At 64.6% G+C, this 56,300-nt stretch carries 53 protein-coding genes and 5 pseudogenes (2 of these 58 only partly in view); 26 read left to right on the forward strand and 32 right to left on the reverse strand.

Annotated features, from left to right (window positions below; translation table 11 throughout):
* A protein-coding gene (purQ, locus tag QA642_RS18855; protein ID WP_283085967.1) for a phosphoribosylformylglycinamidine synthase subunit PurQ crosses the window boundary here: on the forward strand, positions 1–325 show its end. 377 nt of this gene lie to the left of the window's left edge; 325 of the gene's 702 nt are visible here — the last part of the coding sequence; its start codon lies beyond the left edge, outside the window; its stop codon occupies positions 323–325.
* The gene (locus tag QA642_RS18860) at positions 322–1,296 is read left to right on the forward strand and encodes a tripartite tricarboxylate transporter substrate binding protein BugD (RefSeq protein ID WP_283085968.1); all 975 of its coding nucleotides are present in this window, start codon (positions 322–324) and stop codon (positions 1,294–1,296) included. Before purQ ends, QA642_RS18860 begins: the two co-directional genes overlap by 4 nt.
* A gap of 9 nt (positions 1,297–1,305) precedes the next feature.
* Here the strand turns inward: QA642_RS18860 and QA642_RS18865 are convergent, their stop codons facing one another.
* Both QA642_RS18865 and QA642_RS18870 read right to left on the reverse strand, forming a co-directional pair.
* The gene (locus QA642_RS18865) at positions 1,306–2,262 is read right to left on the reverse strand and encodes a DMT family transporter (protein WP_283085969.1); all 957 of its coding nucleotides are present in this window, start codon (positions 2,260–2,262) and stop codon (positions 1,306–1,308) included.
* A 74-nt stretch (positions 2,263–2,336) separates the two neighbouring features.
* Positions 2,337–2,816, reverse strand: a complete 480-nt coding sequence (locus tag QA642_RS18870; protein WP_283085970.1) for a PaaI family thioesterase — start codon at positions 2,814–2,816, stop codon at positions 2,337–2,339.
* Between the two features lie 186 nt (positions 2,817–3,002).
* Between QA642_RS18870 and purL the strand changes: the two genes are divergently transcribed.
* Entirely contained in the window at positions 3,003–5,213 is a 2,211-nt protein-coding gene (gene purL / locus QA642_RS18875; protein ID WP_283085971.1) for a phosphoribosylformylglycinamidine synthase subunit PurL, read from the forward strand.
* A gap of 158 nt (positions 5,214–5,371) precedes the next feature.
* On the opposite strand, the gene QA642_RS18880 is transcribed toward purL, so the two are convergent.
* Positions 5,372–6,562: an acyltransferase gene (locus QA642_RS18880; RefSeq protein WP_283085972.1), complete on the reverse strand. Its 1,191-nt coding sequence runs from the start codon at positions 6,560–6,562 to the stop codon at positions 5,372–5,374.
* Positions 6,563–6,737: 175 nt separating this feature from the next.
* Here QA642_RS18880 and QA642_RS18885 point away from each other — a divergent pair, with 175 nt between their 5' ends.
* Entirely contained in the window at positions 6,738–6,911 is a 174-nt protein-coding gene (locus tag QA642_RS18885) for a DUF1328 domain-containing protein (RefSeq protein WP_283085973.1), read from the forward strand.
* 52 nt (positions 6,912–6,963) lie between these two features.
* On the opposite strand, the gene QA642_RS18890 is transcribed toward QA642_RS18885, so the two are convergent.
* Together QA642_RS18890 and QA642_RS18895 are read right to left on the reverse strand one after the other, a co-directional pair.
* Positions 6,964–8,070 carry an alpha/beta hydrolase gene (locus tag QA642_RS18890; protein ID WP_283085974.1) on the reverse strand — a complete coding sequence of 369 codons (1,107 nt, stop codon included), beginning with the start codon at positions 8,068–8,070 and terminating at the stop codon, positions 6,964–6,966.
* Positions 8,071–8,137: 67 nt separating this feature from the next.
* The gene (locus QA642_RS18895; RefSeq protein WP_283085975.1) at positions 8,138–8,497 is read right to left on the reverse strand and encodes a DUF427 domain-containing protein; all 360 of its coding nucleotides are present in this window, start codon (positions 8,495–8,497) and stop codon (positions 8,138–8,140) included.
* 196 nt (positions 8,498–8,693) lie between these two features.
* Here QA642_RS18895 and QA642_RS18900 point away from each other — a divergent pair, with 196 nt between their 5' ends.
* Positions 8,694–8,930, forward strand: coding sequence for a BolA family transcriptional regulator (locus QA642_RS18900; RefSeq protein WP_011088461.1), 237 nt, complete (start codon positions 8,694–8,696; stop codon positions 8,928–8,930).
* Between the two features lie 56 nt (positions 8,931–8,986).
* Positions 8,987–10,174 carry a low temperature requirement protein A gene (locus tag QA642_RS18905; RefSeq protein ID WP_283085976.1) on the forward strand — a complete coding sequence of 396 codons (1,188 nt, stop codon included), beginning with the start codon at positions 8,987–8,989 and terminating at the stop codon, positions 10,172–10,174.
* A gap of 66 nt (positions 10,175–10,240) precedes the next feature.
* On the opposite strand, the gene egtD is transcribed toward QA642_RS18905, so the two are convergent.
* Together egtD and egtB are read right to left on the reverse strand one after the other, a co-directional pair.
* Positions 10,241–11,212, reverse strand: a complete 972-nt coding sequence (gene egtD, locus QA642_RS18910) for an L-histidine N(alpha)-methyltransferase (RefSeq protein WP_283085977.1) — start codon at positions 11,210–11,212, stop codon at positions 10,241–10,243.
* A gap of 49 nt (positions 11,213–11,261) precedes the next feature.
* Positions 11,262–12,560, reverse strand: coding sequence for an ergothioneine biosynthesis protein EgtB (gene egtB / locus QA642_RS18915; protein ID WP_283085978.1), 1,299 nt, complete (start codon positions 12,558–12,560; stop codon positions 11,262–11,264).
* Positions 12,561–12,788: 228 nt separating this feature from the next.
* Here egtB and grxD point away from each other — a divergent pair, with 228 nt between their 5' ends.
* The 4 genes from grxD to QA642_RS18935 are packed head-to-tail and all read left to right on the forward strand — an operon-like array spanning position 12,789 to position 16,267.
* Positions 12,789–13,115 carry a Grx4 family monothiol glutaredoxin gene (gene grxD / locus QA642_RS18920; protein ID WP_027560233.1) on the forward strand — a complete coding sequence of 109 codons (327 nt, stop codon included), beginning with the start codon at positions 12,789–12,791 and terminating at the stop codon, positions 13,113–13,115.
* 3 nt (positions 13,116–13,118) lie between these two features.
* Entirely contained in the window at positions 13,119–13,670 is a 552-nt protein-coding gene (locus QA642_RS18925; protein WP_283085979.1) for an O-acetyl-ADP-ribose deacetylase, read from the forward strand.
* A 46-nt stretch (positions 13,671–13,716) separates the two neighbouring features.
* Positions 13,717–15,003 (forward strand): serine hydrolase domain-containing protein, encoded by a 1,287-nt coding sequence (locus QA642_RS18930; RefSeq protein WP_283085980.1) that lies wholly within the window; start codon positions 13,717–13,719, stop codon positions 15,001–15,003.
* Complete coding sequence (locus QA642_RS18935) at positions 14,984–16,267, forward strand: serine hydrolase domain-containing protein (protein WP_283085981.1); 1,284 nt, start codon at positions 14,984–14,986, stop codon at positions 16,265–16,267. Before QA642_RS18930 ends, QA642_RS18935 begins: the two co-directional genes overlap by 20 nt.
* Positions 16,268–16,376: 109 nt before the next feature.
* Here the strand turns inward: QA642_RS18935 and QA642_RS18940 are convergent, their stop codons facing one another.
* The 9 genes and pseudogenes from QA642_RS18940 to murI form a co-directional block, all read right to left on the reverse strand.
* Positions 16,377–17,444, reverse strand: coding sequence for a threonine aldolase family protein (locus QA642_RS18940; RefSeq protein WP_283085982.1), 1,068 nt, complete (start codon positions 17,442–17,444; stop codon positions 16,377–16,379).
* Positions 17,445–17,464: 20 nt separating this feature from the next.
* Entirely contained in the window at positions 17,465–17,776 is a 312-nt protein-coding gene (locus QA642_RS18945) for a type II toxin-antitoxin system RelE/ParE family toxin (protein WP_283085983.1), read from the reverse strand.
* Positions 17,777–18,037: 261 nt separating this feature from the next.
* Entirely contained in the window at positions 18,038–18,655 is a 618-nt protein-coding gene (gene rpsD / locus QA642_RS18950; RefSeq protein ID WP_283085984.1) for a 30S ribosomal protein S4, read from the reverse strand.
* Between the two features lie 320 nt (positions 18,656–18,975).
* Positions 18,976–19,744, reverse strand: a pseudogene (locus QA642_RS18955) (acyltransferase).
* Between the two features lie 105 nt (positions 19,745–19,849).
* Positions 19,850–20,053 (reverse strand): annotated as a pseudogene (locus tag QA642_RS18960) (cupin domain-containing protein); the annotation flags it as partial.
* Between the two features lie 285 nt (positions 20,054–20,338).
* Positions 20,339–21,376 carry an IS110 family transposase gene (locus tag QA642_RS18965; RefSeq protein WP_271611464.1) on the reverse strand — a complete coding sequence of 346 codons (1,038 nt, stop codon included), beginning with the start codon at positions 21,374–21,376 and terminating at the stop codon, positions 20,339–20,341.
* A 78-nt stretch (positions 21,377–21,454) separates the two neighbouring features.
* Positions 21,455–21,643 (reverse strand): annotated as a pseudogene (locus QA642_RS18970) (cupin domain-containing protein); the annotation flags it as partial.
* Between the two features lie 72 nt (positions 21,644–21,715).
* Positions 21,716–22,489, reverse strand: coding sequence for an aldolase/citrate lyase family protein (locus QA642_RS18975; RefSeq protein WP_283085985.1), 774 nt, complete (start codon positions 22,487–22,489; stop codon positions 21,716–21,718).
* 60 nt (positions 22,490–22,549) lie between these two features.
* Entirely contained in the window at positions 22,550–23,347 is a 798-nt protein-coding gene (gene murI, locus QA642_RS18980) for a glutamate racemase (protein WP_283085986.1), read from the reverse strand.
* A gap of 174 nt (positions 23,348–23,521) precedes the next feature.
* Between murI and QA642_RS18985 the strand changes: the two genes are divergently transcribed.
* On the forward strand, positions 23,522–24,148 hold the full coding sequence (locus QA642_RS18985) for a cytochrome b (protein WP_283085987.1): 627 nt from the start codon (positions 23,522–23,524) through the stop codon (positions 24,146–24,148).
* 141 nt (positions 24,149–24,289) lie between these two features.
* Positions 24,290–24,931: a glutathione S-transferase family protein gene (locus QA642_RS18990; protein ID WP_283085988.1), complete on the forward strand. Its 642-nt coding sequence runs from the start codon at positions 24,290–24,292 to the stop codon at positions 24,929–24,931.
* 7 nt (positions 24,932–24,938) lie between these two features.
* On the opposite strand, the gene QA642_RS18995 is transcribed toward QA642_RS18990, so the two are convergent.
* Together QA642_RS18995 and QA642_RS19000 are read right to left on the reverse strand one after the other, a co-directional pair.
* The gene (locus tag QA642_RS18995) at positions 24,939–25,745 is read right to left on the reverse strand and encodes a cyclic nucleotide-binding domain-containing protein (RefSeq protein WP_283085989.1); all 807 of its coding nucleotides are present in this window, start codon (positions 25,743–25,745) and stop codon (positions 24,939–24,941) included.
* Positions 25,746–25,998: 253 nt separating this feature from the next.
* Positions 25,999–27,096 carry a preprotein translocase subunit SecD gene (locus QA642_RS19000; protein WP_283085990.1) on the reverse strand — a complete coding sequence of 366 codons (1,098 nt, stop codon included), beginning with the start codon at positions 27,094–27,096 and terminating at the stop codon, positions 25,999–26,001.
* Positions 27,097–27,344: 248 nt separating this feature from the next.
* On the opposite strand from QA642_RS19000, the gene QA642_RS19005 reads away from it, so the two are divergent.
* On the forward strand, positions 27,345–29,252 hold the full coding sequence (locus QA642_RS19005; RefSeq protein ID WP_283085991.1) for an acyl-CoA synthetase: 1,908 nt from the start codon (positions 27,345–27,347) through the stop codon (positions 29,250–29,252).
* A gap of 75 nt (positions 29,253–29,327) precedes the next feature.
* Entirely contained in the window at positions 29,328–30,653 is a 1,326-nt protein-coding gene (locus tag QA642_RS19010) for a hypothetical protein (RefSeq protein ID WP_283085992.1), read from the forward strand.
* A gap of 69 nt (positions 30,654–30,722) precedes the next feature.
* On the opposite strand, the gene QA642_RS19015 is transcribed toward QA642_RS19010, so the two are convergent.
* On the reverse strand, positions 30,723–32,090 hold the full coding sequence (locus QA642_RS19015; RefSeq protein WP_283085993.1) for an extracellular solute-binding protein: 1,368 nt from the start codon (positions 32,088–32,090) through the stop codon (positions 30,723–30,725).
* Between the two features lie 217 nt (positions 32,091–32,307).
* Between QA642_RS19015 and QA642_RS19020 the strand changes: the two are divergent.
* The 3 genes and pseudogenes from QA642_RS19020 to QA642_RS19030 form a co-directional block, all read left to right on the forward strand.
* Positions 32,308–32,817, forward strand: a pseudogene (locus QA642_RS19020) (CHASE3 domain-containing protein); the annotation flags it as partial.
* A 135-nt stretch (positions 32,818–32,952) separates the two neighbouring features.
* Positions 32,953–34,161: pseudogene (locus QA642_RS19025) on the forward strand (ATP-binding protein); the annotation flags it as partial.
* Between the two features lie 288 nt (positions 34,162–34,449).
* The gene (locus tag QA642_RS19030) at positions 34,450–36,258 is read left to right on the forward strand and encodes a caspase family protein (RefSeq protein ID WP_283085994.1); all 1,809 of its coding nucleotides are present in this window, start codon (positions 34,450–34,452) and stop codon (positions 36,256–36,258) included.
* A 157-nt stretch (positions 36,259–36,415) separates the two neighbouring features.
* Here the strand turns inward: QA642_RS19030 and QA642_RS19035 are convergent, their stop codons facing one another.
* Positions 36,416–37,585 (reverse strand): M20 aminoacylase family protein, encoded by a 1,170-nt coding sequence (locus QA642_RS19035; RefSeq protein ID WP_283085995.1) that lies wholly within the window; start codon positions 37,583–37,585, stop codon positions 36,416–36,418.
* A gap of 552 nt (positions 37,586–38,137) precedes the next feature.
* Here QA642_RS19035 and QA642_RS19040 point away from each other — a divergent pair.
* On the forward strand, positions 38,138–38,725 hold the full coding sequence (locus QA642_RS19040; protein ID WP_283085996.1) for a TetR family transcriptional regulator: 588 nt from the start codon (positions 38,138–38,140) through the stop codon (positions 38,723–38,725).
* Positions 38,726–38,741: 16 nt separating this feature from the next.
* On the opposite strand, the gene QA642_RS19045 is transcribed toward QA642_RS19040, so the two are convergent.
* The 3 genes from QA642_RS19045 to QA642_RS19055 all read right to left on the reverse strand — a co-directional run bounded on the left by QA642_RS19045 (position 38,742) and on the right by QA642_RS19055 (position 41,187).
* A complete protein-coding gene (locus QA642_RS19045; protein ID WP_283085997.1) occupies positions 38,742–39,047 on the reverse strand; it encodes a hypothetical protein in 306 nt (101 codons plus the stop codon).
* 111 nt (positions 39,048–39,158) lie between these two features.
* Entirely contained in the window at positions 39,159–39,809 is a 651-nt protein-coding gene (locus QA642_RS19050; protein WP_283085998.1) for a response regulator transcription factor, read from the reverse strand.
* A 7-nt stretch (positions 39,810–39,816) separates the two neighbouring features.
* On the reverse strand, positions 39,817–41,187 hold the full coding sequence (locus QA642_RS19055; protein ID WP_283085999.1) for a histidine kinase: 1,371 nt from the start codon (positions 41,185–41,187) through the stop codon (positions 39,817–39,819).
* A 201-nt stretch (positions 41,188–41,388) separates the two neighbouring features.
* Between QA642_RS19055 and QA642_RS19060 the strand changes: the two genes are divergently transcribed.
* The 5 genes from QA642_RS19060 to QA642_RS19080 all read left to right on the forward strand — a co-directional run bounded on the left by QA642_RS19060 (position 41,389) and on the right by QA642_RS19080 (position 45,737).
* Positions 41,389–42,174 carry a MotA/TolQ/ExbB proton channel family protein gene (locus QA642_RS19060; protein WP_283086000.1) on the forward strand — a complete coding sequence of 262 codons (786 nt, stop codon included), beginning with the start codon at positions 41,389–41,391 and terminating at the stop codon, positions 42,172–42,174.
* A complete protein-coding gene (locus QA642_RS19065) occupies positions 42,171–42,842 on the forward strand; it encodes a hypothetical protein (protein WP_265441465.1) in 672 nt (223 codons plus the stop codon). Before QA642_RS19060 ends, QA642_RS19065 begins: the two co-directional genes overlap by 4 nt.
* Positions 42,835–43,440 (forward strand): hypothetical protein, encoded by a 606-nt coding sequence (locus QA642_RS19070; RefSeq protein ID WP_283086001.1) that lies wholly within the window; start codon positions 42,835–42,837, stop codon positions 43,438–43,440. Before QA642_RS19065 ends, QA642_RS19070 begins: the two co-directional genes overlap by 8 nt.
* A 116-nt stretch (positions 43,441–43,556) precedes the next feature.
* Positions 43,557–44,297 carry a metallophosphoesterase family protein gene (locus QA642_RS19075; protein WP_283086002.1) on the forward strand — a complete coding sequence of 247 codons (741 nt, stop codon included), beginning with the start codon at positions 43,557–43,559 and terminating at the stop codon, positions 44,295–44,297.
* 6 nt (positions 44,298–44,303) lie between these two features.
* The gene (locus QA642_RS19080; RefSeq protein WP_283086003.1) at positions 44,304–45,737 is read left to right on the forward strand and encodes a bifunctional serine/threonine-protein kinase/universal stress protein; all 1,434 of its coding nucleotides are present in this window, start codon (positions 44,304–44,306) and stop codon (positions 45,735–45,737) included.
* A gap of 40 nt (positions 45,738–45,777) precedes the next feature.
* On the opposite strand, the gene QA642_RS19085 is transcribed toward QA642_RS19080, so the two are convergent.
* From QA642_RS19085 to rpe, 4 genes are all read right to left on the reverse strand, one after another.
* Positions 45,778–45,969, reverse strand: coding sequence for a hypothetical protein (locus QA642_RS19085; RefSeq protein ID WP_283086004.1), 192 nt, complete (start codon positions 45,967–45,969; stop codon positions 45,778–45,780).
* Between the two features lie 25 nt (positions 45,970–45,994).
* Positions 45,995–46,159 carry a hypothetical protein gene (locus QA642_RS19090; protein WP_283086005.1) on the reverse strand — a complete coding sequence of 55 codons (165 nt, stop codon included), beginning with the start codon at positions 46,157–46,159 and terminating at the stop codon, positions 45,995–45,997.
* A gap of 5 nt (positions 46,160–46,164) precedes the next feature.
* Positions 46,165–46,308 (reverse strand): hypothetical protein, encoded by a 144-nt coding sequence (locus QA642_RS19095; protein ID WP_283086006.1) that lies wholly within the window; start codon positions 46,306–46,308, stop codon positions 46,165–46,167.
* A 163-nt stretch (positions 46,309–46,471) separates the two neighbouring features.
* Positions 46,472–47,173, reverse strand: coding sequence for a ribulose-phosphate 3-epimerase (gene rpe, locus QA642_RS19100; protein WP_283086007.1), 702 nt, complete (start codon positions 47,171–47,173; stop codon positions 46,472–46,474).
* A gap of 253 nt (positions 47,174–47,426) precedes the next feature.
* Between rpe and QA642_RS19105 the strand changes: the two genes are divergently transcribed.
* The gene (locus QA642_RS19105; RefSeq protein ID WP_283086008.1) at positions 47,427–48,230 is read left to right on the forward strand and encodes an EF-hand domain-containing protein; all 804 of its coding nucleotides are present in this window, start codon (positions 47,427–47,429) and stop codon (positions 48,228–48,230) included.
* A 148-nt stretch (positions 48,231–48,378) separates the two neighbouring features.
* Here the strand turns inward: QA642_RS19105 and QA642_RS19110 are convergent, their stop codons facing one another.
* A complete protein-coding gene (locus tag QA642_RS19110; protein WP_283086009.1) occupies positions 48,379–49,377 on the reverse strand; it encodes a P1 family peptidase in 999 nt (332 codons plus the stop codon).
* 181 nt (positions 49,378–49,558) lie between these two features.
* Here QA642_RS19110 and QA642_RS19115 point away from each other — a divergent pair, with 181 nt between their 5' ends.
* Positions 49,559–50,176, forward strand: a complete 618-nt coding sequence (locus QA642_RS19115) for a hypothetical protein (RefSeq protein ID WP_283086010.1) — start codon at positions 49,559–49,561, stop codon at positions 50,174–50,176.
* On the opposite strand, the gene QA642_RS19120 is transcribed toward QA642_RS19115, so the two are convergent.
* Positions 50,154–52,979 (reverse strand): PAS domain S-box protein, encoded by a 2,826-nt coding sequence (locus QA642_RS19120; protein ID WP_283086011.1) that lies wholly within the window; start codon positions 52,977–52,979, stop codon positions 50,154–50,156. The genes QA642_RS19115 and QA642_RS19120 overlap by 23 nt on opposite strands.
* A 228-nt stretch (positions 52,980–53,207) precedes the next feature.
* Here QA642_RS19120 and QA642_RS19125 point away from each other — a divergent pair, with 228 nt between their 5' ends.
* A complete protein-coding gene (locus QA642_RS19125; RefSeq protein WP_283086012.1) occupies positions 53,208–53,594 on the forward strand; it encodes a response regulator in 387 nt (128 codons plus the stop codon).
* Between the two features lie 83 nt (positions 53,595–53,677).
* Here the strand turns inward: QA642_RS19125 and QA642_RS19130 are convergent, their stop codons facing one another.
* From QA642_RS19130 to QA642_RS19140, 3 genes are all read right to left on the reverse strand, one after another.
* On the reverse strand, positions 53,678–54,796 hold the full coding sequence (locus QA642_RS19130) for a branched-chain amino acid ABC transporter substrate-binding protein (protein WP_283086013.1): 1,119 nt from the start codon (positions 54,794–54,796) through the stop codon (positions 53,678–53,680).
* A 161-nt stretch (positions 54,797–54,957) separates the two neighbouring features.
* Entirely contained in the window at positions 54,958–55,698 is a 741-nt protein-coding gene (locus tag QA642_RS19135) for an ABC transporter ATP-binding protein (protein WP_283086014.1), read from the reverse strand.
* On the reverse strand, positions 55,695–56,300 hold the 3' portion of the coding sequence (locus QA642_RS19140) for an ATP-binding cassette domain-containing protein (RefSeq protein WP_283086015.1). Its footprint extends 225 nt past the window's final position; 606 of the gene's 831 nt are visible here — the last part of the coding sequence; the start codon falls outside the window, past its right edge — the gene reads right to left on this strand; the stop codon is at positions 55,695–55,697. Before QA642_RS19140 ends, QA642_RS19135 begins: the two co-directional genes overlap by 4 nt.

Raw genomic sequence — 56,300 nt, forward strand, 5'->3', positions numbered from 1 at the left:
GTTTACCCGCGGCTACAATGCCGGCCAGGTGATCCGCGTGCCGGTTGCGCATGGCGAGGGCAATTACGAGGCGGATGAAGAGACCATCAAGCGGCTCGAAGGCGAGGGGCGGGTGCTCTATCGCTACTGCTCCGCCGACGGCGTGGTCGACGAGGCCAGCAACATCAACGGCGCGGCGCAGTCCATCGCCGGCATTGTCAACGACAAGGGCAACGTGCTCGGCATGATGCCGCATCCGGAAAACCACGTCGAAGACATCATGGGCTGCACCGACGGCCGCGGCCTGTTTGCCGGCCTCACCGCACATCTGGAAAAGGCCGCGTGATCCCGTTCGTAGTGAAGCGGCTGTCGGCCGCCATTGCTGTCGTTGCGTTTGCGACGGCTGCCTTCGCGCAGGATTATCCCAAGCGTCCGATCACCATGATCGTGCCGTTCGCGGCCGGGGGCACCTCGGACGTGATCGCGCGCACGGTCGCCGAGCAGATGGGCATCGCGCTCGGCCAGACCATCGTGATCGAGAACGTCGCGGGCGCCGGCGGCTCGACCGCGCTGGCGCGCGCCTCCCGCGCCGAGCCTGATGGCTACACCATCGCGATCGGCAATGCCGGCACCAATGCCGCGACCTACACGATCTATCCAAAGCTACCGTTCACGCCCGACTCCTTCGTGCCGATCGCCATGGTGGCGAAGACGTTCGGCATCATCGCGCTGCGCAAGGATTTCCCGGCGAAGGATTTGAAATCGTTCATCGCCTATGCCAAGGCCAATCCGGGCAAAATCAATCTCGGCCATGCCGGCGTCGGCTCCTCGAATTACCTGATCTGCAAGAGCTTCGTCACCGCCGCGGGGATCGACGCGACGCTGGTCGGCTATCGCGGCGCCGCGCCTGCGCTGACTGATGCGGTCGGCAGCCAGATCGACGGTGTTTGCGACGCGGCGGCTTCCGTCTCGCAGTCGATCAACGAGAAGCTGGTGAAGGGGCTGGTCGTCGGCTCGACCGTGCGGCTCGCGACGCTGCCGGAGCTTCCGACGTCGGCTGAAGCCGGCCTGCCCGACTTCGAGGCACAGGGCTGGAACGGCCTGTTCGCGCCCAAAGGCACGCCGCCGGCCATCATCGCCAAGCTGAACGCGGCCGCGCGGACCGCTGTGGAAACAGAGGCGGTGAAGAAGCGTTTCGCGGACCTTTCGACCGTGGCGCCCGATGACAACGAGCATGCGCCGGAGCTGCTTCAGCAGCTGGTGACGCGCGACGTCGAGAAATACCGGAAGATGCTCGCGGACGACGCCAAGCAATAGCGGCGTGCTCTACCTCAGCTTCAGCCGCTCCGCCGGCACGGTCATCGCGGCGACGCCGGCCATCACCAGCAATAGCCCCAGCGCCAGGTTCGACGGCACGCTCTCGCCGAGCAGCAGCACCGAGAGGCCGACGCCGATCGGGATGCGCAGATAGCCCTGCGCGTTCGTGGTCAGCGTGCCGAGCCGGCCGAGGCAGACGTAGAACAGCATCAAGCCGAGCGCGCTGGAGACGATGCCCATGACGATGGTTGCGACGATCGCGGTCGGCGTTGGATGTAGCGTCCAGGGCTGGTCGATGATCAGCGACGGCGGCAGCAGCACGAAGCCGCCGAACAAGAGCGAGCCCGCCGCCACCACCATCGGGTCGTAGTCGGACAGTCTGAGACCGAAGATCGTGGCGCAGGCAAAGGAGATGGTGGCGAGCAGGATTGCGATCTCCGCCACGATCTCGCTGCCGAAGCCGCGCAGCGCATCGAGCCCGATGATGGCGACGGTGCCGGCGAGACCCAGGATTGCGCCCATGAGCTTGAGCAGCGTGGCCGGCTCGTGCCGCGTGATCAGCGAGGTGATCAGGAAGGCGAAGATCGGCGTGGTCGAGGCCAGCACCACGGTGTTCGACGCCGGCACATATTGTTGCGACCAGGTGATGACCAGAAATGGAAAGGTCGAGTTGATCAGCTGCTGGGTCGCGAACAGCTTCCAGGCTTGTGCATCGGTCGGGACCTTGATCCCGCGCATCCACAGGATTGCGAACAGGAAGGCGGCCGCGATCAGCGCGCGCACCGAGCTGAAGGTGATGGGCGGGATCGTGGAGAGCGCCAGCTTGGCCAGCGGATAGGTCGAGCTCCAGCAGCAAGCGAGCGCGAACAGCAGCGCATAGTCGCGCCAGCTGCGCGCGCCGGTGGCGGCCTTGGACGGCAATACCGAGGCTGGTGCGCGCCTCGTCGGCGATGTGCTCTGCGGCACCTTGTTCTGGCTCCCCGGCGCGAGCGTGCTCAGACAAAGTCTGGGCGAGGGGGCGCCAAAAGGGAAGGCGTGAGCTATGCGTTCGGCGGAGGTGCCGACTTCCACTTCGCCCGCTTGATCGTGCCGGAGAAGGTGAACAGGAGGCGCTCGCCGCACTTCATCTGCCCGCGCAGGAAGATCAGCGAATTGCCGGCGCGGGTGACCTCGCCGGTGCACTCGATCAGCTCACCCTCGTGGCCCGCGTCGAGGAATTCACAGCCGAAATTGACGGTCACGCCTTTGCCGTTGAGGGCCTGGCGGCCGAGCGCGAACAGGCAATAGTCGGCGAAGGCCATGAAGCAGCCGCCATGGACGTTGCCGGAGCCGTTCAGGTGCTTCTTTTCCACCCGGAAGGCGCAGCGGACGCTGCCGTCCGCCTCCAGGCGGTGCCAGAAGGGGCCGACATGGGTCTCAAAGCTGTCGCGTATCCAGGTCTGCCAGCCCGCAAATTCCCCGTCGGTGGCGACGTGCAGGTCGGGGCGGGGGGAAGCGGCCATTTTGGTCAATTCGTGCAAGGAAATGGGCCTTCAATTGCGGGTCTTGAGCCCTTAAATCCGATCTGTTCCCGCAGTGCAATTCCCGTTCCCGCAAGGCCCCCGGCCGCAAAACGTGGGACAGTGGGAAAATGCGTCATAAAGGGCTTTTCGAAGCCATCCGATGTTCCTAAGAACGGCCAAACCGCCGCCGAAAGCCCCGAATCCATGAAGAACGAACCCAAGATCACCCCTGAACTGGTTGCCGCCCACGGGCTCAAGCCCGACGAATATGAGCGCATCCTGAAGCTGATCGGGCGGGAGCCGACCTTCACCGAGCTCGGCATCTTCTCGGCGATGTGGAACGAGCACTGCTCGTATAAGTCCTCGCGCATCCATCTGCGCGGCCTGCCGACCAAGGCGCCCTGGGTGATCCAGGGCCCCGGCGAGAATGCCGGCGTGATCGACATCGGCGACGGCCAGGCCGTGGTCTTCAAGATGGAGAGCCACAACCACCCGAGCTACATCGAGCCCTACCAGGGCGCAACCACCGGCGTCGGCGGCATCTTGCGCGACGTCTTCACTATGGGCGCGCGCCCGATCGCCTGCCTCAACGCGCTGAGCTTCGGCGCGCCCGAGCATGCCAAGACGCGGCATCTGGTCTCCGGCGTCGTCGCCGGTGTCGGCGGCTACGGCAATTCCTTCGGTGTGCCGACGGTCGGTGGCCAGGTGCGTTTCCACACCCGCTATGACGGCAACATCCTCGTCAACGCGATGGCGGTGGGCCTCGCCGATGCCGACAAGATCTTCTATGCGGCCGCCTCCGGCGTGAACATGCCGATCGTCTATCTGGGCTCGAAGACCGGCCGCGATGGCATCCATGGCGCATCGATGGCCTCGGCCGAGTTCGACGACAAGTCCGAGGAAAAGCGTCCGACCGTGCAGGTCGGCGACCCCTTCGCCGAGAAGCTGCTGCTGGAAGCCTGCCTCGAGATCATGGAGAAGGGCTGCGTCATCGCGATCCAGGACATGGGCGCGGCGGGCCTGACCTGCTCGGCGGTCGAGATGGGCGCCAAGGGCGATCTCGGCGTCGACCTCGATCTCGACGCGGTACCGACCCGCGAGATGGGCATGAGCGCCTACGAGATGATGCTCTCGGAAAGCCAGGAGCGCATGCTCATGGTGCTCAAGCCCGAGAAAGAGAAGGAAGCCGAGGCGATCTTCCAGAAGTGGGGCCTCGACTTCGCCGTGGTCGGCTACACCACGCCGAGCAAGCGCTTCGTGGTCAAGCATGGCGGCGACGTCATGGCCGATCTGCCGATCAAGGAGCTCGGTGACGAAGCGCCGGTCTATGACCGCCCGCATGTGCCCTCCGCCGCGCTGCCCGTCGTGCATGCGCGCGACGTGCCGGCGCCGATGGCGCTCGGCGCGGCGCTGGAGAAGCTGATCGGCACGCCCGACATGTGCTCTAAGCGTTGGGTCTGGGAGCAGTACGACCACGTCATCCTCGGCAACACCATGCAGCGCCCCGGCGGGGATGCCGCGGTCGTGCGCGTGCAGGACGGGCCGAAGGGCCTTGCGCTCACCGTCGATGTGACGCCGCGCTATTGCGAGGCGGACCCGTTCGAAGGCGGCAAGCAGGCGGTGGCGGAAGCCTGGCGCAACATCACCGCGGTCGGCGGCAAGCCGCTCGCGATCACCGACAACCTCAACTTCGGCAATCCCGAGCGGCCCGAGATCATGGGCCAGTTCGTCGGCTGCCTGAAGGGCATCTCGGAAGCTTGCCGCACGCTGGATTTCCCGGTCGTCTCCGGCAACGTCTCGCTCTACAACGAGACCAATGGCCGCGCGATCCTGCCGACGCCCTCGATCGGCGGCGTCGGCCTGCTCGACGACTTCACCAAGTCGGCCTCGCTCGCCTTCAAGGCCGAGGGCGAGGCGATCCTCTTGATCGGCGAAACCCACGGCTGGCTCGGCCAGTCGGTCTATTTGCGCGACATCTGCGGTCGCGAGGAGGGCGCGCCGCCGCCGGTCGATCTCGCCGCCGAGAAGCGCAACGGCGACTGCGTGCGCGGCATGATCCATGCGGGCACCGCGACCGCGGTGCACGATCTCTCCGACGGCGGCCTGCTGATCGCGCTCGCCGAGATGGCGATGGCGGGCGGCATCGGCGCCAAGCTCCTGGCGGCGCCGACCGCGCTCGTCTCGCAGGCCTATTGGTTCGGCGAGGACCAGGCGCGCTATCTCGTCACCGTGCCGGAAACCGAAGCCGGCCGCGTGCTCGCCAAGATGCGCGGCTGCGAGGTGCCCTGCGTGCGCATCGGCACTACGGGCGGCGACGCCATCGCGATCGCGGGTGAGGCGCCCGTTACGATCGAGGCGCTGCGGAAGTCATTCGAGCGCTGGCTGCCTGAGTATATGGGCGGGAAGGCGGCCTGAGGCGGCCGCTACACGCTCCGTCATTGCGAGGAGCGAAACGACGAAGCAATCCAGACTGTCTAAGCGGACGGACTCTGGATGGCTTCGCGGAGCCTGTCATCGGGCCGCGCTTCGCGCGGACCCGTTGGCTCGCAAAGACGAATGGAGAGACCTTCCACTCAAAGAACCTTCGTTGCGCCCGGGATCTGCCGCAACGCTCGCGTCAGCGCCCAGCTCCCCGCGACTGTCAGCACGAACCCGATCGTCGCCTTGACGATCGCTGGCAGGTCATAGTCGAACAGCCAGTATTGCAGCCACAGCGCGATCGGATAGTGCACCAGGAACATGCCGTACGCATCGCGCTGCATTGGATCGAGCACCCTGGCTGAGCCTGATTGCTTGAACCTCTGGAAAAAGGCCAGGATTAGAAACATGATGGCCACGCTGAAGACAGCGAAGCAGAGGGCATAGAGCCCCTCATACCAGTTCGGCAGCGGCGACGGATTTCCCAGTATTTCGCGCTTGATGAAGATCAACCCCCAGAGCAGGCAATACGGAACCATCGTCAAGACCATCCAGTCCCAGCTGACCTTCGCCATCCTTCCGTCTGCCGCGAGCAGGCCGCGATCTATATTCGCGACGCCGATGCCGGCCCCGAAAAAGAAGTAGCTCGCATAGAGCATTACGCGCCCGTGCTGCACCGAGAACGGCCCGAACTCGAACCAGCTGCTTGGTCCATAATACATCAGCCCGGGAACATAGAACGCCGCGGTGACGGCAAGCATGACCGCGAAGAACGCGGCGGGCCGACGCCGACCGTATAGCGAGAGGCGGTTGATCGGATCGAGCAGGGTGGGTGACAGCCGATGCAATATGCAGGCTACCACGTCGAATCCGAGCAGGACCCAAAGGAACCAGATCGGCCCGCTCGGCCACGGGCCCTTCGTGATCATATTCCAATAGTATTCCGAAAAGCCGATCTCGGGATGGTGCCTGAGCGAGATGGCGTAATAGGCGAGCGGGATGATCGTGAATGCGCAGATCACGAATGGCAGGCCAAGCCGAAGCAGGCGATCTGCCAGATAGTTCAGCGCGCCCTTGCGGGCGATGCCCGACCACGCAAACAAGCCCGACAGGAAGAAGAACATCGCCATGAAGAAGCTGTCGGTGGCCAGCACGATCATGTCGAAGCCGAAGAAGAATTTCGGATCGGTATGACCGAAGTAGGTATAGGGGATGACGGCATGGTGCAGCAGCACCACCAGCGTCAGGAAGGTGCGGGCGCGGTCGAGCGACAAATTGCGCGCCTTGCTCTTCGGCGCGACGGGTGCCTCCGCGCCGATCATCGCAGAATCTGAGATCGTGGTCATGGTCGCACCGGTTGCGTTGCTGCCCCGGCTGGACTGTGCCGCCCGGAACCGGATTCAGCAAGGGCGTTTGAGCCGGACTTCAGTCCTGACACCATTGGGAACCAGTTCCGCGCCGCGAAGTTAGCGTTCGCGAAGGGGGCGGCCGCACCCTGCGGCCTCAAGGTCGGAGCTGGCGATGACTATCCTGAAATGGGCGCTGATCTTCTTACTTGTCTCGATCGTGGCCGGCGTGCTCGGCTTCACCGGCGTCTCGGCCGCCTCCGCCGATATCGCCCGCTTCCTGTTCTATATCTTCGTCGTGATCTTCCTGGTGCTGCTGGTGCTGGGGCTCACGATATTCAGGGCGTAGCCGGGTCGCCGCACGACACCTGACAGGACGTGCCGGCCCTCAGGCCGGCCGTTCAATTTGGCACGAGAGGTCTGACGTAGGCGACCAGCTCCGCCAAGAACTCGTCGGGACGATCGAATGGAATGAAATGACCCCCGCCGCGCACCCGGACGAATTCCTTATGCGGAGCGATGATCTGATTGAAGAGCTGTTCGGCCGGCCCGCTCGGCGTGTTGTAGTCCGCATCGCCCTCAATGAAGACCACCGGGATCGGAAATGCGAGCCCCAGTGAGGCGACGTCGCGCTTGAACACGGGGCCTTCTCGCCCGCGTAGATATTTTGCGGAGAAGGCCATGCCTTTGCGCCAGTTGTACCAGTCGAGCAGCGAGAAATCCGGCATAAATGGGGGCGGGACGGGGCCCGCCAACTGGAAGCTCTCGATCGAGGGCAGCCCCAGCGACTTGCTCCATTTGTCTGCAACCAGTCGGTTCTGTGGCGTAATCCGAGGTCGCGCAACGATTGGCGCCAACTCCGCCAGGGCCTCGCTGTTGCTTGCGGACTGCGCCAACTCCTGCAGATGCGTGATCGCAAGTTCGAATGACTTCTCGAATGTCACCCTGCCGACCAACTGTCCCGAGCCGACATAGGCATAAAACAGATCCGGGCGCTGCTTGACGATGTGAATGCCCAGGAACGAGCCCCAGGAATGCCCGACCAGGACAATCTTGTCCTTGTGAAGATGGTTTCGCAGATACTCGACGAGCTCGATGCCGTCCTGCGTCATTCGCTCCAACGTCATGGTTGGCGCGAGCGCATCTTCTCCAGCGGCGCCATAGGTGCGGCCGGCGCCGCGCTGGTCCCATTGGACAACGGTGAAATGCTTTTCCCAGGGCCGCCACCCCGACGAGATCGGCAAGGTGGAGCCTCCAGGCCCGCCGTGAACGAACAGGAGAAGCGGGTTGTCCCGATCCTCGCCGCGGATCTGGATCCATTGCTTGATGCCGCCGATGTCGACGTATGCACCCTCCTGCACGCCGTTCGGCGAGCGGATCGCGAGAGTTTCGGCAGCAAGATGCTGGCGATAGGCGCGAAAGCCCAGTCCGGCAGCGGCCACGATAACGAGGGCGCCGGCCAATCCCAGCAACGAGACCCCAATCAGTCTTGCGGCCTTGCGCGGCATCGCGTGCCTTGAGTCGACGCGGGGAGGCGAACCTGATGATCGCCCCGGCGTCAGAGCGCCAAAGAGCTCACCCCACTTCCTCGATCTTCACCTTGTCCGGATAGAAGGCGAGATGGCCGGAAATTTCGGTCATCGCGGGGTAGGGCGTCTCATAGGTCCAGATCGCGTTGTCCAGCGTCTTGCCGTCGGCCTTGACGCTGTAATAGCTCGCATCGCCCTTGTAGGGGCAGTGGGTGGTGCGGTCGGTGCGCTCCAGGAGCGCCATGTTGGTGTCCTCCCGCGGCACATATTGCACTGCCGGATATCTGGCCTCCTTGAGGGTCAGCGCCCTGCTGGTCTCGGCGATTACGATATCGCCCGCCGTGACGCGGACGCGCCGGGGGTTTTGGGTGATGGTGATGGGGTGGTCGGGCCCTGGAAGCTTCATGATTTCACGCCTTTTCGATCAATCTGCCGCGCGCGGCACTTTGTCGTGCCTTTATCCTGGTGGGATCACGGATATAGTGCCGGAAAGCGTGACGCAGAAGCCCATTCACGCTAAGTTTGTCGCCGCCGGCGAGGGGACCCCGGCAGCGATTCGACGGTGAGGCTGATCCAAGCCGAGATTAAGGAGCTAGACTCGAATGCCCATGGACGCCCACGATATCGAGGCGATGATCAAGGCAGCAATCCCCGATGCCGAGGTGACCATCCGAGACCTCGCCGGCGATGGCGACCACTACGCCGCGACCGTGATCTCGGAATCCTTCCGCGGCAAGTCCCGCGTCCAGCAGCACCAGATCGTCTATCAGTCCCTGCGCGGCCAGATGGGCGGCGTGTTGCATGCGCTGGCGCTGCAGACCGGGGTGCCGGGTACTTGACCCGACTGGGCCTGATTGACGAGCACCTGATCTGACCAGCGCGACGGGGGACGACGATGGCTGCGGACAATCCGCGCGGCGCGATGTTTCGCGTCATCGTGCCGAACCAGCACAGCCGCGTCACCAATGCCGAGCTGTTCTTCGACCTCGTCTTCGTGTTCGCGATCACGCAGGTGTCGCACACGCTGCTGCACCATTTCACGCCGCTCGGCGCGGTCGAGGTCACGCTGCTGTTCCTCGCGGTGTGGTGGGTGTGGGTCTACACCGCCTGGGTCACCAACTGGCTCAATCCCGAGCTGACGCCGGTCCGCATCCTGCTCTTCGTGATGATGCTGGGCGGGCTCGTGCTGTCGACGACGATTCCGACCGCCTTCGAGGGGCGGGGCCTGTGGTTCGCGATCGCCTACGCGACCATGCAGGTTGGACGCACCGCGTTCTGGATGTTCGCAACCCCGCGCCACCGCACCGCGGTACGGCACAACGCGATCCGCATCCTGGTCTGGCTCTGCGGCTCCGCGGTCTTCTGGATCCTCGGCGGGCTGGCGCACGGCGAGCAGCGGCTGTGGTTCTGGATCACGGCGCTGACGATCGAGTATGTCTCGCCGGCGGTCCGCTTCTGGGTCCCGAAGCTCGGCTTCTCGTCGGTGGAGGCCTGGGCCGTCGAGGGCGGGCACATGGCGGAACGCTGCGCCGGCTTCATCATCATCGCGCTCGGTGAAGCCATCGTCGTCAACGGCGCGACCTTTGCCGAGCTGGAGTGGACCGCGGACAACATCCTGGCCTTCGTCTCGGCCCTGGTCGGCAGCATTGCGATGTGGTGGGTCTATTTCCACAGGGGCGCCGAAGCCGGCTCCGAACGGATCTCGAAATCCGCCGAATCCGGCCGGCTGGCACGGCTCGCCTACACCTATCTGCACATGCCGATCGTCGCCGGCATCATCCTGACCGCGGTCTCGGACGAGCTGGTGCTGAAGCATCCGACCGGCCATTCGGATATCAGAACCATCCTGAGCACGATCGGCGGTCCTCTGGTATTCCTGATCGGCACCATCCTGTTCAAGCACTCGATCCGCGGCTTCCTCCAGCTTTCGCACGGCATCGGCATCATCCTTCTGCTGGCGCTGTGGTGGTTCGCCGCCGATCTGTCGCCGCTCTGGCTGTCGGTCGCGACCAGCGTGATCATGATCGTGGTGGCGGTGTGGGAGTCGGTGTCGCTGGGATCGAACGCGGAGGAGCCCGCCTAAAGCGGGCGTCTCAAAGGATGCGCCGCAGGGAAGGCGCTCTCAAATAGCGGGAAGCGGTGGGAGCGCCTACTCCGCCACTTCCAGCGCGTGCACCGAGAACATCTTCGCTGCATCCGTCCAGCTCTCGCGCACGCGCCAGCCGGCGCCGTGCGCCAGCGCCGCGAAGCGCTCGATGCTGTATTTGTAGCTGTTCTCGGTGTGGATGCTCTCGCCCGGACGGAACGAGAAGCTGGTGCCGAGCAGGCGCACGGTCTGGCTCTTCTTGCTGATCAGATGCATCTCGATGCGGTGTCGCTCGCGATTGTAGATCGCGCGGTGAGTGAAGGCGGAGAGATCGAAATTGCCGCCGAGCTCGCGGTTGATGCGCACGAGAACATTGAGGTTGAAGCGCGCGGTGACGCCGGCAGCGTCATTATAGGCATCGAAGAGCACGCGCTCGTCCTTCTCCAGGTCGGCGCCGATGATCATCTGCGCGCCCTTGCCGAGGATCAAGCGTGCGCTGTTCAGGAAGGCCTGCGCCTCATGCGGCTCGAAATTGCCGATGGTCGAGCCCGGAAAGAAGCCGACCTTGGGCATCAAGGCGACAGCCTTGGGCAGCTCGAACGGCGTGGTGAAGTCGGCCGCGACGGGATAGATGCCGAGCGCCGGAAAATCCCGCTTCAAGCCATTGGCCTGCGCGGTCAGGAAGTCGCCGGAGATGTCGACCGGGACATAGGCCGCGAACTTGCAGTGATTAAGCAGCAGGCGGACCTTCGTGGTCGCGCCGGCGCCGAATTCGACGAGGGCGGCATGCTCCGGAATGATTTTTGCGATCTCGCTGCCGCGCTCCCTCAGGATCGATAGCTCGGTGCGCGTCGGGTAATATTCCGGCAGCTTCGTGATGGCCTCGAACAGCTCCGAGCCAGTCGCATCGTAAAAATACTTCGGCGACAGCTTTTTCGGCTGCTGCGAGAGGTCCTCGATGGCCTCGCGGGCGAAGGCGGTGGTCTGTTCGTCGGGAAGATGGGCTTCGGCCAAAGCGCTGGCGTGCACATTCATGATACTCTCCTGAACGCGCTGTCCGGCGCGCATTGTCGTCGGATAAGAACTAGTCGTACTGGGCGAGCCGCAGGCCCGTGAATTGCCAGCGGTGGTGTGGATAGAAGAAGTTGCGATAGGTGATACGGCTGTGGCCCTCGGGAGTTGCAAGCGAGGAGCCGCGCAGCACAAGCTGGTTGACCATGAACTTGCCGTTATATTCCCCGAGCGCGCCTTCGATCGCGCGATAGCCGGGATAGGGCGAGTACGAAGAACGCGTCCACTGCCAGACGATGCCGAAGGCATCGTTGAGCTGGCCCGTGCGAGCCGCGACTTCCCATTCCATCTCGGTCGGCAGGTGCTTGCCGGCCCAGCGGGCGAAGGCGTCGGCCTCGTAATAGCTGACGTGGCAAACCGGCGCGTCCGGATCGACCGGCTTGAGGCCGGCGAGCGTCATCACCTGCCATGCGCCATCGACCTCGCGCCAATGTCCCGGCGCCTGCCAGTCTTCCTTGCTGGCGGCGGCAAAGCCGTCCATCAGCCACAGCGTTGCTTTCGCGTAGCCGCCGTCGCGCATGAAGGCGAGCCATTCGGCATTTGTGACGAGATTGCGGGCGACTTTGACCGGACCGACGAGGGCGCGATGCGCCGGCTTCTCGTTGTCGAAATGAAAACTGTCGTCGACATGACCGACGGTGTGGATGCCTTCGTTCAGGGTCAGCCAGTCCTCGCCGCTGCGCGTCGCGGACGGGAAACGCCAGTCCGGATCATAGGCCGGGTAGACCGGGTTCTGCGCGAAGGCGTGCAGGATGTCGGTGAACATCAATTCCTGATGCTGCTGCTCGTGGTTGAGCCCGACCTCGACCAGCGGCGCGACGGAGCGAAGCTTGTCCTCACCGGCCTCGCGGAAGAATTTGACCACCGCCGCATCGACATGGCGGCGGTAGGCGCCGACCTCGTCCGCGCTGGGACGGGTGATGTCGCCGCGATGATTGCGGGCATGGCGCGGGCCGGCGCTGACGTAATAGGAATTGAACAGGAAGGCGAAGTCGGGGTGGAAGGGCCGGTAGCCGGACGCGTGCTCGCCGAGCAGAAACTGCTCCCAGAACCAGGTGGTATGGGCCCGGTGCCATTTTGCCGGGCTCGCATCCGGCATGGACTGGATCTGCTGGTCTTCAGGCGACAGCGGGGCGGCCCGGCGCTCGGTCTCGTTGCGGACGGCAAGATACGCGTCCTGGAGCCGCTGGGCGAGGTTGCCGGGGGCGGAGAACGGTGACGAAAGCGGGGCGGTGGCCGTAGCAGAGGCTGGTTTCGTCACGTTTTTCTCCAGACAGAACAAGAGAACGTTGTTGGCGTTGCCCGGTTCCAAAACCAGGGTTCGTCCTAGATGGGGCCTCCGTTACGGGATAAAAGTCCTCCCCGCCGTTAATATTAGTGTCATCAGCCCATCGGCCCGGGGCCGTCCCGACCAGCCGTCGCCGCCATTTTACTTTGGATGCACAACGGTTTGGGCTACATATATGGGTAAGGATCGGGTTAGATCGGCTGAGCCGGCCCGAGGGAATCGTTGAGGGCTCCGCCCCAGAAGGACACGGATATGAGCATCGAGGAATTCATCGCCAACGAAGTGAAGTCGAACGACGTGGTTCTGTTCATGAAGGGCACGCCGCAATTTCCGCAGTGCGGTTTCTCCGGCCAGGTCGTCCAGATCCTCGACCACATCGGCGTCGGCTATAAGGGGCTCAACGTTCTCGAATCCGCGGAGCTGCGCAACGGCATCAAGGAATATTCGAACTGGCCGACCATCCCGCAGCTCTATGTGAAGGGCGAGTTCATCGGCGGCTGCGACATCGTCCGCGAGATGTTCCAGGCTGGCGAATTGCAGCAGCTCTTCACCGAGAAGGGCGTCGCTGTCGCGGCCTAAGGCATGACCGCGCTGACGCGCCGGATTGGCGGCGCGGAGCTCGAAGTCATCGTAGCCGACATCACGACACTCGGCGTTGACGCCATCGTCAACGCCGCAAATTCGTCACTCCTTGGCGGGGGCGGCGTCGATGGCGCGATCCATCGCGCGGCTGGTCCTGAGCTCGTCGCCGAATGCCGCATGCTCCACGGCTGCAAGACGGGCGATGCCAAGATCACCAAAGGCTACCGGCTCAAGGCCGCGCATGTGATCCACACCGTCGGGCCGGTCTGGAACGGCGGCACAATCGGCGAGGACGACCTGCTCGCCTCCTGCTATCGCCGTTCGATCGAGCTGTGCGGCAAGCACAAGCTGATCTCGGTGGCATTCCCCGCGATTTCGACCGGCATTTTCCGCTTTCCTGCCGACCGGGCCGCGAAGATCGCGGTCCATACGACCATTGACGCCCTGCCGGCCGCGCCGCTGGTCGGCCACGTCATATTCTGTTGTTTCTCCGAGGCAAGTGCCGCGCTCCATACGGACGTTCTGGCGCGCTACGGCAGCCCTTGTGCCTGATGGCGCGGCCGGTACACTCCGCCTGGCCATGTTCCGGGGAGGGGATATGATTTCAAATTCTGGACTGCGTGCGCTGGTTTGCAGCGCGCTGGTGTCGCTGAGTGCGACGTCGCTCGCGCGCGCCGAGGGCACCTACGAGATTCCTGCCGGCGCGCACTTCAATCAGGAGAAGCTCGGCAAGATAAGCGACTTCTTCAAGAACGAGGTTGCGACCGGCAAGATCGCCGGCGCGACCGTGCTGATCAACCAGCACGGCAAGCCGGTCTATCACGAAGCCTTCGGCGTGCAGGATGTGGTCAGCAAGGCGCCGATCACCGACAAGACCATCTTCCGCCTGTTCTCGATGACCAAGGCGATCACCGCGGTGGTCGCGATGAAAATGCTCGAGGACGGCAAGATCAAGCTCGACGATCCCGTCTCCAAGTACATCCCGTCCTTCGCCGATGTGAAGGTCGGCGTCGAGAAGAAGGCGGAGGATGGCACCAAGTCGCTCGAGCTCGTGCCACCGAACCGCCCGATGACGGTGAAGGATCTGATGACGCACACTTCGGGCGTCACCTACGGCTTCTATGGCGACAGCCTGGTGCGCAAGGCCTATCGCGAGGCGAAGATCTACGATGGTGATTTCGATCTCGCCGAGTTCGCCGAGCGCATCGCCAAGCTGCCGCTGCACAATCAACCCGGCGCACTCTGGCAATACGGACATTCCACCGACATCCTGGCGCGGGTCATGGAAGTCGCCGCCGGCAAGCCGCTGATCGACATCATGCGGGAGAAGCTGCTCGATCCGCTCGGCATGGTCGATACCGGGTTTTTCGTCACCGCTCCCGAGAAGCAGAAGCTGCTGGCGCAGCCGGTGCCGAACGACAGCGATTTCCGCGTCGGCCGGATCAACGATCCGACCGTCGTCAAGAAGATCCAGTTCGCCAGCGGCGGCATGGTCACGACCATGGCCGACTATCAGCGCTTCGCGCAGATGCTGCTCAACGGCGGCAATCTCGACGGCAAGACCATCCTCAAGCCCGAGACGTTCAAGCTGATGGTGACCGACCAGGTCGGCCCGAAATCGGGCGTCGATCGCGACTATTTCTATTTCCCCGGCGACGGCTTCGGCTTCGGCCTCGGCCTTGCCGTCCGCACCGATCCCGGCAACGCAAAGCCGCCGCCGCCTGGCGATCTCGGGGAATTGAAGTGGGACGGCGCCTCCGGCTGCTATTTCGTGATCGACCCCAAGCAGGACATGTTCTTCGTCCTGCTCGAGCAGACCCCCACCGAGCGCCAGCGCGTGCAGCGGACATTGAAGCAGTTGGTCTATGAAGCCATGGAGAATTGACAGGTTCGGGCGCCGCACGCTGATTGCGGCGTTCGTCCTTTTGTTTGGTGCAGTCGGTGCGCAGGCGGGCTCGGAGGGGCGCGGCGCGCGCAATCTGTCGCCCGAAGGTTTGGCAAAGGTCTCCGACTACATCCGGAGCGAGATCGCCGCCGGCACGTTCCCGGGCGCGATCCTGCTGCTCCAGCAGCACGGCAAGCCGGTCTATTACGAGAATTTCGGCGTTCGCGACGTTGTGACCGAGCTGTCGATGAGCGCGGACACGATCTTCCGCCTCTACTCGATGTCGAAGCCGATCACATCAGTGATGGCGATGATGCTGGTCGAGGAGGGCAAGCTCTCGCTCGACGATCCCGTCGCCAAGTACATTCCGGCCTTTGGCACGATGAAGGTCGGCGTCGAGACGAAGGCCGAGGACGGCAAGGTTTCTCTGGTGCTGGAGCCGGTGAATCGTCCGGTCACGATCAAGGATCTGATGCGCCACACCTCCGGGCTGCCTTACGGCTATGTCGGCGGCGGCATGGTGCGCGAGCTCTATGCCGAGGCCAATCTCTTCAACAGCAATCTCAGCAATGCCGAGTTCGCCGCGAAGGTCGCCACGCTGCCGCTGGTCGAGCAGCCCGGCACGGTGTGGGATTACGGCTATTCCACCGACGTGCTCGGCCGCGTCGTCGAGGTGGTGTCGGGGAAGACGCTGCTCCAGTTCGAGAAGGAGCGGCTGCTCGATCCGCTCGGCATGAGTGAGACCGCGTTCTTCGTCGCCGATCCCAAAAAATTTCCCCGCATCGCCGAGCCGATGCCGGCGGATCGCAACATCAATCCGACGACGCAGGTGCGCGACATCAGGCTGCCGCTGAAATGGGAGTCGGGCGGCGGCGGCATGGTCGGCACGATCGGCGACTACGCCCGTTTCGCGCAGATGCTGCTGAACGGCGGCACGTATGACGGCCGGCGCTATCTCAAGCCCGAGACCATCGCGCTGATGGCGTCGGACCATATCGGCCCTGAGACCAGGATCGGGCGCGACCAGCACTATTATCCGGGCGGGACGAGCGGCTTCGGCCTGGGCTTCGCGGTGCGCACTTCGGTGCCTTCAGGGACGTCATGGCCACTCGGCGAATATCGCTGGGACGGCGTCGGCGGCACGTTCTTCTTCATCGATCCCGAGGACGATCTGTTCGGCATCTTCATGGTGCAGACGCCGTCGCAGCGCGGCCGGATTCAGCTCGCGCTGAAGACACTGATCTATCGGGCGATGGGGCGGTGAGCGCGAGGGTTGCTGCCTTCGTCGTCCGGATGGAGCGAAGCGCAATCCGGGATTCGCGCCGCCGAAAGACTGCCCGGGAATTCGCTGCGCTCCATCCGAGCTACGGGACTCATGCCCCGCGCACGATCTCGCGGACGTAGCCGATCGTCTCCTCGACCTGGCCCGCATTGACGTCGAGATGGGTGCAGGCGCGGATGCGGCCGTCCATCATCGCGAGCGTGACGCCGCGCTGGCGCAGCGCTGCGACCATCTTGTCGCCGGCAACGCCAGCACCATCAGGCTTGAAGAACACGAGATTGGTCTCGGGCTCCTGCACCTCGATGCCTGCGATCTGCGACAGACCGCGGGCGAGCGCGCGCGCATTGGCGTGGTCGTCGGCAGGGCGCTCGACGTGGTGGTCGAGCGCATAGATGCAGGCGGCGGCGCAGATGCCGGCCTGCCGCATCGAGCCGCCGAGGCGCTGTTTCCACTGCCACACCGCATCGATGAAGGCACGCGTGCCCGCGAGCACGCCGCCGATCGGCGCACCGAGGCCCTTGGAGAAATCGATCCAGGCGGAATCCCATCCCGCCGTCATGTCGCGCGGGGAGATGCCGCTCGCGACCGTGGCGTTCAAGAGGCGCGCGCCGTCCATGTGGGTGACGAGGCCGTGCTGCCTGGCGATCGCGACGATCTCGTCGAGCGCCGCCTTCTTCCAGATCGTGCCGCCGCCGATATTGGCTGTCTGCTCGACGCTGACGACGGTCTGCGGCGGCTGGTAGCGTGTGCGCGGATGCAGTGCCTTGCGAAAGGTCTCCGGCGTGAACTGGCCGTCAGGACCCTTGAGCTGCGTCACCTGGAAGCCGCCGATCGCGGCATGCGCGCCGCCTTCGCGGGCGATGATGTGCGCGGTCTCATGCGCCAGAATCTCGTCACCGGGGCGGCAATGCACCAGCGTCGCGGTGACGTTGCACATCGTGCCGGAGGGCATGTAGACGGCCGCTTCCTTGCCGAGCAGATCCGCGACGCGCTCGCACAGCGCATTCACCGTCGGATCGTCGCCCACCTGCTCGTCACCGACCTCCGCCCGCGCCATCGCCTCGCGCATCCCAGCCGTTGGTTTCGTCTGCGTGTCCGAGAGCAGATTGATGCGCACCGGCGGCGCCTTGGGATCGATCGGGGGAGGGATGTAGAGCATGGCGGATCTCGTCATTTCATCTAGTCGAACAATTGCGGTCTGATGTCTTGTGCGCCGTGAAGAATGGCACGGATTTCGACGTGGTCGGGCTGCACCGTGTAGAAAATCAGATGGGATTGGAAGCGGAAACGTCGATAGCCCGGAGCGAGCTCGTCCACTTGCTGGCCGATCAGGGGGAAATCGGCGAGGAGTCCGAAGGAACGGACCAGGCCAGCGTAATAAGCTTCAGCCTGATATTTGCCGAACCGGCTCTCGGTAAAGTCGTAGATGTCGATCAGGTCGGCTCGGGTACGCTCCGATAACCGGTACTCAGCCATGGCGGCGTTGAGCAACGCGTTGACGTGCGGCAGCGAGGATGTCGTCCGGCGTATCTGCGGTAAAACTGTTGCAATCGGGCTGAGCGAAGAGCGCCTGATATCGGCGGACCTGCTCGTCGCGGGGCAGCTTAGCCCATGCCTCAAGCTCTGCCTCCGAAGGCGTTGCCGATGGGGCAATGTTGGCGAGCTGGTCGGTAGTCTGGGCCATCGTTCGCAGGTTACCACAAGAAAAAGGCCCCGGAAACCGGGGCCTTTGAAAGTCGTTCCGCCGAACTATCAGCGCGAATAGAATTCGACGACCAGATGCGGCTCCATCTGCACCGGGAACGGCACGTCGGAGAGACCGGGGATGCGCACATACTTGGCGGTCATCTTGCCATGGTCGACTTCGAGATAGTCGGGGACGTCGCGCTCGGGCAGCTGGCTGGCTTCGAGCACGTGGGCGAGCTGCTTGGAGGCTTCCTTGACCTCGATCACGTCGCCGACCTTGAGCTGGTAGCTCGAGATGTTGACCTTGCGGCCGTTCACCTTGACGTGGCCGTGGTTGATGAACTGGCGGGCGGCGAAGATCGTGGAGACGAACTTGGCGCGGTACACGACCGCGTCGAGACGACGCTCCAGCAGGCCGATCAGGTTCTCGCCGGTGTCACCCTTGAGGCGGCTGGCCTCGACGTAGATGCCGTGGAACTGACGCTCGCTGATGTTGGCGTAGTAGCCCTTCAGCTTCTGCTTGGCGCGCAGCTGCACGCCGAAGTCGGAGAGCTTGCCCTTGCGGCGCTGGCCGTGCTGGCCGGGGCCGTACTCGCGGCGGTTCACGGGGCTCTTCGGGCGGCCCCAGATGTTCTGGCCCATACGGCGATCGATCTTGTACTTCGCCTCACTGCGCTTAGTCATCGCGTCCTCTTCGGTTGCATGGTTTGAGGAGACGCGCCCTCCTGTGTGACGGGATGATCCCGGCACCGACAGGTCCGATCCCCAAAGCTAGAGGGAGCCGACCACGGGTCGCGAAACGCTTCGCGGGCCGAAATCGGCCCGCGAGCAGGCGGCTTTTAGGGGAGTTTGGGGTTCGCTGTCAATTCTTTAGCCCGTCATTCCGGGGGGCCTTAGGCCGTCATTCCGGGGCGCTCGTAGAGCGAACTATGGTGCGCAATTGCGCACCTGAGAATCTCGAGGTTCCGGGTTCGGCTCTGCGAGCCGCCCCGGAACGACGGTACTTATATCCCGACCGCTCGGATCGACTTTGGCGCCGCTGCCCCCAATTCGGCAGCGATTTCAGTGTTCAGGACCTGTTCCAGCCGGGTCAGGACCCCGGGCGATGGGGGCCGCGTCGGTCACTCGATGATCCCAGCGGATCACGACATGGATGGTCTGGTCGCCCTCGACCGCCCCATAGCTGAGGATGAAGGGGCCCGGCGTGACCGGGTGGAGCTCGCCGCCGCCATAGGCGGCCACCGAGCTCACCGCGAAGCTGCCGAACCAGTTGCCGCGCTGCCGGCCGAAATTGAGGCCGACCGCCCAGCACAGCCGCCGCAGGGGCAGCGGTAGACGGGTGGCGCGCGTGACCTTGCGGAACATCGGAACGTCGTCGACCGGGGCGGTTTTGGCGCGCCGGATCTCGGCATCAACCGCCACCAGCGTCATGGCCTCGGGGGCCGCGATCCGCTGCGGCATCACGCATTCCTCGCCGTCCTCGACCCGGGCGATCGCCACCGACGCCACGCTATCGGGCAGCTCGTAGAGCGTCGGCCGGGGCCATTTGGCGTAGACCGTGCGCAGGACCGGCTCGTTCCTGGCGACCAGGGCGAAGGCCTTCACGAACATCGCGGCCCAGCCGGCGGGCGCCATCGCCCCCGCGCGGGCCTCCAGCAGCGGACGGATATTAAGCGAACGGGAGAGCGAGACGAACGGCACGTCCATCGAGGCGTGCATGAGGTCGCAAATCAGGCGGCGCGGCAACGAAATGGTCTTGGGCGTCCCGCGCATCGGCTCTTTCGGTTCCCCTGGATTAAAAAATGTGCAGCGAGCGGGGGTCCGCTCGCGGCTGCTGTAGCACGACCCAGCCCGCTTGGGGGCGGTCGGTTCGCCGCATCAGGGCGCCGGCGAGGCCAGTGGCTTGGTCTTGTCGACGACGTAAACTCCAAGCACTTTCATGGCCTTATCGCCATGAGTCTTGGCGTCGTGCACGGCCCCTGCCGGGATCTGGTAGGAATCACCAGCTTTCAGGGTTTTCTCCGGCTGACCGTCGATGAGGAGACTTAGCTCGCCTTCGAGCACGTAACCGGTCTTCTCTAACCGGGGTTGAGACGTCAAGCATCAAATCTCATCCAATTATCGCATTGCCGTTCTGCCTTCTGATCCTACCGTGGTGTCAAGCGATCCGGCGATCGCGCTTCTCTTCGAGGTCGGAATCCCCGCCTCATGATGATGTTCGTGAAGAAGTGGCGGGACCATCTCGGGGACGCAGTCGCGGGGTAATTTGCTCACGCTGCAGACCGGTTATCACCCTCGCCATTCCTCGTCCTGCCGGACTCCTTGACAGCCTCGCGGCCGTGTTCTGTTGATCAGTGCAATCGGGTGTCAGGCTGCCGCTGCGGCCTCTGATTTCTCCCACCGGAAGTCGCTGCCGTCGCACCACATACGGTGCAGGATGACTGATATCTTGCGAGCCACCGCGACCAGCGCATTTTTCATGGAACTTCGCTTGGCGATGCGGATGCCCCATGCCTTTAGCGAACACCACCGTCTTGTGTTGACCATCAATGAATGAGCGGCTTCGAAGAGGTGTTCTCGAGCAAAGGCATCGCCGCATCGGGTGATACGCCCGTTGTAGTCGACCTCTCCGGACGCGTATTTGCCTGGGGTCAGTCCAAGATGGACGCCAACGTGCCGGGATTTACGGAAGCGGCCTGGGTCATCGATGGTCGTCTTGAATGCCAATGCTGTCAGGGGGCCAACGCCAGGAACCGTCATGAACCGGCGGCAAGTAGCATCGCTGCGAACCAGGCGCCCAATCAGGCGCGTCAACACGCGTGCTTGTTCGCCGAGTATGCGCCGAGCTTCCAGCAATGGAACCACGAGGGCCTGTAAATCTCCGTCATCCAAGATAAGCTCGCGTACACGCTCTTCAAAGCGGCTTTGGCCGATAAGACCCACTTTGAATCCGAAGGTTCGAAGTGCCGCCCGAATATGATTGTTGAGGTCGCGTTGCTTGTCGAGCAGGCACCGGCGACTGCCCATCAGAGCTCGGAGCTTTTGGCTGCCTTCAGATTTGATGTGAACCGCCTTAAACCACCCTGTTCGCATCATTTGCGCAAGCGCACGAGCATCGTTGCGGTCCGTCTTGACAGTTTGAGCTTGCATCACGCTCTTTGCGTGCCGGGTCTCAACACAAATGACGGGTAATCCGCCTTCCGAAAGCCCCTTGTGCAGCCAGGAGGAACATTGGCCGGCTTCTAGCCCAATGCGCTGCAAAGCGAAGCGGGTGTTTCTTAGCCAAGAAATTAGCGCCTCGGGTTCGGTATCCGTCACTCCTTCCCGGACGATATTTCCATCTCGATCAACGATGCAGATCGCGGTGCGCTTCAAAGACACGTCGAGTCCAGCGAAGTAATTCATCAGGATCTCCAGCTCATCTTGTTGGGCGAATCGATCGGCGTATTATGCGCCCGAGTGGTCGGTGCCCGGTTACTTCATCTCGATTCCCGGATGAGTGTGGCGTCCGGCCGAGCCGCCCGCCGGAACTTCCGCGATGGCCGTGATGGTGTTGTAGCCGTCTGGGAATTCGACCTTCTGGAGTGGGGTGCGCTTGATGCCGGGCTGCTGGGCGAAGGCCGCAAAGGCAAGGCCTGCGAAGGACAGAGCGAGCAAAGTCTTCTTGAGCATGGTTGTTTTTCCTCCCTGGAATGCGCCGACCCTAGCAGCGCGACGGTTCCCGACAAGGTGGTAATCGGCTGCTCAGCGCCTGATCCCGTCGAACGCCGCCATGATGCCGCGCTGGAACAGGGACCAATCGAAGCCGAGTGCGATCGCGCGGTAGCCGCGGTCGATCAGCTCGTTGGCCTGGTCGGCACTGCGCGCCACGCCGCCGATCGGCACGCCGCTTCTGAGGATGCCGGCCTTCTCGCGAGCGACCAGCGCCCGCAATTCCGGATCGTCCATCTGCCCGCGCTTGTTGATGGAGGTGGCGAGATCGCCGGGTCCGATCACCGCGACGTCGATGCCTGATGTCGCCATGATCTCGTCGATGCGGTTGACGGCATCGACATGCTCGATGGTGATCATGCAGATCATCTCGTCGTCGGCAGAGGCCATGTAGTCAGGCATCGACTGGCCCCAGCGGAATGGCGCGTGGAACGGACCCCAGAGCCGATCGCCGCGGGGCGGATAGCGCACGCTGCGCACCGCCTTCTCGGCCTCGTCGCGATTGGTGATCATCGGGAAATTGATGCCGAAGGCGCCGATGTCCATCGGTGCCTTCGCAAGCCACGGCTCGTTGGCCGCGATCCGCACTAGGGGCGTGCACGGCGTGCCTGTCGTCGCCGCGATCATCGCATGCGCTTCGGTGAGGCCGATCGGGCCGTGCTCGAGATCGACGATGATCCAGTCGAGCGAGCGCGCCATGATCTGCACCAGTTGCACACTGGGGATGGTCGCGATCGCGCCGAAGGCGGGACGGCCCTCGCTCCACAATTGGCGGAGGCGATTGAGCGGCTTTGATGGGGCTGACATGGCCAGAAACCTGCGAGGGAGCGACGGTGCAACCTAGCAGCGTGCCAGCGCAGCGAAAAGTCAGGCCGGCACGCGACCGCCGAAGAACGGCCTCAGCGCAGGGCCGAGACTATGGGCACGCTTGGACGTGAAAACGATTTCGGCCCCCGATTCGACGAGATCCGAAACGCGCGGGCCCAGCAGATCCGAGACGCGGCGGGCGATTGCCGGAGCCGGATCGATCCAATTCACCGGCCAAGGTGCGAGTTTGATTAACCGGTCGAGCAGCAGCGGATAATGCGTGCAGGCGAGCACGATCGTGTCGGTGCGCCCCGTCACATCCTCGGGTTTTCCCACGAAGCAGGGCTTCAACTCCGCGAAAATGTCGCCGTCGCCGACCGTGTTGCCGCTGAGCGCAGCCTCCGCGAGCGAGGCAAGCTCGGGTGAACCGACCAGGGTCACCTCGCAGCCCTGGCCGTGGTCGCGGATCAGCGCCTGCGTGTATTCGCGTTTGACGGTGGCTTTGGTGCCGAGCACGGAGACGCGTCGGGTTTTCGACTGCGCGCAGGCCGGCTTGATCGCCGGCACCGTACCGACAAAGGGCACGCGATAGGCGGCACGCAAGTGGCCCATGACCGAAACGGACATGGTGTTGCAGGCGATGACGGCGAGGTCAGGATCATGGGTGCCGATCAGCTCCCCCATCAGCGGCACGACGCGGGCGATGATCTCGTCCTCGCTGTGGTGGCCGTAGGGAAAGAAGGCGTCGTCGGCGACGTAGACGTAATGCGCATCCGGGCGCGCGGCCACGACCTCACGGAGCACCGTGAGCCCGCCAAGGCCGGAATCGAACACCAGGATCGTCGGAGAATTGGTCACAGCTTTACCCTAACCCGCCATGGTTACCATTCGGTTTTTGGGGCGGTTTTGCGGCGGGCTGGCCCCGCCGGCAATTTGGAACGATTCAATTTCGCGTTGCCGCATTGCCCCGCTATCAGGCAGCGGTATTGCACTGCGGATCGGGGACATATCCGCAAAATCCCGGGGGCTGACATGATCAGAAACACAAAGGCCGGCTGGGGCAGCGTTTCCCGGTGGCTGCACTGGATTCTGGCGCTCGCCATCATCGGCATGATCGGCTTCGGCTGGTGGATGAACCACATCCCGGCGCGTCCGGACCGCTTCTTCTACCGCTCGATCCACGCCGACATGGGCTATGTGATCCTGCTGCTCACGCTGCTGCGCCTGGTCTGGCGCGTCATCAACCCGACGCCGGCACTGCCGGCCGACAGCCAACCCTGGCAGAAGCTCGCCGCCCGCATCAGCCACGGCGCGCTCTACCTCGCCGTGATCATCGTCATCATGCTCGGCTGGGCGCATTCCGGCGCACACACGCCGGACTATTCGGGCTTCTTCGGCCTGTTTCACGTGCCGCAATTCACCTCGCCCGATCGCGCGGCGGCGAACGCCTATGAGGACCGCCACATCCTCTTTGCCTATGTGCTGCTCGCGCTGGTCGCGGTTCACGTGATCGCCGCCCTTTGGCACCACTTCATCCGCCGCGACCGCGTGGTGGCGCGGATGGTGGCGGACGAGGCGAGGAGGAGACGGTCTCGGTGTAGTGGCAATGCGTCCCCATCCGACGCTGTCATGCCCCGGCTTGACCGGGGCATCCAGTAGGCCGCGGCTTCTCCGTATCCTCGCGCTGCTCTGGAATACTGGATCGCCTGCCTTCGCGGGCGATGACAGTGAGGTTGTGCTGCGCTCCCAATGACGTAGTAAGATGTCACGACTGATCCGACAGTCTCAGGAAGGCCCCCCATGCTCACCGTCCATCATCTCGGCAAGTCGCAGTCCGAGCGCATCGTCTGGCTTTGCGAGGAGCTCGAACTTCCTTACGAGCTGAAGCGCTACACGCGCGATCCCGTCACCATGCTCGCGCCGCCTGATTACAAGGCGCTGCATCCGATCGGGGCGGCGCCCGTCATCACCGACGGTGATCTCGTACTCGCCGAATCCGGCGCCGTCGTCGATTACATCATGGCAAAGCACGGCAACGGCCATCTCGCGCTTCGTCCTGATGATGCTGACTTCGCGCAGTTCCTGTACTGGTTTCACTTCGCCAACGGCACGCTGCAAGCCGGCATGGGCCGGCTGATGATGCTGAACCGGCTCAAGCTTGCCGAGGACAATCCGATGCTGGCCGCGACCAGGGCGCGCGTCGATCGCGCCTTCGATCTCGTCGATGCGCGCGTGCGTGATGCCGAATATCTGGCGGGCAACACCTTCACCACCGCAGACATCATGATCGGCTTCTCGCTCACCACGATGCGCTACTTCCAGCCTTATGATCTGCAGCGCTGCCCGAGCGTGGTCAAATATCTCGGCCGGGTCAGTGCGCGGCCGGCCTACCGGCGCGCGATGGAGAAGGGCGATCCGGGCATGGCGCTGCTCTTGAGCTGAGCGGCGGTCACGCGATCCTGTTGGTCGTGGCCGCCTGCGCGGTTGCCAGCTGCTTCTGCAGGCGATCGATGTTCTGCAACAGGCGCTGGCTGGTCAGCACCAGGAAATAGTAGCCGAACTGCGGGTCCTGGAAATAGATCTCGAGCAGGCGGTCGTAGGTGATGGTCAGCACCTGGCCGTCCTCGATGCATTCGATCGTTCCCGTGCGCCGGTTATCCGGCGTGAGGAAGCCGAGCTCGCCCATGAGAGCTCCGGGCCCGATCTCGACATTGATCTCCTTGACGAGGAACTTGCCGGTCACGGTGAGGAGCATCTCCTTGGCGGGATCGCCCAGCTTGAACAGCGTGTCGCCGCGGCGATATTTGCGCTCGGTCATGAACGGCTTCAGCCACTCGATCGACATGTCGCCTTCGGCTGCATGACGCGCCTTCTTGACCAGCTTGAGCATCTGCCGCAGGCGCAGCGCGTTGATCGGAAGCAAGAGCAGATACAGCAGGAACGTCGAGACGTTGGCCGAGAGCGCGCCGAAAATGGCAAAGAACGCGCAGCCGATCATGTTGGCGACGCGCAAGGGCACCATCGTCCGCATCAAGAGGGTGGCGACGAAGAAGCCGGCGCCGACCGCGGCAAACAGATTGGCGAGCGTGATGTTGTGGACGAAGATCTCCAGCAGCCGGTTGAAGATCGCGTCGTAGGTGACGTTGTTGGGATCGAGGCCCATCTGGACCAGGATCTTCGCGATCCTGAGGTTGTCCGTCGCCGCATCGAGGATGCGGTCGAGGATCGACGAAATGTCTGCGCTGCCGGACGGCATGGTACTAACCCCGCGTAAGGCCTTCAGTCCCGGTCGGTATTCGCGACAGCTATAGCCGAGATCGAATGACGACCGCTTGAAATGAAGCCTTCGGTCGCCCTGCCGCAAGAGGCAAATTTTAGCCTGATCGGGCGTTTCGGCAATTGCCCGTTGGTTGGGCGTATTTGAAGTGCTCGTGATTCGGGAGCCGGAACGGGCGCCGGCGTGGTCGATCCTGGGTGCCCGACGAGGCGGGCGCGAGGCGATCTTGGCGTTACGGCTTGGCGGCGGGCTGCAAGACCTGCTGCTCGACCAGGGCAAGATGGCCCGGCAGCGCGCCGGCGCGCAGCAGCATGGCGACGCTGCTCGCTTCCTCCAGCGTGAAATTGCCGGAGATCTGGCCCGAGCCGCCGGTGATGGGCTCGCGGATCACGGGGGCGGAGATCACCTTGCCGTCGAGCACGATGGCGAAGGGCTTTCCGATGTTCTCTTCGGTGACGTGAGCGAAGCGGCGCGTGCCGCGGCCGTTGAAGCGGAACGAGGCGATCGGGTCCTTCGTGCCGCTGGCAAATCCCGGGCCGGCATAGCTGATGTCGTCGCCGTCAATCGCGCTGTCCTTGGCAACCAGATAGGGGCGCTTGTCCTTGAAACCGAGCAGGACTTCCGCGCCCGCAGGCGGCGTGCCCGATTGCGCCTGCTCTGCCGACATCGAGATGTCGACCATGCGGAAGCTGACGTTGACCTTCGTGGCGAAGATCGCGGTCACGCGCTCCGGTTCCATCATTCCCGGGATGAAGATGCGGATCCGGTCGGTCCCGTCGGGCTGGACGCTCGCGAGTGTGATGTCGGCGTCCCTCAGGCGCTGCTCGATCATGGCGACGGAGTCCTCGACCAGCTCGCGCAACCGTGCGGCGGAGGCGGCATCGGTCGGCGTGAGCCTGACCAGCCCGTCGCCGCCGTCAGTCACGGTGAGTGCATGTGATGGCAGTCCCTCAGCGGCCGATGCGAGCTTGCGCTTCAGCTCTTCGCGGCCCTTGGCATCGGCAATCTTCACCTCGACGCCGCCATCGCGGATCGCGGGGCCGGAGAACGCGATCTTGCCCTCGCGCAGGATCTTGTAGACGTCGTCGCGCAAGTCCGTGACCACGTTCTCGAGCAGGCCGTCGGTGTCGACCTTGTAGACGACGCGCGAGCCGCCGAGCTTCTGCATCTTGTCGCCGACGAAGGCGGCGATCCTGGCGCGCATCTTGTCGAACTGGCTGTCCTCGGCGAGCACCACGCGGGGGAGGGCGATCGCGGATGCCGTGATCATCGATATCATGACGAGCGCGGCGAACAGCCGTGCGATGCGATCCCGCGGGGGCGTGGTCATGATCACCTCGAGTCTTGCGGCAGGACGCTGACAGGCGAATCCAATGCTTGTTCTTGGTGCTCCGATCGGCAGCGGAGGTTCAAACGCCTCGAATCCGGGTGCTACGACCGTAGCCGTCAAGCCATGGACGAACGCCAAATCATCCATCATTCTGTCCGCGCTCGACCGGCCATCGGTCGAGGCTCCGCCTGAACCAAATGTCAAAAGACAGCGGGCGGGGGCATGCATCTGAGGGAGGACGGAATTCCATGGCGGGCATCCACGCGCTCGATCGGTTCATCGGCGACGACTACCCCGACTTTTTCACGGACGCGGAGGTCAGGGCTTTCGAGCAGGTCCCCTATGCCGATCGCGTCGCCGCCGCGAGCACCTATGATGCCGTCAGGCTGGGCGCGGCGCTCAATCCCGACGGTGCGGCGATCCAGTTTCTGCAAAATGCCGATCCGGCCGATACGCCGGTGGTGGTCACGTATCGCGACCTGATCGCACGCGTGACCCAGGCGGCGAACATGTTTCACGCGCTTGGCGTGGGAAAAGACGACGTCGTCAGCTTCATGCTGCCGCTGGTGCCCGATGCGTTCGTGACGCTGCTCGGCGCGGAGGCGGCCGGCATCGCCAATCCCGTCAATCCGCTGCTCGAGCCGCATCAGATCGCGGAAATCCTGGAAGCTGCGAACACCAAGGTCCTGGTGGCGCTCGGGCCGGTGCCGGGCACCGATATCTGGCAGAAGGTGGAGCAGATCCGTCCGCAGCTGAAGCATCTCAAGGCGGTCGTGCAGGTGTTCGGCGGCGGCGATCCCGACAAGGGCATCTTTTCGTTCAACGATCTGATCAAGCAGCAGCCGGCGGACCGGCTTGTCAGCGGGCGCAAGATTTCGGGTGCCGACATCGCCGCCTATTTCCACACCGGCGGCACCACGGGCACGCCAAAACTGGTGCGGCACACCCACGCCAACCAGGTCTATCAGGCCTGGGCGCTCAACCTTCTGCTGAAAGCCAAGCCCGGCGCCAACCTGCTGTTCGGCATGCCGCTGTTTCACGTCGGAGGATCGTTGACACAGGTGCTGCTGATGCTGTCGAGCGGCGGCTCGCTGGTCGTGCTGTCGCCGAGCGGCTGGCGCAATCCGAATTCGGTGAAGAACATCTGGGGGCTGGTCGAGCGCTATAGGCCCGAGGCGTTGTCGAGCGTGCCGACGGTGCTCGCGGCGGCGCTCGGGGTGCCACCCGGCAATGCCGACATCTCCAGCCTGAAATATGCCGCCGGCGGCGGCTCGGCGATCCCCGTCGCGGTGGGCTCGGCGATCCAGGACAAGCTCAAGCTGCCGGTGGTCGAGGTCTACGGCATGACCGAGACCTCGAGCGTTCACACGCTGGCCTATCCGTCGCGGCCGATCCGGCTCGGCTCGGTCGGCCTTCCCATGCCTTATGCGCGCGTGCGCATCGTGCAACTGGACGCCGACGGCCGTCTGATCCGCGACTGCAAGCCCGACGAGATCGGCGTTGTCATCATGGCCGGGCCAGGCGTGTTCGGCGGCTATCTCAACGACGAGCACAACAAGGGCGCCTTCGTCGACGAGGTCTGGGTCAATTCCGGCGATCTCGGGCGGCTGGATGCCGACGGCTATCTCTGGATCACCGGCCGCGCCAAGGATCTCGTGATCCGCGGCGGCCACAACATCGATCCGGCGCCGATCGAGGAGATCATGTTCCGCCATCCCGCGGTCGGCTTCGCCGCAGTGGTCGGGCAGCCCGATGCCTATGCGGGCGAGCTGCCTGTCGGCTACGTGCAATTGAAGCCGGGTGCGAGCGTCGAGCCGGGCGAGCTGGAAGCCTGGGTGCGCGAGCGCACGCCGGAGCGCGCCGCCGTTCCGGTGCAAGTCATCCCGATCGACCCGATGCCGGTCACCGGCGTCGGCAAGGTGTTCAAGCCGCAGCTGCGCTGGGATGCGGCGCAACGCGTGTTCGCGAAGGTGCTGACGCCGCTCGCCGAGCGCGGCATCGACTGCAAGGTGAAGGTCGGCGCGCATGGCAGCCACGGCTCGATCGCGACCGTGACGCTTGCCGGGCTGCCGGCCGACCAGCGCGAAATCGTCGCCGGCGAGGTGCACACGTTGCTCGCGCCGTTCGTGATGCGGCACGAGGTGGTGCATGCCTAGGTGAGGGCGGTTGCGGCGAGGCTTGCGCGCCTCGCCGCAAGCGCGCATCATCCCCAAAAAACTTGGGGGAAAACGATGCCTCAATTCTCGCGCCGCCGGCACCTTCAGCAATTGTCGGCCGTGGTCGGAGCCGCCGCGCTGCCTGCATGGCCGAGGTCCGCGTCGGCGTCGGAGACGGACATTCCCCAAGAGGGTATCGGCAAGGGCATCAAGCACATCTCCTACAGCGACATCGGCGGGCGGCCCGACAGCGTGCAGGTGATGTTCAACCGCCAGCACGTCTATGTCGGGCACATGTTCAGCGACGGCGTGACCATCCTGGATGCATCCGATCCACGTGCGCTCAAGCCGGTCAACTTCTTCACCGCAGGGCAATACACCCGCACCCACCATCTCCAGGTGGCGGAAGACATGCTGTTGCTTGCGAACGGCGCCAACATCGTTGCGATGCAGTCCTACGACAGCATGCGCGGCTATTTCGAGAACACGCTGGCCGACAGCATCACCAAGGCCAAGAAATTCCGTTCCGGCCTCTCGATCCACGACATCTCGAAGCCGGGCGAGATGCGCGAGATCGCGTTCCTCGAAATGCCGGGCTTCGGCATCAACCGGCTGTGGTGGCCGGGCGGCCGCTATGCCTATGTGTCGGCGCATTTCGACGGCTTCACCGACCACATCCTCTGCATCGTCGATCTCAAGACCATCACGAAGCCGGAGATCGTCGCGAAATGGTGGCTGCCGGGCATGAACCGCGCGGGCGGCGAGCCGGCGACGCCGAAGGGCAAGCGCTTTGCGCTGCATCACATGATCACGGCGGGCGATCGCGGCTATGCCGCCTGGCGCGACGGCGGCTTCACCATCCACGACATCAGCGATCCCACCAATCCAAAACTCTTGTCCCACATCAACTGGTCGCCGCCCTTCGCGGGCGGCACGCATACGCCGCTGCCGTTGCCGAAGCGCCAACTCGCGGTCGTCGCGGATGAAGCCAACGCGGACCAATGCGCCAAGGGCCTGTTCCACACCTTCGTGCTCGACGTGCGCGCGCCGCAAAATCCGGTGCCGATCGCGACCTTGCCGACGCCGCGCGATCGCGACTTCTGCAGCAACGGCACCTTCGGCCCGCATAATCTGCACGAGAACCGCCCGGGCTCGTTCCAGAGCGAGGAGACGATCTACGCGACCTACAACAATGCCGGCGTCAGGGTGTTCGACATCAAGGACGCTTTTTCGCCGAAGGAGATCGCCTACTGGGTGCCGCCGACGCCGAAGAAGCTGGTCGATCCGCGCCCGAACGTCGCGCTCGCAGCCAAGACCTGCGACGCCTATGTCCGGCCCGACGGGCTGATGTTCGTCTCCGACTGGAACGCGGGCATGCACGTGCTGCAATATCAGGGATGAACACCGCACAAGGTGGGTTGGCGGCTTTTCTGCCGTGGCCAGCTCTTCCGATTGGACAACGCCTCGCCGCTACCCGCGGATCGCCGCATTGGCCCTTTCGGCTGCGCCTGTCATCGCATCCTTCGCCGATTTCGCACCGTTGACCACTTCATTGACGCCGATCATGAAGGCGTCGAGGATCGGTCTCGATTGCGGATGGAAAAGAATAGCCTTGGCACGATCGACGTCGGCATTCTGCAAGTTGGTCAGCGCCGCCTCGGCGGCTTGCGAGCCGAACGCCTTCTTGAAGCCGTCGCTCGACCAGGCCGACACGCGTGTCGTCGCCAGCCCCGCTGCAGCAGTCTGCAGCGAGGTCGCCTTGCTCGTCGCCCAGATCAGGAACAGGAAAGCCGCCCGTTTGTTTCGTGATTTGGAATTGATGCAGGCCTGCCAGTGCGACATGAAGGGGACGGGTGTGCGACCAGGGACACGCGGAAAGACCGCAAACTGGGCCTGCTTCGCGACGCGACTCCTGGCTGGATTGGAGATGTCGGTCGCGAAATTGCTGCTGTCGATCGCGAGTGCAGCCCGCCCCTGCAGGAAGTCGTCCAGCACGTGGTACCATTCGTAGCTGCCGACGCCGCCAGGTCCGGCCTGGCTGAGCAGCTGTCCGTACATCTCGACGGCCGCGATCGCTTCGGGGCTTGCGAACACGGCCTTGTTGTCCTTGACCATGGCGCCGCCGTAAGAGAACAGGAAGCCCATGGCCGGCGGGGAGGAATTGCCGCTGGCCTGGGCCCGCATGGCGATCCCCGACATCTCGCTGGACTTGAGCGCCTTGGCGGTCACAAGCAGCTCTTCGAATGTCTGCGGAACCGGCAGGTTCTTGGCCGCCAGCGCGTCTCCGTTGATGAACATGGTCATCGCCTCGGAGGTGATCGGTATGGCGTACCGTTCGCCGTCAGACCACAGCGGGAAGGCCCGAGCCGTCTTGAGCAGGTCGCTCTCGTCATACCAGCCGAGATCGGTCAGCGATCTGTTGGAATAATAGCCGTTCAGCGGCTCGAGCCATCCTCCTAAGATGCCCTGGCCATAGGTCGTGAACATGAAGACGTCGGGCGTTGTGCTGCCGCGGGCGAGCCTGATCGCTAAGGCGCCGAGGAATGTGGTTTCGAGTTGGAAATCGATGGTGACGCTGATGCCGGTGAGCCTGGTGAACTCCGGCAGCAGCGGCGTGATCGCATTCGACCAGGGATGGATCGCGCCCGCCAGGGTGATCGTCTGTCCCGCAAACTGCTGCCGATCGATGTTCGCGTTGGCGTACGTCGCAGCGCGATCCTCGGCAAAGCTCCACCGCGGCAGCGCGGCCAGGGCCGGCAAGACTGCGCCCGCCGCCCCCAGTCCCCTAACGAAGCTGCGACGGCTGGTCGGCTTTCGACCGCTCTGTGCGTATGTCATGCTGGCTCTCCCTGCGACGGGCAATCATTCGCGACACGCGAGCGAGCCATACCGGTGATGTTGCGGCCCTCGCGCGACGACTGACGGCCAAACCGGTGTAATCTTGGGGACGAGAATGTCGGGTTCGCGACCCACCTAACCATGCTATTATTCTATCATGCTCTGGCGTCGACACCAGAAGACGCGCAGTCACACGGGCACCAAAGACCCAAGGCCAATGTCAGTCCGTGCTCGGGTCCCGTCTTTGCGATGGCTTGCTCGTCCGCTGATCGTGGCGGTCGTGGCGCTTCTGACGCTGTTTGCCGCGACCGCGTTTCTCGGCCTGCAATATCGGCAGGAGCGGCAGGCGGCCCATGACCTGCTCGGGCATAGCCGCCAGGTGCTCGAAACGCTCGATCGCTTGCGCGCGCTCACCGCCGAGCTGGAGACCGAACGGCGCGGGTATCTAATGACCCTCGACCCCACTTATCTCAAAGCCTACGGCGTCTCCGACGAAGGTGTGCGGCGCGAGGCGCAGGCGCTCCAGGCGCTGGTTGCGGACGATCCGTTGCAGAGTCTGCGCGCTCAACATCTGGCGCTGACCGTTTCGGCCAAGCTGCGCGAGATCGACGAGATGGTGAAGACCGCCGGCACATCCGGGCAGGCGGCGCTGGCGATGATCCGCAGCATGGATGAGATCCGCTCGCAAATCGACCAGATGATGGATCACGAGCGCTTTCGGCTCGCCGACCGGGAGACGCACGCCGAAGCATTCGAGCAACGCTGGATCTGGCTGATCGCCGGCGCCGTTGTCCTCATCGTTGCGCTGGCGGGAGCAGCGTTGGCGCTCGCGCGGCTCGAAGCGAAGCGGCGCAGACGGGCGACCGAGGAGAACATTCAACTCCAAAGCGATCTTGCAGCGCGGGATATCAAGATCCGACGCCTGTTCGATGCCAACATCATCGGCATCATCATCTGGGAGGTCGACGGGCGCATTCTCGAGGCCAATGATGCATTCCTGCGCATCGTGGGATACGACCGGGATGACCTCACCTCCGGGCGCCTGCATCGGTTCGACCTGACGCCGCCGGAATGGCGCAACCGCGACGTACAAACCGTGGCGGAATTGAAGCGGGTCGGGACGGCCCACCCATTCGAGAAGGAGTATGTGCGGAAGGACGGAAGCCGTGTGCCTGTTCTGATCGGCGGGACGATGCTTGCAGAAGGCGGGGATCAAGGGGTCGGCTTTGTCCTCGATCTGACGGCTCTCAAGCGGGCGGAGGCCGAAGGCCGCGAGCACGAGCGGCGCTACCGTGAAGTCCTGATGGAGCTAGCGCACGCCAGTCGCGTCACCACGATGGGGCAACTCACCGCTTCGATAGCCCATGAAGTCAACCAGCCGATTGGCGCGATCGTGGCGAACGCCGAGGCCGGGTTGAATTGGCTGCAGGCTCAACCGCCAAATCTGGAGCGGGTTCGACAGACGTTCGACTGCATCGCCGGCGACGGCATGCGCGCCGGCGACATCATCGGCCGGATCCGGGCGATGATCAGGAACGCGCCCTCGCAAACGGAGGATATGGAGATCAACCAGGCGGTGCTTGAGGTCATCGCGCTGACACGCAGCGAGGCGTTCAAGCACGAAGTCTCGGTGCGAACGCAGCTTTCCGAAGGCCTGCCGCCTATTCAGGCAGATCGGGTTCAACTTCAGCAAGTGTTGCTCAACCTGATTGTCAACGCGATCGAGGCGATGGCTGCAGCCGGCGAGGGAGGACGCGAGTTGCTGATCAGCACCGAAGGGGATGCATCGAACGGCGTTCACGTCACGTTGCGGGATTCTGGTCCGGGACTGGATCCGAAGAATGTCGAGTCCCTGTTCGATGCCTTCTACACCACCAAGCCAACAGGCATGGGGATGGGCCTCGCCATCTGCCGCTCGATCATCGAGGCGCATGGCGGGCGGATGTGGGCCGGCGCAAACGAGCCTCGGGGCGCCGTCTTTCAGTTCACCCTGCCTCTTGCGTCAGACGAGACCAAGTCGCGCCTGTTGGAGGCGGACGAGCCAACGGGCCTGCGCTCTGTGGCCCGCTGACGGGGCCGCGTAACTTATTTTTTTGCGGTTACGCGGCTACGCCGCACGCGCCTTTCGTGATCCGGCCCCTGGTGCAACCGCAGGAAGTGAGGCGGCATCAGAGCTCGGCCCGGCCGGACTGAACGGCGACGCTTCGCCGCACGATCAGCAAGCTGTCCGAATACCTTATGTGACGACTGTCACATAGGGAAGAATTGGCATTCGGGCATACTCCGAATAGTCTCATGGAATTGCATCCGGGGGACGCAAGTGATTCCGGTTCGGCTATTTGCTTTTGTGATTTTTGCGATGAGCCTTGCCTGCGGATCGGCGCATGCCGACCGGCGGGTCGCGCTCATCATCGGCAATTCCGCCTACAAGAGCGCGCCCAAGCTCGGCAATCCCGTGAACGATGCCACGCTGGTCGGCGGCATGTTCAAGAAGGCCGGCTTCGATTCCGTCGACGTCAGGCTGGATCTCAGCGCCAGCGAGATGCGGCGCATGTTGCGCGAGTTTGCCGGCAGGACGCGCGATGCGGACATGGCGGTGATCTATTACGCCGGTCACGGCATCGAGCTCGACGGCAACAACTATCTCATTCCGATCGACGCCACGCTGGAGACCGATGGCGACGTTCTCGACGAGACCATTCCGGTCGAGCGTGCGCTGTTCGCAGTCGAGCCGGCCAAGCAGCTGCGCTTGATCATCCTGGACGCCTGCCGCGACAACCCATTCGCGAAGACGATGAAGCGCACGCTGGCCTCGCGCGCGATCGGACGCGGCCTCGCCAAGGTCGAGCCGACCAGCCCCAACACCATGATTGCGTTCGCAGCCAAGGCGGGATCGACCGCATCGGACGGCGATGCCAGAAACAGCCCGTTCGCCGCTGCGCTGGTCGAGCACCTGCCCAAGCCCGGACTCGATCTGCGCAAGGCCTTCGGCTTCGTGCGCGACGACGTGCTCAAGGCGACCGGCTACAAGCAGGAGCCTTATGTCTACGGCTCGCTCGGCGGCGACGACGTGCCACTCGTCGTCAGGCCAGCGGCAACCGGTCCCCAGGCCAACCCGCAGGATGCCATTCGCAGGGACTATGAGCTCGCGCTTCAGCTTGCCACGCGTGACGCTTGGGAAGCGTTTCTGGCGGCCTACCCGGACGGGTTCTACGCCAACCTCGCCAAGGGCCAGTTGAACAAGATTGGCGCCGAAGAAACGCGCGTGGCGGCCGAGCAAAAGGCCAGGGCGGCCGAGCAGGAAAAGACAAGGCTCATTGCCGAGCGGGCTCAAAAGGCGGAGCAGGAGAAGGCGGTCGCGGCGGCCAAGGCGGCCGAGGATGCCCGGATCGCGGCTGAAAGGAAGAAGGAGATCGAGCAGGCGAAGGCCGAAGCGGCCGAACGCGAGCGCAAGGCGGCGGAGGCGGCGGCTGCGAAAGCGCTGGCCGAGAAGCAGGCGGCAGAGAAGGCCAAGGCCGAACTCGCTGCAAAGCAGGCGGCGGAGAGGGCAGAGCAGGCTGCAAAGCCGGCGGCCGACCGGCAGTTGCCCGAGGTCGAGCAAAAAGTCGCGGCGCTCTCGCCCGGGCCGACATCACAAATGTCTGCGGTCGACCTCACGAAATCCGTGCAAAGCGAATTGCGCCGCGTCGGCTGCCTTTCCGCTGCCGCCGACGGCGACTGCAACGCAACATCGCAGCGTTCGCTGACGCTCTTCAACAAATACGCCGGCACCCAGTTCGGCGTGAAGCTTGCCGGCGTCGACGCACTCGATGCGCTGAAGGCGAAGCCGGGGCGGGTCTGCCCGCTGGTGTGCAATTTCGGCTTCAAGGCCGACGGCGATCAATGCGTGAAAATCACTTGCCGTGCCGGTTATCGCGTCGGCGACGACAACGAGTGCGAGAAGATCCAGGAGAAGAAGCCGGTCGCCACGCGCGAGGATTCGAGGAGGCGGGACGCGGACCGGAAGGCAACCGAAGCTGCGCCGTCCAAGCCGGAAGCGAGCGGGCAGATTGTCTGCAATTCGGCAGGCTGTCGTCCGGTGCAGAAAGGATGCAGGCTCGTGGCCGGGGCCACGCCCGGAAGATATAACGCCGCCGTTGGAAGCGGCAATTACGAGGTCTGTAATTGATCGTGCGGAATCGTAGTTCGGATCAGCGGAGCGACCATCCGCGGCCGTACTGAAATCGTGCGAGACGTGTCCCGGGCGTCGCTGCCGACTTCGCTCTTCGAGCTATGGCGGACAAGTCGCTCACCCGGGCTACAAGATTTGCAAATTGCGGCGTCAGCTACGCCGGCATCCGTGTCTCGATCATGCGCACCCAGAACGAGGCGCCGTGGCCGAGGATGTTGTCGTTGAAGACATAGGCCGGGTGGTGGCACTCGTTGCCGTCACCCATCCCGACCAGCACCATGGCGCCGGGACGCGCTTCCAGCATGAAGGAGAAGTCCTCGGCGCCCATCATCGGAACGAACTTGTCGTTGACGCGCTCGGTGCCGACGATGTCGCGGGCGACGTCGGCGGCAAGGCCGGCCTCGCGCGCATGGTTCATCGTCACCGGATACATCCGCGTGTATTTCGTCTCGGCCGAGCCGCCATAGGCGCGGGCGACGCTGTCGGCGACCTCGCCGATGCGGCGCTCGACGAGATCACGGACTTCAGGATCGAGTGTGCGCACGGTGCCGGCGAGCTCGGCGACCTCCGGGATGATGTTGAAGGCGGTGCCGGCGTGGAACTGGGTGATCGAGATGACGGCCGATTTAAGCGGGTCGACATTGCGCGAGACGATCGACTGCAGCGCGCCCACGATCTGCGATCCGATCAGGACGCTGTCGACCGATTTGTGCGGGCCGGCGCCGGCATGGCCGCCCTTGCCATTGACGATGATCTGGATGTTGTCGGAGGAGGCGAGCATCGCGCCCGCCGTCGTGGCGAAATGGCCTTCGGGCAGGCCGGGCATGTTGTGCATGCCGTAGACCTCCTCGATGTTCCAGCGCGTCATCAGGCCGTCCTCGACCATGGCCTTGCCGCCGCCACCGCCTTCCTCGGCGGGCTGGAAGATCAGAACCGCGGTGCCGTCGAAATTGCGCGTCTCGGCGAGATATTTGGCGGCGCCGAGCAGCATGGCGGTGTGGCCGTCATGGCCGCAGGCGTGCATCTTGCCGGGCACCTTGGAGGCGTAGGGCACGCCCGAGGTTTCCATGATCGGCAGCGCGTCCATGTCGGCGCGGAGGCCGATGGTCTTGCCCGAAGCCGACTTGCGGCCACGGATCACGCCGACCACGCCGGTGCGGCCGATGCCCGTCACCACCTCGTCGCAGCCGAACTCGCGCAGCTTGTCGGCGACGATGCCGGCGGTGCGGTGGACTTCGTAGAGCAACTCCGGGTTCTCGTGGAAGTCATGGCGCCAGGCGGCCATTTCGTCGGTGAGGGCGGCAACGCGGTTGACGATGGGCATGGGGGGAGTCCGTTTCTGTGGTCTTGGCGCCCGGATGAGCGAAGCGGCTTTCTACGCCCGGATTTGGCGGAGGGGGAGGGCGAAACAGACGGCGGGACGAGGTTTGCCGGGGATGGCGCTGGCGGCGGCCCGATTTGCCAGTTCCCGACCATGGCCCGGGGACGGGCCGCAAAAATTAACTGTCAGTCACGGATCATTGACTGACAGATATTGAAATCTGTTATCTAGACGTGTATATCCCTTCCCGGACGCCCCGATTGGGCGTCCCGTGGTCATCCCATCCCGGGGGCCCGACGTCCAAAACACCGGACCGAGGGGCGTGATTTGGGGGTGGAGACCGCGGACGAATGGAGACTTAAGAAAATGACGACCGAAATCCTCAATTTCACCGGCGCGATTGGGCATTGGCTCAATTTGCTGGTGGCGCGCCAGATCGCGGCGCAGGCTGCAAAACTGCCTCATTAAGGCGAGAGCTTTCCGAAACGACCGGCACGGGCGCTTCGGAAGCAGCCCTATCGCCGGATGAACCCTGAACGGGAACAAGGTGCTGGCATGAATGAAGCCGTTGTCTTGACGCCGGAGCGGATCCTCGAAGTCACCGAGGACGTTCTGCGGCGCTACGGACTTGCCAAGGCCACCGTGGTCGACGTTGCCCGTGCGCTCGATGTGAGCCACGGCAGCGTCTATCGCCATTTCCCGAGCAAGGCCTCGCTGCGCGAGGCCGTTGCCAAACGCTGGCTCGATCGCATCGACGCTCCGCTCCTGGCGATCGCCAGGGAGCAGGGCCCTGCGCCCGACAGGCTCGACCGCTGGCTGCGCACGCTGTTCGCCGCCAAGCGTTCGCGCGTGCTCGACGATCCCGAGATGTTCGAGACCTACCTGACGCTGGCGCGCGAGGCCTGCGCGGCGGTCAAGTGCCACAAGGACACGATGATCGACCAGATCGCGGCGATCCTGACCGACGGCGTCAAGCGGGGCGAGTTTGCCGTGGACGACGTCAAGACCACGGCGCGCGCGCTGTTCGATGCGACCTGCCGCTTCCACCATCCGGCCCATGCCGACGAGTGGAAGGATGCGGAGCTGCCTGCGCGCGTTGATGCGACGCTGGCACTGGTGCTGCGCGGGTTGAAGGCCTGCTAGACCGCGACCGCCTGACTTACCCTCTCGCCTTGTGAAGAAGCGCGCTCTCCCGAACGGCGGGCGAGGCAGTCGCGTGCCTGCGCGGGTGCATCCCGCCGTTGGCTGATGGCACGACCGGCGGGCTCTCCGGATATGCATTGACCGCGATCTCGACGGCATCCTTTGATCGCTTTCGAAGGCGGTAGAATGTCAGCTCCTGCTCGAGCATGGGGCAGCGGAAGTGAACGACGGCCGTATCGGGCAGGCGGCAAAGTTCGTCGATGAGCTCGCCTACAGTGATGATCGGGGGATGGTCGATTGCCTTGTGATGAGCCTTGCGCATGGCGATTTACTCCTCCACTCCACTACTAACCGGAGCTGGATGGCCTCCGTTCCATCCCGCTGGGCAGATTCAAGATCGCCAAGCGATGTGAGGAAAGCGGCAGCCCCGCTGCTAGATTTTCGTCAGCCCGCAACTCGCCGCCAGCCGCACGAGCTGGGCATCCGTCCGTGCGCCCGTCTTGGTCTTGATCAGATAGTGATAGTTCTGGACCGTCTTCACACTGAGATTGAGATGCGCCGCGATCTGCTCTGTCGTGGCGCCGCCGGCAAACTGGCGCAGGATCTCGATCTCGCGCTCGCCCAGCTGGTCCAGCGCCGAGCCTGACGACAGGCTGTCCTCGGCGAGGATGTGCGCGATGTCGTCGCTCATGGCGCGCTCGCCGCGGGCGACGCTGCGGATCGCGGTGACGACGGCGGACGGCTCGCTGCTCTTGGTGACGAAGCCGCTCGCGCCGGCGGCAAAGGCGGCTTTCACCAGCACCGCCTCGTTATGCATGGTGAAAACGAGGATGCGCGCGCGCGGATTGCGGGCGCGGATGTTGCGGATCGCTTCGAGCCCGCTCGCGCCTGGCATCCAGATGTCGAGCACGACGACGTCAGGGTCGTGCGCCTTGAAGGCGCCGTAAGCATCCGCGGCGTTGTCGGCCTCCGCCACGACAACCAGATCGCCCTGGCTTTCCAGGACACGGCGGTAGCCTTGCCGCACGATCGGATGATCATCCACCAGCAAAACCGAGATGCCTGTTGCCGCGACCTCGTTCATGCCTTCCTCATGCGGCGAGCGGAATGGTGGCGGCGACGCTGAGGCCGCCGCGCGCAGGCAGGATCGACAGCGATCCGCCGGCGGCCGTGACGCGCTCGCGGATGCCGGTGAGGCCGAAGCCGGCCGACTGCGCGACCCGTTCCGCATCGCCGCCGCCGTCGTCCTCTACCCTGATCAGCAGTGCATCGTCCTCGCCCGCGCGCCGCTCGACACGCAAGGAGATCTCGCGCGCGGAGCTGTGACGCAGCGCGTTGGTCAGGCATTCCTGGGCGACGCGATAGGCGGTGGTGGCGGCCGGGCCGCTGATGTCGGTGAGATCGCCTTTGACGTCGAGCTGGATCGTTGGCCGCGCCGCGCTTTGCGAGCGCCAGCTGTCGACGAGATTGACGAGGCTCGCCTCAAGCCCCAGCTCCTCGGGCAGGGGATTGCGCAACCGCTTCAAGGCATCGCGCAATGATGCCATCAGATGATGGGTGGCCTGCGAGATCATGCGCGCGTCCTGCGCGATGCTGTTGTCCTTGCGGTCCCTCGCGCCGGCTGTCTCGATGGTGTTGGCGAAGGCGAGGATCGCCGACAGGTTCTGCCCGAACTCGTCATGCAGCTCGCGGGCAAGCGCCCGGCGCTCGTCGTCGCGGATTTCGATCAGTCGCCGCGTCAGCGCCGCGCGCTGTTCGGTGGCCTCCTCCAGCCGGCCGCCGAGTTCGCCGACGGCGTTGCCGATCATCGCCAGCTCCATCGAGCGGAAGCGCGGCAGCCTGGTACGATATTGGCCGCGTGCCATGCGCTGGAGCGCGGTGACGATCGCGCGCGCTGGCGCCAACGCATGCGCGATCGCAAGCGAGGCCAGGATCGCGATCGCCGCCGCCATCAGAAGCGCGACGTCGATCACGTTGAGGATGTACTCCCAGGCGAGCGAGATCGCGGCTGCTGCATCCGGCGTTGCGACGACCGTTCCGGCCGACGCGGCGCGGGGGCTGACCGGCCGCACCACCTCGGCATGGCTGCCGAGGAAGGTCGGCACGATCGAGGCGAACCAGCGCGGCGGCGTCTTGCCGATGCCCTGGCTCTGGCCGCAAAGCGGCTTTTCGAATGCGATGGCCGGCTGGAACTCGACGCAGACACCGGGCGAGATCAGCTTCATCATCTCCAGCGTGCGCCACTCGGGAACCGGCAGGAGCTGCTCGCGCGTTCTGCTGCTTCGCAGCAAGAACTCGTGCCAATACAGTGCCTGAAGCGCCTGCGCGACCCGCTGGGCGGACGCCGCGGTCGCCCGGTCGACGCTGCGATAGGCATCGAACGTGGCCCACACGGTCGCTGCTCCCAGGCACAGCACCACGATGAGAAGCAGACGGGCGACAAGCTGAAGCACGAGGCGCATGCGATCATCCCCGACGTTTGATAAGCTCAGCCTAACAATGCAGCCGGTCCTTGCCAATTGCGGGGTTTGGACCGGATCACAGCTCGGGCAAATTTCCCAATCCGGATTGGGCATGGCTCTTTGGACGGGGCGCGGTGGCTTTGATCTAATGGCCGAGGAATCGTTGCAGGCCAGTGCTTGCAAGGTGAGGAGCAGTGCAGCATGAGCTCGATGACGATTGGACCAATTGCAGGGTCTGCTGCCGACCCGTCCGAGCGCAGCGCGCTGCTGTTCTGGATGATCTTCACCGGGCTTTCGGTCTTCGCCGTCGTGCTGCTGTGGCGGTTCGGCCTGATCCATCTGATGCTGACCTCGGATCGCACCTACATTTCCAGCGTCATCGCGGTGCTCTATGTCCTGACCTGCGGCCATTGCTTCCTGCGCACACGGGCGATCGCCCGGGAGGGCGCGGCGGCGCGGCGCTGCCGGGCGGCGCTCGCTGCGCCCGACGGCGGCAAGCTGCTCGATGCGCGCGCGGCGGCGCTGCCACGCGGGCTGGTGCGCGATCACATCGAGAGCCTGGTCACCAAGGCCGCGGCACAGGACTACCGGCCGGTCGACCAGACGCTGTTGCTGCGGACGCTCGCCGATCGGCTGCGCGGCTCCAACGGCTTCGGCGCCTTCGTCTCGGACACGCTGATGAAGCTCGGCCTGCTCGGCACCATCATCGGCTTCATCATCATGCTCGCGCCGATCGCGGGACTGGACGCCGCAGACAAGGTCGCGATGCGCTCCTCCATGGGATTGATGAGCGACGGCATGGCGGTCGCGATGTACACGACGCTCGCCGGCCTTGTCGGCTCGATCCTGGTCCGCATCCAGTATTACATGCTGGATGCCGCGACCCAGCGGGTGTTCTCGGATGCGGTGGTGCTGACTGAGACCTATGTGACGCCGGTCCTCGAGCGCCAAGGCGCTGGAATCAAAGGCGCTGGAACCTCGTCATGATGGATGACTTTGGTCTCTATCCGCGCGAGGAGCCGTTCGATCCGCTCGGCGTGATGCTGTTCAAGGCGCTCCAGGTGATCGCGTTCCTGTTCTTCCTGGCGCTGCTCGCGATCTCGCCCGATGCCAAGGACGGCAAGATCGACTCCAAGGCCGAGTTCATGATCACGCTGGACTGGCCGGACAACCACCCCGACGATCTCGACCTGTTCGTGCAGGATCCCGCCGGCAACATCGCCTGGTATCGCCACCGCGAGGCCGGCTTCCTCACGCTCGACCGCGACGACCGCGGCGGCGCCAACGACTTCATCATGGTCGCCGGCAAGAAGATCGCCTCGCCCATCCGCGAGGAGATCGTCACCGTGCGCGGCATTCTCGCCGGCGAATACACGGTGAATGTCTCGCACTTCGTCGCCACCACCGGTGAGCCTGTGACCGCTAACGTGAAGGTGCAAAAACTGAATCCGACCGCGCAGGTCATCTTCGACAACAAGTTCACGCTCGACCACACCGGCGACGAGAAGACCGCGGTGCGGTTCCGGCTCGATGCCGAAGGCAAGGTCGTCAATGTCGACCAGCGGCCGAAATCGCTGCTGGAGACGTTCCGCAGCAGCTGGCGCAACGGCGCCGATGTCGATCCGAAGACCCGGGTGAGGGTGCGCCGTGAGTGATTTGCAGACGGTGATCCTGGCGCTGTCGATCGCCTACGCCGTCATCGGGGCGCTGCTGCTGGTCGTGCTGGTCTATGCCCGGCTGCACTGGTCGTTCAAGGCAATCGCGGTGGTCGTGACCAGCGCATTCTATGTCGTCAGCTTCACTGAGATGCGCGGGCTGCTCGGCTGGGCCAGCACGGACCGGCTGCCCACCACCTTCAAGCTGCTGAAGGCGCGCATCGTCGAGCCGCATTCGCTGGAAGGCGATCCCGGCTCGATCTATCTCTGGGTCGAGCAGCTCGATGAGGACAATCGACCGAGCGGCATCCCGCGCGCCTTTCGCGTACCCTACAACGATCGGCTTGCCGACAAGACCCATGCGGCCGAGAATGAGATCGCGGCCGGGCATCCGCAGGGCGGCCGCGCCGCCGATTTCGGCGGCGGCGATGGCAGCCTGATCGACATGGTCCGGGAATATGTGACGCCCAAGACCATCATGGAGACCAGCGGCGGCGATTCCTCGACCGGCGAGTTCAATGCCCCTCCGGCCGGCGCGCAAGGCGCCGTGTTCACCCCGATTCCGCCGCCCCGGATGCCGCCGAAGGACGAGCAATAGGCCCTTCACCATCGCAGCAGGGGCACGCTGGAAAACCGCACCCAGCTGGCGCATCTTGTTGACGTCCCTCAAATTGGCTTTATCGGCTCCCAATAAGGTTTGAGGGTGGAGGGTGCGTGCTTCTCGCTGTCTTCTCGGATATCCACGGCAACCGGCAGGCGTTCGAGGCCTGCCTGAAGGCGGCGCGCGCGAAGGGCGCGGAGCGGTTCGTGCTGCTCGGCGATTTCGTCGGCTATGGTGCCGATCCCGAATGGGTCGTGGAGACCGCGATGGCGCTGGTCGCGGAGGGCGCCATCGCTGTCCGCGGCAATCATGACGAGGCCGTCAACACCACGACCGAGACCATGAATGCCGAGGCGCAGATCGCGATCGAGTGGACGCGCGGCCGGCTCGACGTCGCGCAGCGGCGGTTCCTGGCCGAGCTGCCAATGGTGGTCGACGAGAAGGAGCGCCTTTACGTCCACTCTGAAGCCTCCAGCCCGCAGCGCTGGCATTATGTCCGCTCGACGGCGGATGCGGCCAAGAGCCTGATCGCGACGCCCGCCCATGTCACGTTCTGCGGCCATATCCATCGCCCCGCACTCTATTCGATGTCGGTGACGGCGAAGATGACGAGCCTCGTGCCCAAGACCGATGTCTCCGTGCCGCTGCTGCGCGGACGGCAATGGCTCGCGGTGCTCGGCTCGGTCGGCCAGCCCCGCGACGGCGATCCATCCGCGGCCTTCGTGCTGTTCGACACGGTCTCCCGCGAGATTACGTATTGCCGCGCGCCCTACGACATCGAGGCGGCCGCGAGCCGGATTCGCGACAACGGCCTGCCGCACTGGCTCGCTGACCGGCTGTCGCAGGGGCGCTAGAGGCCGATGCCCAAACCCCTGGTCAAATCAGGCGCCGTCATCGACGGCTACACCATCGGCGAATGCGTCCATGCCGGCGGCATGGCGACGCTGTGGACCGTCACCCATCCCGGCATCGACGTGCCGCTGCTGATGAAGATTCCGCGGGTGTCGGAGGGCGAAGACCCTGCCGCGATCGTCTCCTTCGAGATGGAGATGATGATCCTGCCGCGGCTCGCGGGCCCCCACGTGCCTTCGTGCTTCGGCACCGGCGATTTCGCGCATCAGGCCTATGTCGTGATCGAGCGCATCGCCGGCACCACGCTCTACAAGCGGCTGCCCGATTTGCCGCTGCCTTACGACGAGGCGCGACAGCTCGTCGCCAAGGTCGCAACCGCGCTTGCCGACCTGCACCGGCAGAACGTGATCCATCACGACATCAAGCCGAGCAGCATCATGTTCCGCGAGAGCGGCGAGGCGGTGCTGATCGACTACGGTCTGTCGCACCACGACCATCTGCCTGATCTGCTGCAGGAGGAATTCCGCCTGCCTTACGGCACCGCGCCCTATATGGCGCCGGAGCGGCTGCTCGGCGTGCGCGACGATCCGCGCAGCGATCTGTTCTCGCTCGGCGTGCTGCTCTATTTCTTCACCACGGGCGAGCGTCCGTTCGGCGAGGGCGAGACGCTGCGCGCGATGCGGCGCAGGCTGTGGCGCGATCCGCATCCGCCGCGCGCATTGCGCGCCGACTATCCGCCCTGGCTCCAGGAGGTGGTGCTGCGATGCCTCGAGATCGAGCCGGTATGGCGCTATCCGACCGCGTCCCAGCTCGCCTTCGATCTCGCCCATCCGGATCAGGTCAAGCTCACCGCGCGCTCGGAGCGGTTGAAGCGCGATCCGCTCAGCGTCGCCTGGCGGCGCCGCTTCAATCAGGGCGCGATGCGGCCGCGCGCCAAATCCGACGTCGCGGAACAGATCGCATCGAGCCCGATCGTCGCGGTCGCGCTCGATACCGCGGAAGGCGCACCGGAGCTGAACGAGGCGCTGCGCATTACCACCGAGCGCATTCTGGCCACGTTACCTTCGGCGCGACTTGCCTGCGTCAATGTCCTCAAGCTCAACCGCATCGCCATTGACAAGACGCTGGACGAGCAGGGCTCCAACAAGCACATCGACCGCCTGGTGGCGCTCCGGCATTGGGCCACGCCGCTGAAGCTCGACGAGAGCCGGCTGTCGGTTCACGTGCTGGAGGCGGTCGATCCCGCCACGGCGCTCTTGGAATTCGCCGAGGTGAACTCGGTCGACCATCTCATCATCGGGGCGCGGCAAAATTCGTTCATGCGTACCTGGCTGGGTAGCGTCTCGGCCAAGGTGGCCGCGGAAGCGAGCTGCACCGTCACCGTGGTGCGGCCGCCGCGGATGGCCGCGACGAAACCAGATGCCGGCGTGGTGTGGGGCTAAAGCATGATTCGGAAAAATGCGAAGCGGTTTTCCGAAAAGATCACGCCGCGTGAGCGGTGTGGACGGCGCGCTTGCGGCGGATCGGCCAGGAGAAGTGCGGGCCCGGTTCGCCGTGATCTGCGCTGCCGCCAAAATACTGGATGATCTCGCGGCAGGGCTCGCAATTGAACAGGTTACGCGACGCGGATGCCTTGGTCATTTCCTTCAGGCAGTTCGGGCAGTGCGGCTTCATGGTGGCGTTCCGGAAGTAGGAAGTCTCAGTGGTGGCAGTGGTCGAGATCCGGATTGTCGAGCCCGGCATCCTCGTCCAGCGTGCCATCGCTGCGTTCGAGGCGGCCGAAGAAATAGTCGAGGCCCGGATGCGGGCGACGCGGGATTCGGCACCTGCGCTTCGGCTGGCGTTTCACGAGCGCGATCTGCATGGCGCTCAGCCCCGGCGGCGATGAAGCTGGATGATGCGGGCGGAAGCCGCGACCTTCACCGGTCGCATCACGTAGATGCAGCGAGCCGCAATCGCAGCGTTGAATCCGAGCCACAACGCCACGCCAGTCCATACCAGGGTCGTCGTCATGATGTGCTCCCGTCAAAAGCAGGCAGGAGTCACTTGCAGTGATTTGCGCGAATCGGGGAAGTCCGGAGGAGTACGGAATTTGGTTACAATTTGACGAATTGCGCGCTGCACTGCGGCAAGAGCCGCAATGTTTGCACTGTCGCGTCAAGCTTTCGAGTGCAGCTCAGATCGCTTCGCCGCGTGCCCCGAGCGCCGCGTTGCGGATCGCGGCGATGTTGGTCTTGTAGGCGTCCTGCGTGCCGCCCTTGAACACGGAGGTGCCGGCGACGAAGGCGTTGGCGCCGGCTGCTGCCAGCGCGCCCGCAACGTCCGGGCCGACGCCACCATCGACCTCGATGTCGATCGGGCGGCCCGCCGTCATCGCGCGGATGTCGCGGATCTTGCCGATGGCGGAGGGGATGAAGGCCTGACCGCCGAAGCCGGGATTGACCGACATCACCAGCACGAGGTCGACGAGGTCGAGGACGTATTCGAGCGCGCTGATCGGTGTGCCCGGATTGAGCGAGACGCCGGCCTTCTTGCCGAGCGCGCGGATTGCCTGGAGCGAGCGGTGCAGATGGGGGCCGGCCTCCGCATGTACGGTGATGTGGTCGCAGCCGGCCTTCGCAAAGGCCTCGAGATAGGGATCGCAGGGCGAGATCATCAGATGCGCATCGAACACCTTCTTGGTGTGCGGGCGCATCGCCTTGATGACGTCGGGGCCGTAGGAGATGTTGGGAACGAAGTGCCCGTCCATCACGTCGAGATGGATCCAGTCGGCGCCGGCGGCGTCCACCGCGCGCACCTCTTCGCCGAGCCTGGAAAAATCCGAAGCCAGGATCGAGGGCGCGATGGCCAGGGGGCGGGGAGCGAAGGCTTGGTTCATGGCGCGGTTTCCGTGGCGGCCGTAGGAAGATCAGGCCCCGCCTAACATGGGCATCTCGGCCGGGCAATGCAGGGGAGGCGTGCTTCCTGTGGGCGGAAATTTCTGCCGCGACCGGCATGAATTGCCGGTGTTCCCGCACCCCGCCAGACGCGGCGAGGGCGGATTTCATTGAGCTTTTCGCGCTGGCACGACGCTTGCTGACTTCACGTCCAGAACATTGGCCGCGGCATGCCGCATCGGTTGGAGTTGTGCAATGTTGTTCGCCCTTGGTGCCGTATCGAGCGCGCTCGACGCGATCCAGTCGCTGACGAACTCGAAATCGTCCTCCGCGACGCAGAAGACCGGATCCTCGCAAAGCGCTGCGACCAATCCGTTCGCGATCGACAGCGGCAGCAGCATAAGTAGCGGCGCGGCCTCGTCGGTCAATTCGGGCAATTGCGCGCAGATTTCCCCGGAGACGATGAGCGCGCTGATCGCGGCGCAGAGCCAGTCGTCGGACACGACCGGCAGCACGAGCAGCTCGACCTCGTCGGGCTCGACCTCCTCGACGTTGATGAGCCGGGACGCGGCGCTGAAGGACCTGTTCTCGCAGATCGATGCGGACGGCGACGGCAAGATCAGCAAGTCCGAGTTCGAGAAAGCGCTCGGAGCCGGCGGCACCAATCTGGCGCAGGCCGACGACGTCTTCTCGAAGATGGATGCCAATTCCGACGGCAACGTCAGCCTGGACGAGATGTCGAAGGCGCTGAAGAGCGGCCATCACGGCCGCCATGCGCATGGGGCGAGCGGCGCGGGCGATGCCTCCGGCAGCGGCTCGGATTCCTCATCCTCGTCGAGCGGCGGTTCGACCTCGACCACGACGACCAACGCCGACGGCTCGACCACCACCACCGTCACCTATGCCGACGGCTTCAAGATGTCGACCACGGTGCCGGGCGCCTCCAAGTCCTCCGCCAATTCGGCTTACGATCTGTTCGCGCAGTTGATGCAGCGGCAAGGCGGGCAGGGCCAAGGCGCCTCAGCGACTGCCGGCTCGTCCATGTCGATGAGTGTGTGAGCTAAGAGCGCTCTCTCGGCGAATTGCGCTGTCATGCCCCGCGAAAGCGGGGCATCCAGTACGCCGCGGCCTTCCGGTTCAATCACAACCGTCTCTGGAATACTGGATCGCCCGGTCTTCGCCGGGCGATGACACCCGATGTGAGGCGCTAGCCGAACCGGTCCTTCCACGCCGGCTGCGCGCCCGGGAACGGCAGGGCGGTCGCACTGTAGACGCCGCGGGCGATCGCGCGCGCGACCACGTTGGCGGCAACCATGCCGAGCTCGGTGAGGCCGACCAGCGGCTCGACCGGCTTCTCGCAGGTCGCGGCGGCGAACAGCACGTCGCCGTCGTTCGGCGCATGCACCGGATAGATCGCGCGGGCAAAACCCGTGTGCGCGATCATGGCAAGGCGCTTGGCCTGGGGCTTGGTCAGCGTCGCGTCGGTGACGACGACGCCGATCGTGGTGTTCTCGCGCTCGGCTGCGGCAGGCCCGCCCTTGATGCGCATCCTCAGCATGTCCTCGGTGAACGCGTTCGGTAGGCCGCGTCCGCCGAACTCGCCCGCCACCTCGAACGGCGCCGCCCAGAACCACGGGCCGTCGCCGACGGTGACGCTGCCGACCGCATTGACGGCGATGATGGCTGCCACCCTGGCGCCGCTGCTCGTGACGGCGGAAGCCGAGCCGAGCCCGCCCTTGAGGGTCGCCGTCGTCGCGCCAAAACCGGCGCCGACGCTGCCGAGCGCAAAATCGGATGCGGCGGCCGAGGCTGCCGCGGCGTAGCCGAGGTCGCGATAGGGCGCAAATCGCCCCCAGGCCTTGTCGCCGCCATTGAGCAGATCGAACAGGATTGCGCCCGGCACAATCGGGATCAGCGCCTCGCGGACGCGAAAACCGCGGCCCTGCTCGGCGAGCCAGGCCTGGACGCCGCCGCCGGTCTCGAGTCCGAAGGCCGAGCCGCCCGACAGCGCGATCGCATCGACGCGCTCGACCGTGTTGGCGAGGTCGAGCAGGGCATCCTCGCGGGTGCCGGGACCGCCGCCGCGCACGTCGATCGCCGCAACGGCCGGCTGGTCGAACACGACCGCCGTCACGCCCGAGGCGATTTTCGCATCTTCGGCATGGCCGACGCGGACGCCGGCGATGTCGGTCAGCAGGTTGTTCACGATGGCGATTCCCTCACGTTCGATTTTGCGATGCGAAGGGCGGCATTATCCGCCGGCGGACGAGCCCGTCAATCGCGGCGCCGCCACGAACGATCCCGGCTTGACCGTGCAGCCGGGCTCGAACAATCTGAGGATGTCGCGAGATGACTGCGCCAACCGTCCATCGAATGGGAGATTGGAGATGCTGAGCTGTCTGGTCGATGCTCTCCGCTATGTGTTGCCCGCGATCAGTTTCATCGGCCTTATCGTCGGGGGCATCGCCTACGTCACGAACCAGCCTTATCGCGACGACATCGACCATGCTCTTAGAGGCGATCTGAAAATTCCGGAGCGAATGCTGCCGTGGGGCTACAATGCGGATCAGGTCCGGCAGGTGAAAGAAAGGCTCCGCGGCAAGCTCGTCGACGATCGGCAGACGCTGCTCGATGTCTATGTCAGCCCGGTCCTGTACTGGAACGACATCGTGTTCGCGGTGGGGATCGCGGTGTTCTCGGCCTCACTCTGGCTGTGGGTCCTGCTTCAGTTCGAGCCCACGGGCCTTGCGCGCTGGCTCGTGATCATCTTCGCCGCAAGCGGCGTGCTGTACGGCATCGCCGATGTCGCAGAGGACGTCATGCTTGCCCGGCTGTTCAGGGCGGACAGGGTCTCCGCCGATGAGGCTCATCTTGCGAGCGCGCTGACGCTTGCCAAGGTGGTCACCATGAGCGCATCTGTCGCCGGCGGACTGGTCTTCCTGGTGTTGAACGTCCTGACCCCGCACAAGACGTTCGCGCCGGTCAACTCACCAGCGCCGTCCTGAGCATCTTGGCGAGCTCGGTCTTGCGGTAGGGCTTGGCCAGCAGCAGCACGCCGGAATCGAGCCGGCCGTGATGCACGATGGCGTTCTCGGTATAGCCCGAGGTGAACAGCGTCTTCAGGTCGGGCCGCCGCCGCGCCGCCTCGTCGGCGAGCTGCCGGCCGTTCATGTTGCCGGGCATGATGACGTCGGTGAACAGCAGGTCGATGTTGTCGTCGGCGTCGATGATGGTGAGGGCTTCGGCCGCATTGGCGGCTTCGAGCGCGGTATAGCCGAGGCTCTTGACCTGGGTCACGACGTACTGCCGCACCAAGGCGTCGTCTTCGACGATCAGGATCTTCTCGTCGCCGCCGGCGATGGGCACGTTCTGGAGCGCCTCGTACTCGGTCTCCTGCACGCCGCTCGATCGCGGCAGGTAGATCTTCACGCTGGTGCCGTGGCCTTCCTCGCTGTAGATCTTGATGTGTCCGCCGGACTGCTTGACGAAGCCGAACACCATGCTGAGCCCGAGGCCCGTGCCCTTGCCGACCTCCTTGGTGGTGAAGAACGGATCGAACACCCGGTCGATCAGTTCAGCGGGAATTCCGCTGCCGGTGTCGCTGACCGCGATCATCACGTAATTGCCGGCGGCGACGTCGGGATTCATGCTGGCATAGCCGTCGTCGAGGAAGACGTTGCGGGTCTCCAGCACCAGGGTGCCGCCGTCGGGCATGGCATCGCGCGCGTTCAGCGCGAGATTGAGGATTGCGGTGGAGAGCTGGCCGGGGTCGACCAGTGTCGGCCAGGCATCCTCGGTCAACTGCGGCATGATCGTGATCTGCTCGCCCAGCGTCGGATGCAGCAGCTTGGCGGCCTCGAGCGCCAGCGCGTTGACGTCGATCTCGCGCGGCTGCAGCGGCTGCTTGCGGGCGAAGGCGAGCAGATGCTTGGTCAGCTGCGCGCCGCGCTCGGCGGCATCGTCGATCAGCTTGGTGATGGCGGCAAGCTCCGGCCGGTCGGCGACGGCATCGGCCAGGATGCCGATCGTGCCGGTGATGACCGTCAGCACGTTGTTGAAGTCGTGGGCGACGCCGCCGGTCAACTGGCCGATCGAGTCCATCTTCTGGACCTGCCTGAGCTGGGCCTCGGCGGCCTGCTTCTCGGTGAGGTCGCGGCCGATGAAGAAATGGCGCTTCACCGGCTCCGACCATGTGCCCATCCAGTTCAGCGTGACCTCGTGGCCGTCGTAGTGATAGTAGCGCGCCTCGAAGCTGCGCTTGACCGCGCCGCGCCTGGCCGCGCGCATCTCGTTTCGGGTGTTCTCGAGGTCATCAGGGTGGATGAACTCGGTCGCGCTGTGCCCGACCATGTCCTCCGGGCTGAAGCCCAGGATGGCCTTCACGCTGGGGCTGACCTGGATGAAATTGCCGAAGCCGTCGGTGACCAGGATGAGGTCCTGCGAGGTCTCGAAGATGCGCTGGCGCTCCTCGATCTCGCGGTTGAGCGCGGTCTCGGTCCGCTTCCGCTCGGTGATGTCGCGGGCCACCTTGGAGGCGCCGATGATCTTGCCGTCGGTCGATCGCAGCGGGACCTGGCTCAGCACCACGTCGATCGGCTGGCCGCTCTTGTGCAGCCGCACCGTCTCCTGCTGGTCGATGACCTCGCCGTTGCGCGTGCGGGCCAGGTTCTCGGCGACTTCGTCGCGCTGATCCTCCGGCATGATGATGTCGATCGGACGGCCGATCGCCTCGTTGGCGGAGTAACCGAAGACGCGCTCGGCCGCATTGTTCCAGGTCGTGATGGTACCGTCGAGCGACTTGGTGATGATGGCGTCGTTGGAGGATGCGACGACGGCGGTGAACAACTGCTCGCGCTCGACGTGATAATTGCGCTCCTCGTCCGATCGGCGCTTCAATGCGTCGACCATGCCCGCGGTCTGCGCCTGGAGACGGACATTCTCGACCAGCAGCACGGCGAGGACGAAGGTCGCCGCGCAGAGGCCGTAGAGGCGGCCGGCGTAGAAGCCGAGATCGAAGCGGGCGACGTTCACGATTGCCGACAGCGCGATGTCGAACAGCCATGCGCACATCACGACCATGAGCCAGACGTCGATCACCGAATGCGGCCTGCGGAACCACAGCGAGACGAGCGCGGCAAAGCTCAAGGACCACACGAAGGACACGACCCCGATCATGGTCGGCGTGTAGCGGCCATCGCGCAGCAGGACCGGCAGCAGATCGTGCTGAGTGGTGACGATCCAGGCGAAGACGCCCATCGCGGCGATGACGCCGAGGACGCACGCGTAGATCGCGGTGCTCATCGCGCCCTGGACCCGGGGGCCGCCGTCCTTTTCCTTCAGCCAGGCATAGCCCAGCACGAACAGCGGAAAGCCGCCGTGCCAAATCATGTAGAGCCAGACCGTGGTTTGCCCGCCCGCGCCGAAGAGCCCGGTCGGTGCGAACAGGCCCGGGAAGGTGAGGGCATGGACCAGCGCGGCTGCGGCGGTGAACAGGTAGCCGGTCGCGAGCCATTGGAGTGCGCGGGTACGCAACACCGCAAACTGCGACAGCAGCAGCACGGCCGTGACGATGTCGCTGACAGCGAGGGCGGATTGATAACTCGCTACGAAGGCCGGGACCGGCAGCAGCGGGATACCCGCGAAAGGAACGGCCAGCGCGAACAGGACCGAGGACACGCCGACGATCCACAATGCTGCCCTGCGGTCGGTCGAGGTGGCCGGCAGGGTCGAAAGGAATGTGCTTCGGTCTATCGTTGTGGGCACGTCCACCTCTCGTCGACCGGTCTTCGCCATCTTCGCCGACTTCATCCGGAGTCCCGCAGCCTTGCTCCATGGTAGCGGGTTCTGGGCTCGAATCCCGAGCCGTTGCGACCGCGACTCAACCGAAGGTTAGAGCTTACTTAATTGGGATGGGAACAAGGAATAGGCAGCGGGTAAGATGCGCTTTACTGAACGGTGTCATAATGCCCCTCCGCTGCGGCGGGTTCCAGGTTTAAAATCAGACGATTTCGATCTTGCTATCGGGAGTTGGTCCCCATGCCCCGCGTTCTCATCATCGACGACCAGAAGGACGTCCGCGCGATGATCGCGATCGTGCTGCGGGTCAATCGTTTCGAGGTCGTGGAGGCGGAGAGCGGCGCTGCGGGGCTGAAAGCCTTTGCGGACGAGCCGTTCGACGCGGCGATCGTCGACATCTTCCTTGGTGACACCAGTGGCGTCGACGTCATCGCGACCCTGCGCGAGCGTGCGCCTGGACTCCCCGTCATAGCGGTATCCGGGATGACGGCACTCGACTTCATGGAACAGGCGCCCCACCTCGCCAACGTGGTCTGCCTGCAAAAGCCGTTTCGGCCGAACGATCTGCTGCAAGCGCTGCGCAAGGCCCAGGCCGGCGCCGGCGGCGAGCTGCCCGCGGCCGTCTGAACTCGCCGCAAGAAGAAGCGCCCCGGGGAGAGCCGGGGCGCGGTCATGATCGGCATGGTGGCCTTGAGGCCTGGCAAGCGCGCTTAGGTGCCGTTGCCGCGGACTTCGGCGTAGCCGCCCTTGGCGTCCCATTTGTAGACGACGTAGTCGATCTGCTTGATGTCGCCCTTGGCGTCATACTCGATCGGGCCGATCACGGTGTCCCACTTGCCGGCCTTCATCGCCTCCATGACCTTCTTGGCGTCGGTGGTGCCGGCCTTCTTGGCAGCCTGCGACCACACCTGCATCGCCGCGTAGGTGTAGAGCGTATAGCCTTCGGGGTCGATGTTCTTGGCCTTGAAGGCGTCGACGATCTTCTTGGCGGTCGGCTTGTTGCGCGGATCGGGGCCGAAGGTGAACAGGGTGCCTTCGCCGGCGGGGCCGGTGATGGAGGCGTACTCCTTGTCGGCGAGCGCGTCGCCGGCCATCAGCACCGTCTTGAGGCCCTGGTCGCGCATCTGGCGCAGGATCAGGCCGCTCTCCTGATGATAGCCGCCGACATAGACGAGGTCGATATTGTCGCGCTTCAGGCGCGAGACGATCGCGTTGAAGTCCTTGTCGCCCTTGTTATAGGACTCGTACATCTTCTCGGTGATGCCGGCCTTGTTGAGCGCCTTCTTGGTCTCGTCGGCAAGACCCTTGCCGTAGGTGGTCTTGTCGTTGAGGATGGCGATGTTCTTGCCCTTGTAGTTCTTGGCGATGTACTGCGCCGCGATCAGGCCCTGCTGATCGTCGCGGCCGCAGACGCGCGCCACGTTCCAGAGCTTGCGCTCTGTGAACAGCGGATTGGTCGAGGCCGGGGTGATCTGCAGCACGTTGCCGTCGGCATAGGCTTCCGAGGCCGGGATCGACGACGAGGAGCAATAATGTCCGGCGACGAAAGGCATCTTGGCGCTGGCGATCTTCTCGGCGACCGAGCGTGCCTGCTTCGGATCGCAGGCATCGTCCTCGACGGAGAGCGCGAGCTTCTTGCCGTTGACGCCGCCGGCGGCGTTGATATCGGCGACGGCCATCTCGGCGCCGTTCTTCATCTGGCGGCCGAAGGCGGACTCGCCGCCGGTCATCGGGCCTGCGACTGCGACGGTGACATCCTGCGCGAATGCCGCGCTCGACAGCGCGAGCGATGCGCCGAATGCCAGTCCGATGAGCTTCAGTGATTTCATGAGATACCTCGCGGGTGGTCGCCTGTGGAAGTTGCCGGGCCTGCCCGGTCCAAACCGGCGCCATTCTTGAATGAATTCGAGGAGAAGTCACCGGCAAAATACGGGCATGTGTGGAGATATCTCGCCACATTCCGCCGCACGCGATCCGCTTTCTGGCCCGGTCAGCCGTGCCGGCCGCCTTCGAGGTAGGCGGCGCGGATTTCGGGGCGCTGCAGCAACTCGGCGCCGGTGCCCGCCAGCGTGATCAGGCCATTGACCATGACATAGCCGCGATGGGCGAGCTTGAGCGCGTGGTTGGCGTTCTGCTCGACGATCAGCACGGTCAGGGCGTCCTGCCGGTTCAGGGTGCGGATCGCGTCGAAAATCTGGCGGGCGATCAGCGGCGCGAGCCCGAGCGAGGGCTCGTCGAGCAGGAGCAGGCGGGGGCGGCTCATCAAGGCGCGGCCGATCGCCAGCATCTGCTGCTCGCCGCCGGACAGGGTTCCGCCGCGCTGGGCGTAACGTTCCTTCAGCCGCGGGAACAGCGTGAAGACGCGTTGCAGCGTCGCCTCGCGTTCCGCGTCGGTGCATCCGGTGGCGTCCGCGCCCATCTGGAGGTTCTCGGCGACACTCATGCGCGGGAAGATGCGGCGGCCTTCCGGCGACTGCGCGATGCGCAAATGCGCAATTTCGTGGGTGGGAACGCCGGTGATGTCGCGGCCTTCGTACAGGATCTGCCCCGAGCGGGCGCGTGGCTTGCCGAAGATCGTCATCATCAGCGTCGACTTGCCGGCCCCGTTGGCGCCGATCAGCGCCACGATCTCGCCGGCGTTGATCTCGACATCGACGCCCTTCAGCGCCTCGATCTTGCCGTAGGCTGCACGCAGGCCCCGGATCGCGAGCAGGGGAGTGGGCGACGTCACGACCCGCTCTCCATCACCGCCGCCGCCTCGTCCTCGTCGGTGCCGAGATAGGCGGCGATCACCTTGGGATCGTCGCGGACCTCGCGGGGCGAGCCTTCGGCGATCTTGACGCCGTGATCCATCACCACGATGTGGTCGGAGATCTCCATCACCACCGACATGTCGTGCTCGATCAGCAGGATCGAGGTTCCATCGTTGCGGATCGAGAGCAGCAGCTCGCTGAGAGCGGCGCTCTCGCGCGCGTTGAGGCCGGCGGCGGGCTCGTCCAGGCACAGCAGCGCCGGCTCGGTGCACATGGCGCGCGCGATCTCGAGCCGGCGCTGGTCGCCATAGGCGAGGTTGCCGGCGGCGTCGTCGGCGCGGTCGAGCAGGTTGACGCGCCTGAGCCAATCGGTGGCGAGGTCGATCGCGTGCTTCTCGGCGTCGCGGTACACGGGGGCGCCGACGAGGCCGAGGAAGGTGAAGCCGGATGCGCGCATCAAGGCGTTGTGCTGCGCCACCATCAGATTCTCCAGCGCGGTCATGCCGGGAAACAGGCGGATGTTCTGGAAGGTGCGGGCCACCTTGGCCTGCTTGGCGATACGAAAATCGTTCAGCCGCTC

The sequence above is a fragment of the Bradyrhizobium sp. CB2312 genome, assembly GCF_029714425.1.
GTDB lineage: Bacteria > Pseudomonadota > Alphaproteobacteria > Rhizobiales > Xanthobacteraceae > Bradyrhizobium.

Coding starts and splice junctions, on each gene's coding strand:
- QA642_RS18905 (WP_283085976.1), top strand. CDS start 8,987: ATGGCTGCGGACAATCCGCGCGGCGCGATGTTTCGCGTCATCGTGCCG.
- QA642_RS18990 (WP_283085988.1), top strand. CDS start 24,290: ATGCTCACCGTCCATCATCTCGGCAAGTCGCAGTCCGAGCGCATCGTC.
- QA642_RS19090 (WP_283086005.1), bottom strand. CDS start 46,159: ATGCAGATCGCGCTCGTGAAACGCCAGCCGAAGCGCAGGTGCCGAATC.
- QA642_RS18975 (WP_283085985.1), bottom strand. CDS start 22,489: ATGTCAGCCCCATCAAAGCCGCTCAATCGCCTCCGCCAATTGTGGAGC.
- QA642_RS19040 (WP_283085996.1), top strand. CDS start 38,138: ATGAATGAAGCCGTTGTCTTGACGCCGGAGCGGATCCTCGAAGTCACC.
- QA642_RS18900 (WP_011088461.1), top strand. CDS start 8,694: ATGCCCATGGACGCCCACGATATCGAGGCGATGATCAAGGCAGCAATC.
- QA642_RS18885 (WP_283085973.1), top strand. CDS start 6,738: ATGACTATCCTGAAATGGGCGCTGATCTTCTTACTTGTCTCGATCGTG.
- rpe (WP_283086007.1), bottom strand. CDS start 47,173: ATGAACCAAGCCTTCGCTCCCCGCCCCCTGGCCATCGCGCCCTCGATC.
- QA642_RS18895 (WP_283085975.1), bottom strand. CDS start 8,497: ATGAAGCTTCCAGGGCCCGACCACCCCATCACCATCACCCAAAACCCC.
- QA642_RS19130 (WP_283086013.1), bottom strand. CDS start 54,796: ATGAAATCACTGAAGCTCATCGGACTGGCATTCGGCGCATCGCTCGCG.
- QA642_RS19060 (WP_283086000.1), top strand. CDS start 41,389: ATGAGCTCGATGACGATTGGACCAATTGCAGGGTCTGCTGCCGACCCG.
- QA642_RS19000 (WP_283085990.1), bottom strand. CDS start 27,096: ATGACCACGCCCCCGCGGGATCGCATCGCACGGCTGTTCGCCGCGCTC.
- QA642_RS19030 (WP_283085994.1), top strand. CDS start 34,450: ATGAGCCTTGCCTGCGGATCGGCGCATGCCGACCGGCGGGTCGCGCTC.
- QA642_RS19120 (WP_283086011.1), bottom strand. CDS start 52,979: ATGAAGTCGGCGAAGATGGCGAAGACCGGTCGACGAGAGGTGGACGTG.
- QA642_RS18930 (WP_283085980.1), top strand. CDS start 13,717: ATGATTTCAAATTCTGGACTGCGTGCGCTGGTTTGCAGCGCGCTGGTG.
- QA642_RS19055 (WP_283085999.1), bottom strand. CDS start 41,187: ATGCGCCTCGTGCTTCAGCTTGTCGCCCGTCTGCTTCTCATCGTGGTG.
- QA642_RS19080 (WP_283086003.1), top strand. CDS start 44,304: ATGCCCAAACCCCTGGTCAAATCAGGCGCCGTCATCGACGGCTACACC.
- rpsD (WP_283085984.1), bottom strand. CDS start 18,655: ATGACTAAGCGCAGTGAGGCGAAGTACAAGATCGATCGCCGTATGGGC.
- QA642_RS19015 (WP_283085993.1), bottom strand. CDS start 32,090: ATGACATACGCACAGAGCGGTCGAAAGCCGACCAGCCGTCGCAGCTTC.
- QA642_RS19125 (WP_283086012.1), top strand. CDS start 53,208: ATGCCCCGCGTTCTCATCATCGACGACCAGAAGGACGTCCGCGCGATG.
- QA642_RS19085 (WP_283086004.1), bottom strand. CDS start 45,969: ATGAAGCCGCACTGCCCGAACTGCCTGAAGGAAATGACCAAGGCATCC.
- QA642_RS19035 (WP_283085995.1), bottom strand. CDS start 37,585: ATGCCCATCGTCAACCGCGTTGCCGCCCTCACCGACGAAATGGCCGCC.
- QA642_RS19065 (WP_265441465.1), top strand. CDS start 42,171: ATGATGGATGACTTTGGTCTCTATCCGCGCGAGGAGCCGTTCGATCCG.
- QA642_RS18965 (WP_271611464.1), bottom strand. CDS start 21,376: ATGAATTACTTCGCTGGACTCGACGTGTCTTTGAAGCGCACCGCGATC.
- QA642_RS18880 (WP_283085972.1), bottom strand. CDS start 6,562: ATGACCACGATCTCAGATTCTGCGATGATCGGCGCGGAGGCACCCGTC.
- QA642_RS18940 (WP_283085982.1), bottom strand. CDS start 17,444: ATGCTCTACATCCCTCCCCCGATCGATCCCAAGGCGCCGCCGGTGCGC.
- QA642_RS19045 (WP_283085997.1), bottom strand. CDS start 39,047: ATGCGCAAGGCTCATCACAAGGCAATCGACCATCCCCCGATCATCACT.
- purL (WP_283085971.1), top strand. CDS start 3,003: ATGAAGAACGAACCCAAGATCACCCCTGAACTGGTTGCCGCCCACGGG.
- grxD (WP_027560233.1), top strand. CDS start 12,789: ATGAGCATCGAGGAATTCATCGCCAACGAAGTGAAGTCGAACGACGTG.
- QA642_RS19115 (WP_283086010.1), top strand. CDS start 49,559: ATGCTGAGCTGTCTGGTCGATGCTCTCCGCTATGTGTTGCCCGCGATC.
- QA642_RS19005 (WP_283085991.1), top strand. CDS start 27,345: ATGGCGGGCATCCACGCGCTCGATCGGTTCATCGGCGACGACTACCCC.
- QA642_RS18935 (WP_283085981.1), top strand. CDS start 14,984: ATGAAGCCATGGAGAATTGACAGGTTCGGGCGCCGCACGCTGATTGCG.
- QA642_RS19095 (WP_283086006.1), bottom strand. CDS start 46,308: ATGACGACGACCCTGGTATGGACTGGCGTGGCGTTGTGGCTCGGATTC.
- QA642_RS18995 (WP_283085989.1), bottom strand. CDS start 25,745: ATGCCGTCCGGCAGCGCAGACATTTCGTCGATCCTCGACCGCATCCTC.
- QA642_RS18890 (WP_283085974.1), bottom strand. CDS start 8,070: ATGCCGCGCAAGGCCGCAAGACTGATTGGGGTCTCGTTGCTGGGATTG.
- QA642_RS18925 (WP_283085979.1), top strand. CDS start 13,119: ATGACCGCGCTGACGCGCCGGATTGGCGGCGCGGAGCTCGAAGTCATC.
- QA642_RS19105 (WP_283086008.1), top strand. CDS start 47,427: ATGTTGTTCGCCCTTGGTGCCGTATCGAGCGCGCTCGACGCGATCCAG.
- QA642_RS19010 (WP_283085992.1), top strand. CDS start 29,328: ATGCCTCAATTCTCGCGCCGCCGGCACCTTCAGCAATTGTCGGCCGTG.
- egtD (WP_283085977.1), bottom strand. CDS start 11,212: ATGAATGTGCACGCCAGCGCTTTGGCCGAAGCCCATCTTCCCGACGAA.
- QA642_RS19050 (WP_283085998.1), bottom strand. CDS start 39,809: ATGAACGAGGTCGCGGCAACAGGCATCTCGGTTTTGCTGGTGGATGAT.
- QA642_RS18985 (WP_283085987.1), top strand. CDS start 23,522: ATGATCAGAAACACAAAGGCCGGCTGGGGCAGCGTTTCCCGGTGGCTG.